We start from the raw sequence: 57,671 nt of genomic DNA, 5'->3' as shown, positions 1-57,671 counted from the left end.
TGGGCTGGTCTTTTTGATTTCAGGGTATGGGCTGGCCTTGCTTTTCAATGGAGTTTCTTCCCTCCACTACTTCAGCTTTGTTCCCTGGGCAGCCTTAGTCACTCTATGGGGAATGGGGGCCAATGTCCCCCAGCGGGCCCTTGTTTTCTGGAGTTTAGTCGCGGCAGGGATCCTGGGAGTATTGCCTACCCTGGCCATGCTCATGCAAGGGATTCCCCAGGAAAGCATCCAGAGCTTTGTGCAAAATATGATGGAGCAATACCGTCAGGCGGGCATGCTGGAAAGCTTAAAAACTCAAGGCATATCTGAGTTGGAGCTTCAGTCCTTATTTGAACAAATCGTCAATACCCTGATTATGTTGACTCCCGGTCTGGTAGCCATTACAGCCCTTGCCAAGTGGGGGGCCGTCTATTATACGTTTCTGCGCTGGATGCCGATTCCCGGCCGGGAATATCGTCCTTTTACGGAATGGCGGCTGCCTTGGTATGCTATATGGGGAATGAATTTTGCCATTGTCAGTTACCTTCTGGGCGATCAATTCCAATGGCTGGCCATGAAGAGCATCGGCATCAATCTTATGCTGGTTTACGGAGTCGTTGCTTTTGTCCTGGGAAGCGCTCTTTTTGTTACCTTGCTCAGAAAACCTTGGCTATCAGGGTTTTTCCGATTTGTCCTGCTCTTCTCCAGTTTTCTTTATATACAAGTGACGGCTATAGTCTTAATTATCATGGGTTTATTGGATCTGGTGCTGGATTTTCGCCATATGCCCATCCGCAAAAAAGAAGATTCGGATTAGCCCAGTGATCAAGGTGCCGTGATAGCAGAATGGAGGGTTTTCAATGAAAGTTATTTTAAAAACAGATGTCAAAGCGTTGGGAAAGAAAGGGCAAGTTTGTGAGGTTTCCGATGGATACGCACGAAATTTCCTTTTCCCCAAAGGCTTAGCCGTAGAAGCAACTTCGGGTAATCTCAATGACCTGGCTTCCAAAAAAGCCAATGAAGAAAAGAAAAAAGAGCAAGAGAAGCAGGAGGCCCAAACCCTGGCGGCCAAGCTCAGCTCCCTTTCCGTAGAGATCCACACCAAGAGCGGGGAAGGCGGCAGGCTTTTTGGCTCAGTTACCAATAAAGAGATTGCCGAGGCGCTCAAAACAAGCCATGGCATTAATCTGGATCGCCGTAAGCTGGAGCTGAAAGAACCCATCAAAGCCTTGGGAACCTTTAATGTGCAGGCCAAGCTGCACCCGGAAGTCACGGCACAATTTCAAGTCCATGTCAAAGCATCATGATCAGGCAACTGTGAAAGGGGTCCCTAATGAAAGGGTTATTAAATCATTGGTTTAAAAAGAACGAGACCGAACCAATTCAAGAGGCAGAGGAAATGAGCCAACCAAGCAGCCAAGTAGAGGAGCTGAAAGAGGATGTCCGGAACAGTCATGAGCAATGGCATCATGAAGTGGATGCCCTCTATACTCTGCTCGTTAATTTCTACGGGAGCGATAAATTGGTTTTAAAGGCCACCCGCCTGGAAGCCATTCATCTTATTCAGTCCGATACCATCGGGGAGCGGACAGCCGGTCTGCTCAAGATCATTTTGGACGATCCCACAGACCGTCCCCTGCCCAGTGAAGAGGAGATCCCGCAGCTTCTGCTGGAAATTGAGGACCACTTAGCTGAGCTGATCGCCCGCAGGGCTGTTGAAGATCGCTTGGATAAAGCGGTGGCAGATAAAATGCAGGAGCGGCATGAGGATTATGTCAAAGAAATAAAAAGCCAGCTTCTGAAGGAAAATTCCGGACCGGATAATGCCCAGACCCTTAAGAAATTAGCCCATATAGAAAAGATGAATCTGGTGAAACTGGCCAGTTCTGTTGCGGAAGTCCTGCGGCCTCAGGCTGTCGAAGAAATCATCGGCCAGGAAGTTCCCATGCAGTTTCTCCTGGCTAAGCTGGCTACGCCCTATCCTCAGCACATCATTATCTATGGACCTCCGGGTGTGGGCAAAACGTCGGCGGCCCGGGTAGCCTTAGAGGCCGTCAAAAAGAATGTCAATTCTCCCTTTGCCGAGAGTGCTCCCTTTGTGGAGGTGGATGGTACGACCCTGCGCTGGGATCCCCGGGATGTCACCAATCCCTTATTGGGCTCCGTTCATGATCCCATCTATCAGGGCGCAAAGCGGGACCTGGCAGAGACCGGGATTCCTGAGCCGAAACTGGGTTTAGTCAGTGATGCTCATGGAGGCATTTTATTTATCGATGAAATCGGAGAGATGGACCCTGTTCTCTTAAATAAGCTCCTTAAAGTCCTGGAGGATAAACGGGTTTCTTTCGAATCAGCTTATTATGACCCCAACGATCCTCAGGTGCCTCTTTATATCAAAAAGCTTTTTGAAGAGGGTGCCCCTGCCGACTTTGTGTTAATTGGGGCAACCACCCGGGATCCCAGGGAGCTCAACCCTGCTTTGCGTTCCCGCTGCGGGGAGATTTATTTTAATCCCTTAGAGCCCAGGGATATTCAGCATATCGTTTTCCAGGCTGCGCAAAAGTTGGGAGCAAACCTGGAGGCCAGAGTACCGGAGGTTATCAGTGAGTACGTCTTTGAAGGCAGGAAGGCCAATACCATCCTTACTGATGCTTATGGACTGTCCCGTTACCGTCACCCGGAACAGGAAGTTCTGGTGAAGGCTGAGGAAGTTTATGAAGTGCTGCGTTCAGCCCGGCTTACCCCTTATATCTCCCATAAGGCGGAAGATTGTGGCGAGACAGGAAAGATTTTGGGTCTCGGCGTTCATGGTTTTGTTGGTTCCGTCATTGAACTGGAGGCCATCGTTTTTCCGGGCCGGGAAGGAAAAGGCGCCATCCGCTTCAATGAAACCGCCGGCAGCATGGCCCGGGACGCTGTCTTCAACGCCACGGCCGTTATTCGTTCCCTCACCGGCGAAGACCTCAAGGATTACGATGTTCATGTTAATGTGGTAGGAGGAGGGAATATCGACGGGCCCTCCGCAGGATGCGCCACCACCCTGGCCATCTACAGCGCTTTGAAAAACATACCGCTGCGGCAGGATATCGCCGTCACCGGTGAAATATCCATTCAAGGAAGAGTACGGCCCGTAGGGGGCATTGCCGAGAAGATCTTTGGAGCCAAACAGGCCGGGGTAAAAACAGTCCTCATCCCCAAAGAAAATCAAGCAGATGTACCCTCCGGCCTGCAGGGAATCCAGGTGATCCCCATCGAAACCTTCCGGGAAGCCCTTGAACATGCCTTATTTTAGGTTTTTAGGAGGAGAAGGACATGGAACTAACCAAAGTTCCTCCCCATAATTTAGAGGCGGAACAATCGGTTTTGGGCGCGTTAATGCTTGATCCGGAAGTGGGAAGCTCCGTTTTTGAAGTAGTGCAACCCGAGGATTTTTATCGGGATAATCACCGCCAGATCTTTCTTGCTCTGCGGGACCTCTTTGAAAAGGGAGATCCCATTGACTTGGTTACCGTAGCGGAAAGTCTTCGCCAAAGCGGACGCCTTGAACAAATCGGTGGTATCGCCACCATTTCCCAAATCGCCCGCTCTGTCCCCTCCGCAGTCAATTGTGAGTATTATGCCAGGATTGTGGCGGAGAAATCCTTATTACGCCAACTTATCCGCAGCAGCGGACAGATTGCCGAGAAAGGCTATGAGCCGGGAGAAGCCGCCACATCCCTGCTGGAAGAAGCCGAAAAGATGATCATGGATCTTTCCCAGAGACAGGTGAAAGACGGCTTCGAATCCATTCGCAATATCCTGCTCCATACCTTTGAAAAAATTGAAACCCTCTATGCCAATAAAGGCAGTCTAACGGGAGTCCCGACCTTTTTTACGGAACTGGACCGTATGACATCGGGCTGGCAGCCCTCGGATCTGATTGTGATCGCCGCCCGTCCTTCCATGGGTAAAACGGCTTTGGTACTGAATATGGCCCAAAATGCCGCGGTAAGGGCCAAAGTTCCGGTAGCTCTCTTCAGTCTGGAGATGTCCAAGGAGCAATTGGTCCAGCGTATGCTTTGTTCAGAGGCCATGGTGGATCAGCAGCGGGTCCGGACTGGAGATTTATTGGACACGGATTGGCCTAAGCTAACACGGGCGGTAGGCCCTCTCTCTGAGGCTGAGGTCTTTATTGATGATACCGTAGGGATTTCCCTTGCCGAGTTGCGCTCCAAGGCCAGACGCCTGAAGATGGAACACGGTCTGGGCCTGATTGTCATCGATTACCTGCAGCTCATGTCTTTAGGCAGACGGTCGGAAAGCCGCCAGCAGGAAGTTGCCCAGATTTCCCGGGGGCTCAAAGGGATTGCCCGGGAGTTGAATGTTCCGGTCATTGCCCTTTCTCAGCTTAACCGGGGTGTGGAGCAGCGTCAGGATAAACGGCCGATTATGTCCGACTTATTGGAATCCGGTGCCATCGAAGCGGATGCCGATGTCATCTCCTTTATCTATCGGGATGAATATTACAACCCTGAATCGGATAAAAAGGGCATCGCTGAAATCATTATTGCCAAACACCGGAACGGACCGGTGGGGTCGGTGGAATTAGGATATCTTAAAGAATTTACAAAGTTTGTGAACCTGGATCGCCAGCATCTTTCGGCCTAAGGACTAAAGTCTTTAGGCTTTTCAGATTAATAGGTGCTGTAGAAATGTTAAATATATACGAACATTGACGAATGAAAGAACTTTAACGTTCGAATTTTTTATTGACAAGAAATAGGGAGGACTGCTAAGATAAAATAGGTCTGGGAATGATTTATGTTATTAAGGGCAGAATATTGAGGACTTATTCCAGTGAGGTCCAGCTTAAGGAGTCAACTAAGGAATCGTTCGGATAAGGATCCGAAAGATAGGAAGATTTAGGGGGACTTTTTTGTTGATTAATCGATATACACATCCTGAAATGGGGCAATTATGGCGGGAAGGCTATGAATATGAGCGATGGCTGGAAGTCGAGCTGGCCGTGGCTGAGGTGATGGCTGAGCGGGGTGAGATTCCCTTCCAGGCTCTGTCCGAGATTCGCAGGAAAGCCAAAGTCAATCCGGAGCGAATTGCTGAGATAGAAAAGGTGGTTCGTCATGATCTCATCGCTTTTTTGCAGGGAGTTGTGGAAGAGATCGGCGAAGCGGGCAAATATCTGCATCTGGGGCTAACCTCCTCAGATGTTAAGGATACGGGACTCAGCTTGGTTTTAAGAGATGCCGGGCAGCTTTTGCTTAAGGATCTGCGGGAACTGCGTGAAGCCTTAGCCCAGCGGGCCGTGGAAAGCAAAGATACCGTGATGGTGGGACGTACCCATGGCATTCATGCCGAGCCCCTGACTTTCGGCTTGAAACTCGCTTTATGGATGGCTGAGATCGACCGCCAGATCGAGCGCCTGGCAGCCGCCGTCGAGTCCATTGGGGCCGGCAAGATTTCCGGTGCCGTAGGGACCTATGCCAATGTATCACCGGAAGTTGAAGAAGCGGTCTGTGCCAAATTAGGGCTTAAGCCTGCTTTGGTCAGCAATCAGATTCTTCAGCGGGATCGCCATGCCCACTATGTCACAGCCTTGGCTTTGATCGGGAGCACTCTTGAGAAAATGGCCACAGAGATTCGCAACCTTCAGCGCACAGATATCCTGGAAGTGGAGGAGCCCTTTGCCGAAGGACAAAAGGGGTCCTCGGCCATGCCTCATAAAAGAAATCCCATCGCCTGTGAGCAGATTGCGGGGATGTCCCGGCTGCTCCGGGGCAATGCTCTGGCTGCTATGGAAAATGTAGCTCTCTGGCATGAGCGGGATATGACTCATTCTTCCGTTGAGAGAGTCATTCTGCCTGACAGCAGCATTTTGCTGGATCATATGCTGCGGCAAATGACCCGGGTTATTAAAGGGTTACGCATTCGTTCCGATCAGATGATGGAGAATCTCCTCAAAACCTATGGCTTAACCTCCTCCCAACGGGTTCTGCTCGCGTTAGTCGATAAGGGCTGTATGCGGGAAGAGGCTTATCAATGGGTTCAGCAGGCGGCCTTTGCAGCTTGGGACAACGGCCGGGATTTCCGGGAAGTGATTCAGGAAAATCCCCAGGTTATGGAGCTGCTCACGGCTGAGGAAGTCAACGCTTTGTTTGATTGGAGTTACCATCTTAAGCATATTGACGATATTTTTAAACGCTTGGGCTTAGGCAATTAATGGCTCAAGAAGAAAGAACGGGGGAATCAGGTATGGCATCCGTAGTGTTAATAGGTACTCAATGGGGCGATGAGGGAAAAGGAAAGGTAACGGACTTCCTGGCCGAAAAGGCGGATTTAGTGGTCCGCTATCAAGGGGGGAACAACGCCGGACATACCGTCGTTGCCAAAGGAGAAGAGTTTAAGCTTCATTTGATCCCTTCAGGAATTCTGTATGAAGATAAGACCTGCGTCATCGGCAACGGAGTCGTAGTTGATCCTAAGGTGCTGCTGGAAGAGTTGGCTTATCTGAGCGAACGGAAAGTAAAAACCGGCAAACTCCTGATCAGCTCCAACGCTCATGTCATCATGCCTTATCACCGCATACTTGACGCTTTGGAAGAAGATTCCCGCGGGGAGCATAAAATAGGGACTACGAAGCGGGGCATCGGCCCGGCCTATATGGACAAAACCTTGCGGATCGGCATCCGGATCATGGATTTGATTGATGATGAAGAATTTGCCGGCAAGCTCCGCCGTAATCTGCAGGAGAAGAATAACCTCCTGATCAAAGTATACGGTGTTGAGCCCTTGGACTACGACACCATCTATCAGGAGTATTCCGGCTATGCCCAAAAGATTCGGAGCTTGGTGGCGGACAGCTCCTTAATCATTGACGAGTCCTTGAAAGCCGGGGAAAAGGTTCTATTTGAAGGCGCTCAGGGCACCCTGCTGGATCTGGATCACGGAACCTATCCCTATGTCACCTCCTCCCATCCCATTGCCGGCGGAGCCTGCATCGGTGCCGGGGTTGGCCCTACCCGCATTAATCGGGTGGTGGGAGTTATCAAAGCCTATACCACTCGCGTTGGCGAAGGACCCTTCCCCACCGAGCTGGCGGACGAAACCGGGGAGCTTATGCGTCAGAATGGTCATGAATTCGGCACCACCACCGGCCGGGCCCGCCGCTGCGGCTGGTTTGATGCTGTGATCGCCCGCTATGCTGTGCGGGTCAGTGGCATCTCTGATTTTGCTTTGATGAAGTTGGATGTTTTATCCGGTTTCGAAACCATTAAAATTTGTGTGGGTTATCGGGTCAATAACGAAGTGATTTATGAATTTCCCCAAAGTCAGAAGATATTTAAAGTATGTGAGCCCGTCTATGAGGTTATAGAGGGCTGGCAGGAGGATATCACAGGAGTGACTCGTTTTGAGGATCTGCCGAAAGCCGCTCAGGACTATGTCAGACGGATTGAGCAGCTTACGGAAACCCAGGTTACTCTCATTGCCGTCGGACCCGGCAGAGAACAGACCATTGTCCGCGGCGAAATTTTCTAAGCATATCAGTAGTGCAACAATGAAAAATGAAAAAGGCACATAGATTTTCAGCCGTTCAGAAATGGACGGCTATTTCTGTACCCAGAAAAGGCAAAAACAGTCGGGTTTAAGAAATTCTTCAGAAACCTTTTTATAATTCTTAAGTATTCTACCCTATAATTTGAGGATGGAGGAAAAAAATCTATGAATATGGTTTTAATGTTGTTTTACTCAATATTCTTGGTTGTTATGCCTGTTGTTATTTATCAAATTATGATGATGATGTTAGGCGAAAACAAATCCACCATTTCACATTATTTATGGACATATATAATGATGATTTATTTGTGGATGGTTTTTTCTATAGCCGGTATAGGTTCAATCTGGGATATGTTTGCAAAGGGCGGATGGAGTGCTTCTTTAAGCCAAGCCAATATTAGTCTGATCCCCTTTCAGTCAGAGGGATTATTTACCTATTGTATGAATATACTCATGGTCATGCCTCTGGGCTTTTTACTCCCGTATCTATGGAAGAATTTTAGAAATATTTTCAAGGTAGCTTTAACAGGGTTTTTATTCTCTGTCTTTATTGAGTTTTCTCAACTTTTCACAAACCGCTTAGTAGATATTGACGACTTGATGATGAATACCGTCGGAGCAATATTAGGCTATATAGTTTGGAGAGTAATCGGGGAATATTTCTTTAATAAAAATCAGCTGGCCAGAACAAAAGCGCTCTCAACTTCTGAGCCTGTAGTTTATATGGTGCTGGCTTGTACATTTAACTTCTTGCTCTATAATTTTGCATGGTTTATTTGAGAAAGATATTTTTTAGTAAAAATATTGACAAGCCGTTAAAATTGCTGTAGAATTCGTATTCGTGAGTGAGTTTTGAGCCATTAGCTCAGTCGGTAGAGCACCTGACTTTTAATCAGGGTGTCCCGCGTTCGAGTCGCGGATGGCTCACCATTATCTACTAAAAACGCTTGTGTTCTATGGAATGCAAGCTTTTTTACACTGTCCGAAAGTATAAACTTGCGCTGTATACTTTCTAAGCATAAGTGCAACCAGCGACTTCGCCTTTTATGGGACGTGAAAACATAAAGCTCGGCGGAGCCGGGTTTTCTTTAATATAGTTAGAGAGTACAAGTTTTTCAGGGGCGCCCCCTTTACTTGCGCATGTTGGTAAGATAGAGTAATGGGAACAAACATTTACATTAGATGAAATAAAAGGACCGAGGTTTTGCCTCGGTTTTTCTTAAATATTCATCTGTTATATCCTATTGCATAATAATATTTATCTGTTGCATAATATTTACCTTGACAGGCAGGCCCCTTGGAGGCTAAAATTATCCTATCTTTCTGATTATTCGAGGGACAGAATGGGTATATTAGCAAACTTGAATAATCATAAAATCTGTTATAAGGAGAAGGTATAATGAAAAGAATGTTCGGTATCGTATTCTCTCTCGCCCTGACCCTTGGTCTTCTGTCCGGTTGCGGAGGAACGGATAAAGCTCCAGCCAGAGAGCCCAACGCAGGCGGCAAAGAACCGGCTGCAACCGCCTTTAAGATTGGCGGTACCGGTCCTCTGACTGGTGGAGCAGCCATTTACGGCAACGCGGCCAAGAATGGCGCGCAGATAGCTGTTGACGAGATTAATGCCCTGGGTGGCATCCAGTTCGAACTCAAATATGAAGACGATGAGCATGATGCCGAGAAGGCCGTTAATGCTTACAATAAGCTGAAAGACTGGGGCGTGCAGATGTCCCTCGGCTCCGTGACCAGCACTCCCGGTGTGGCCACCAGTGCTGAGATGTTTAACGATCGTATATTTGCCCTGACTCCCTCCGCATCCGCTCCCGCTGTCATTGAGGGCAAGGATAATGTCTATCAGATGTGCTTCTCCGACCCCAACCAGGGTTCAGCTTCCGCTCAGTATATCGCTGACAAAAAGCTTGGCACAAAAATTGCGATTATCTACAAGAATGACGATGTATATTCCAAGGGAATCTATAATACTTTCGTTAGCAAAGCCAAAGAACTGAACCTGGAAATCGTCTCCACAACCACCTTCACTGAGGACAGCCAGACCGACTTTTCCGTTCAGCTGGCCGATGCCAAGAAAAATGGCGCCGATTTAATCTTCCTGCCTATGTATTATACTCCGGCCTCTCTGATATTCCAGCAGGCTAAGTCTATGGACTACTCCCCCAAGTACTTCGGTGTGGACGGCATGGACGGCATCCTGACCCTGGAAAACTTTGATAAATCCCTGGCTGAAGGCGTTATGCTGCTGACCCCCTTCAGTGCCGACGCTACCGATGAGCGTACCGTCAAATTTGTCAAAAAGTACCAAGAGTTATTTAAAGAAACTCCCAACCAGTTCGCTGCCGACGGTTATGATGTCGTGTATGCCTACAAGAAAGCCATTGAGGCTGCCGGCATTACCTCTGACATGAAGGCCGCCGATATCTGTGAGAAACTGGTCCAAGTATTCCCCACTATTTCTGTTGACGGACTTACCGGTGAGAAAATGACCTGGGCCAAGACTGGTGAAGTTTCTAAGAAACCTAAAGGAATGGTCATAGAAAAGGGTACCTACGTCGGTATGGACTAAAACTGCTGCCCTTTCAAATGGTTTGTCGAGAGGACTGCCGAGTACATACTCGGCAGCCCTTTATCCGTTATGTGGCCTTTTCCGAATCTGCCCAAACTACGAATATGCTTAAAGAATATGCTCAAACTAAATGAAGGTGTGTGAGTTATGACCTTTCTCTCCTTTCTGATCAGCGGACTCAGTCTTGGCAGCGTCTATGCCATCATAGCTCTGGGCTATACAATGGTCTACGGCATTGCCAAAATGCTGAACTTTGCCCATGGCGATGTGATCATGGTCGGTGCCTATGTTTGCTTCTTCGCTACCACACGGGGGAATCTGCACCCGGTCTTCGGTGTGCTTCTGGCCATGGTGGTATGTACTATCCTGGGGGTGGTCATCGAGCGTCTGGCCTACAAGCCGCTTAGAACAGCTACCTCCTTGGCCGTGCTTATCACTGCTATAGGTGTGAGCTATTTTCTGCAGAATGCTGCTTTGCTGCTCTGGTCTTCTAATCCCAAGGTGTTCACTTCCGTAGTAGGAAATGGCTCGCTGAAGCTTTTCGACGGTCAGTTGACCATCTCCGTTATCGCTATCGTCACGATAGTTGCCTGTCTTATCATTATGGCCGCGCTGACCTGGTTCACCGGAAAGACCAAGATGGGTAAGGCGATGCGCGCCTGCTCAGAGGACAAGGGGGCGGCTCAGCTGATGGGCATCAACGTTAACTTCACCATCTCCGTTACCTTTGCCATCGGCTCTGCCCTGGCGGCAATTGCCGGCGTTCTCCTTTGCTCTGCTTATCCCACCTTGATGCCCACCACGGGCTCCATGCCCGGCATCAAGGCTTTCACTGCTGCCGTACTTGGCGGAATCGGCTCCATACCCGGCGCTATGATTGGCGGTATACTGCTGGGTGTCATCGAGATATTCGGCAAGGGTTATATCTCCACCCAGCTTTCCGATGCCATCGTGTTCTCCGTCCTTATTCTTACTTTGTTGGTCAAGCCCACCGGTCTTCTGGGCAAAAAGATCAACGAGAAAGTATGAGGTGGATGCTATGATCGTATTGAAAAAAACTACACGTAAAAACCTCACTACTTACGCTTTGGTTATAGTGGCGTATATTATTGTCCAATTGCTTATAAGCGGCGGCAATATCAGCTCCTCCCTGCAAGGGCAGCTGGTTCCCATCTGCGCTTATGTGATCTTGGCTATTTCACTGAACCTGACCGTAGGCATACTGGGCGAGCTGTCTTTAGGCCACGCGGGTTTTATGAGTATCGGTGCCTTTGCGGGTGTCGTGGCTTGCATAAGCCTGGAGCAGATCATACCCATCACGATCCTGCGCTTGATCGTGTCTCTTATCGTCGGTGCTCTTTTCGCAGGAGTAGCCGGTTTCCTGATCGGGATACCTGTCCTGCGTCTTAAAGGCGACTATTTGGCCATCGTCACTCTGGCTTTTGGAGAAATTATCAAAAACATTATCAACATCCTTTATGTAGGGTTGGATAAAGCGGGGCTGCATGTTAGCTTTCTTAGCGACTCCAATGCCCTGAACCTTGGTGACGGCGGCAGAGTCATTATCGACGGACCCCTGGGCATCACAGGCATACCTAAGCTGTCCACTTTTACCATCGGTTTTGTCCTCATATTGATTACCCTGTTTATCGTACTGAATCTGATTGACAGCCGCTCGGGACGGGCCATTATGGCGCTGCGCGACAACCGCATTGCAGCGGAGAGTGTGGGTATTCATATCACTAAGTATAAACTGATGGCTTTTGTCACCTCCGCCGCCCTGGCCGGTGCCGCAGGGACTTTGTTTGCCATGAATTATTCCACCATCATTGCCTCTAAGTTCGGTTTCAATACCTCGATCCTGATTCTTGTTTTTGTGGTCCTGGGAGGTCTGGGTAATATTCGGGGCTCGATTATTGCCGCCACCCTACTTACCATACTCCCTGAGCTGCTGCGTCAGTTTAACAGCTACCGCATGCTTTTATATGCAATCGTTCTCATCCTGATCATGCTGGCCACCAACAATGATGCCTTTAAGAGCCATTTGCGAGCTTTAAAGGAAAGGCTGCTTCCTGCAAAGTTCAGAAAAGAAAAGGGGGGCACGGAAAATGGATGAAGCTAACAGTGTTCCTCAGGGTGATGTGAACATGCTGCCGGTGCTGGAAGCCCGGGACCTGGGTATAAACTTTGGCGGACTTATGGCTGTCAATGGTTTCAACATGGCTATCGGCCGTACGGAGATAGCCGGACTCATTGGTCCCAACGGTGCAGGAAAGACTACTGTGTTCAATCTGCTCACGAAAGTATATCAGCCTACCCATGGCACCATCCTGTTGGATGGACGTGACACGCAGAATATGAACACAGTGCAAATCAATAAAGCCGGTATCGCTCGGACCTTTCAAAATATACGCCTTTTCTCCAATCTATCGGTTGAAGACAATGTAAAGCTTGGTATGCATAATCATATCAACTATGGTATGTGGAATGGTATCCTTCGTCTCCCTGCTTACTGGAAAGGTGAGAAGCAGGCCCATGAGAAGGCCATGGAGCTTTTGTCCATCTTCGATATGGAGAGCCTGGCGGGGAAACAGGCGGGATCCCTGCCCTACGGCGCTCAACGCAGACTGGAGATAGTCCGTGCCTTAGCCACGAAACCCCTGCTGCTGCTCCTGGATGAGCCTGCCGCCGGGATGAACCCTTCCGAGACAGCCGAATTAATGGATAATATCGTGAAGATTCGTGATACCTTCCAGATCGCAATTATGCTCATTGAGCACGACATGAATCTGGTCATGGGCATCTGCGAGAAAATAAGTGTGCTTAATTTCGGTAAAGTAATCGCCAACGGCAACCCCAGCGAGATCAGGAACAACCCTCAGGTCATCGAAGCTTATTTAGGCAAGAAGAGGGAGGGCTGACCATTATGTTGAAAGTCGATAATATAAACGTCTTTTACGGTGCTATACACGCCATCAAGGGTATCTCCCTGGAGGTCAACGAAGGTGAGATCGTGACTCTGATCGGGGCCAATGGAGCCGGCAAGAGCACCGTCCTCAAGACTATTTCCGGCTTGCTGCGCACCAAGACCGGCGGCATAAACTTCTTGGGAAAAGACATCACTTCCACGGTACCCCACAAGATTGTGGAACGCGGTTTGGCTCATGTCCCTGAAGGCCGGCGGATTTTTCTGCAAATGACTGTCCAGGAAAATCTGGAAATGGGCGCCTACACCCGCCCTTCCGGCGATATCGAGGCCGAATTGGAAAAGGTCTACGTTCTGTTTCCACGGCTTTTGGAACGCCGCAAACAGGTTGCGGGCACGCTTTCCGGAGGGGAGCAGCAGATGCTGGCTATTGGCAGGGCGCTGATGAGCAAGCCCAAACTTCTGATGCTGGATGAGCCCTCCATGGGCCTTGCGCCGATACTGGTGGAGCAGATCTTCACCATTATCCAGGAGATGAACAAGGCCGGAACCACTGTGCTTCTTGTGGAGCAGAATGCCCAGATGGCCCTGTCTATTGCTGATAGAGCCTATGTTCTGGAGACCGGCTCCATCTCCATTTCCGGCACCGGCCGGGAACTGGCCGAGAGCGATGAGATCCGCAAGGCCTATCTGGGAGGCTGAGCAGCTTTCCCTTTCAGCAAAAAAATGTTAGAAAAAAATCTAACCAAAGGCCTTTACTTATAGGCATCTTTTGTGTATACTACAAAAGCGTGAGTGAGACGGCTCACCCATCAGTGGCCCATTGGTCAAGCGGCCTAAGACACCGCCCTTTCACGGCGGTAACACGGGTTCGAATCCCGTATGGGTCACCATGTATGCCTCGGTAGCTCAGTCGGTAGAGCAGAGGACTGAAAATCCTCGTGTCGGCGGTTCGATTCCGCCCTGAGGCACCATTTGATTTTAAGGAAATTGTTTTTAAGCCATGCTGTATACCAAGCAGTGTGGCTTTTGTATTGGCTGCTGTTCGTGCCTTAACCGACTTATGCCAAACAATCATTCTATTGTCAATAGACATAAAATAAGCTACACTATAAACTGAATCCTTGTCACATTATGTTTAAACCCCAGATTATATGTAACTGGAGGAAGCCCTGTGAAATTGAACAAAGTGCTGGTGACTGTTGCACTTCTGCTGATTTTCTCAATCAGTGGTTGCGGCTCCCTTGAAGAGGCTGTTCAGGAGGCCAAAAAGGTGGTTCCAGGCGATTGGGAGGTAATCCATACCCAACAGGTTCAAAATGAGGCGACGATTGTCTTTTATATCAATAATGATGAACTGGGGGCAGGCTTGTTTCAGAAGGATGCCTTTGGTTGGAAGTGGCTGGGAACCGAAGGCGGCTCTTTGGTAACCTATCCTAAAGGATTGTCGTGGCGTTATTCGGATTTAGGGGACAAGTCCACCAAGTTCTATCTTTATTATGGATTTGTGGAAGAACCTAAAATCAGCTCCATTGAAGTAAAGACGACCTGGGGGGAAGCCGTTAAAGCAACGATTGTGCAGTCCAGGGAGTATTCCCTTTGGTATGCTATGATCAGCAAGGCTCAGGTTCCCTCGGTTGACGCCGATATTACCGGATACTCGGAAAAAGGTGACGTTCTTTATTTATTCAGTCAGCCTAAACAAGGAACAGCAACCAAGTAAATTATATTTTGCACACTAACTTGTCCTCATGATATAATGAGTGACGAATTCTTATGTGTTCGAGAGGAGGCTATAAAGATGGCAAAGCATATTCAAACAGTTGTTAAAGCCAATTTAAGTGCAACTTTAAAAACAGGTGGCTGCGGAGAGTGTCAGACTTCCTGCCAATCGGCCTGCAAAACATCCTGCACCGTAGGCAATCAAGTCTGTGTTAAGTAGTATTCGTCAGTAGTGCCCCGAGCAGAACATAGTGTGACGAAGTGAAAAGATTAAACATAGGTCGCGAGAACCCACCTGATTCAGGCGGGTTCTGTTTCTATGTTTAACTGTTTAAGAAAGAAGGGAAAACCGCCCATGTTCCTTGAAGGATATGATCTTAAAAAAAATGTTCATAGCTACCAACAGGGAGATCTGAAGATTGCTTACGATGTCAATTCCGGCTCCCTGCATATTTTAGATGACACGACCTTTTCAATCCTGAAAGTTCTGGAAAGACTACAGGAGGAGCACAAGCCTTTGGCTAAAGAAACGGTCACAGCGCTGTTACAGGCAGAGGGTATGCCTCTCCCTCAGGAGGTAGCCGAGGAAATCTTTGCGGAGATGGAAGAGCTGCAGCAGGAGGGTGTCCTCTTCTCTAAGGAAGCCGAAGAGAAAGGCCCTGCCTATCCGGCCAAGCCTATTGTCAAAGCCATCTGTCTTCATGTCGCCCACGATTGCAACCTGCGCTGCAATTACTGCTTTGCAGGAACCGGGGCCTTTGGGGGACAGCGGGGTCTTATGGACGTGGCAACCGGCAAACAGGCCATTGACTTTGTTCTGGAGGCTTCGGCTCATCGCAAGCATTGTGAAGTGGACTTTTTCGGCGGTGAGCCCCTTCTGAACTATCAAATGGTCAAAGAGGTTGTTCGCTACGGGAAAGAGGCAGCCCAGGCTAAAGGCAAAACCATTAAGTTTACCATAACCACCAATGCAGTGCTGCTGAGCGAAGAAATACAAAACTTCCTGGAGCAGGAAGATATCAGTGTCGTCCTCAGTATTGACGGGCGTCCGGAGGTCCATGATCGGATGCGTCCCTATGCCAATGGACAGGGAAGCTATGCCCAAGTAGCTCCGCGCCTGCAGCAGTTTGCCGCGAAACGTCCCGAGAGCTCTCCCTATGCCGTAGGTACTTACTATTATGCCCGGGGAACCTATACCCATTACAACCTGGACTTTGATCAAGATGTCACCCACCTGCTGGATTTGGGGATGAAACAAATATCCCTGGAACCTGTGGTAGCCCAACCCAGCGATCCCTATGCTTTCCAGGAAGGGGATCTTGCCGAGATTTTAAAGACCTATGACCGATTAGGGGAAGAATTGCTGGCTCGCCGTGGCCAAGGCGAAGATTTTAGCTTTTTTCATTTTAATATAGCTCTGGACCAAGGTCCATGCCTGCCCAAGCGTCTCTCCGGCTGCGGAGCCGGCCATGAATATGTGGCGATTTCACCGGAGGGAGATCTCTATCCCTGTCATCAGTTTGTCGGCCAGGAGGAATTCAAAATGGGCTCCCTTGGACAAGAGGGTGTTCCTCTTAATCCGGAGATCATCGAAAAGTTTCGTTCCGCCCATGTCTATAGCAAACCAGCCTGCCGCCAATGCTGGGCGCGTTTTTCCTGCAGCGGTGGCTGCCACTCGGCCAATTATGCTTTTAGCGGCCAACTTAACGAGGTCTATGCTTTAGGGTGTGAGTTTCAGAAGAAACGTCTTGAAGTAGCCCTCTATATGAAGATCAAAGAGACATAAGATTCTATTATGGTCTAGGGAGGGGATAAAAATGACCGTTCTGCGCTCGGCTTGTCCGTTGAATTGTCCAGACAGCTGCGGCTTTGTTGTGGAGTACAGTGAGGATAAAGGACTGCAGGTTCGTGGGGATAAGGAGCATCCGCTAACCAAGGGAATAGTATGTTCAAAAGCTCAGGCTCAGGCGCAACGAGTCTTCTCAGCCGAAAGACTGCGTTTTCCCCTTCTCAAGGACCAGGGAGGGTTTCGGCGTATTTCCTGGGCTGAAGCCTATACCCTTTTAACAGATAAAATCAAAGAGACCCTTGAAGAGGTGGGTTCCTGGGGGATTCTCCACCATTATGATTATGGTCACAATGGGAAGTTAAGAGAGCTGGACCGGCGCTTTTTCCAGGCCTTAGGCGGGGTCACGGAGCCCAGAGGAAGTATGTGCTGGGGAGCAGGCTACCGGGCTCAGGAGATTGATTTCGGGGGAGTTCTGGCCGGGGATTGGACTCAGGTCAGTCAGGCGAAGGTTATTATCCTGTGGGGAAGGGATCCGGCCGTTACTAATCTGCATATAGTGCCCCTTTTGCTGGAGGCTAAGAAGGCCGGAGCCAAGATCATTGCGATTAATCCGGTGCGGGTGAAAAGTGCTGATTTTGCTCAGGATTATGTTCAGGTTCATCCCGGCAGTGATGGCGTCCTGGCCATGGGAATCGCCCATATTATTTTACGGGAAGGCTGGCTGGATTGGGATTTTGTACGCAGGTCCGTCCATGGGCTGGAAGCCTTTGCCCGCAGGGCGAAGGAATACAACCCGGAAAGGGTAGCCCTGTTGACCGGGGTATCGGTAGAAAAACAAGAGGAATTAGCCCAGACCATAAGCCGCACCCGGCCGGTCACGATCCTGGCCGGATACGGCTTGCAACGGTATAGCGGCGGCGGTAATACCCTCCGCGCTATTGATGCTCTTTTAGCTTTGACCGGCAACCTGGGCCAGACCGGAGCAGGCATCCACTACGGCTATCAATACCATGGCCGTCATCTCAACAAAGTCACTATGGATTCCCAGTGTTATCAGTCCCGGACCTTTCCCCATCCGTTTTTAGCCGAAGAGATCGGCAAGGCTGATCCCCCGGTTCGCTTGGCTGTAGTGACCCGCTCCAACCCTCTGGTCCAACAGCCTAATTCCCTGCTTTGGCGGGAGGTCTGGCGGAAAATACCCTTTAAGGTGACCTTTGATATCACCCTGACGGAGACGGCCCGCCATTCCGATCTGGTTCTGCCTGTTACCACGGCTTTTGAAGATGAGGACCTGATCGCCACCTCCTGGAGTCCCATTCTCCAGCTTACTCAGAGGATCGTGGAGCCCCGGTATGAAGCGAGGTCTGAGGTGGTGATTTTTACAGAACTGGCCCAACGTCTGGGTTTGGGAGATGCCTTTCCTTATACTCCGGAGCAGTGGCTGGAATACGTCCTGGCACCCTTGGCCGAGTATGGGATAACTCTGGAGAGTTTAAGGAAAGGCCCTCTGCGGACCCCTTATATCCCTGAAGTGGCCTGGCAGGATGGGCAGTTTAAGACACCCAGCGGTAAGATTGAACTGGCTTCAGAGATAGCTCTGGCTGAATACGGGGATGCCGTAGCTGATCCCCTTCTCGAAAGTTCCCGGGATGATCTGAAAACGAATCTGGAATTTACCAGACCCCCAAGTCAAGGGGAGTATCCCTGGTATCTCATCACCCCTCATCCCCATCATGCCCTTCATTCCCAGTTCCAGGAAACAGAAGGCTTTCACCTTTATATTCATCCCCAACTGGCTGAGAAGTATTACCTCTCCACCGGGGATCGGGCCTTGGTAGAGACGGAGCATGGCCAACTTTTGGCCTGGGTATCTGTCTCCGAGGACATTCACCCGCAAACAGTGGTTCTGCCCGAGGGAGGCACCGAGGATGGATGGGGAGTGAATCAGCTGCTGGCGGGGAAACCTTCGGATTTCGGCGAAAGCACACCTTACTACGAAGCCCGGTGCCAGCTGCGTAAATGGCTGGTGGACTGATTATCGACGGTAAAAATAAGCTGCAGATTTTGAGGACGGGAAGATTTTTCATAAGATCTTCCCGTTTTGCCATGTACCTGGACAGTATTGCCTCAATAATTCCTGTTGGAATTCCTATTGGTTTTGGAGTGAGCAAAGCAGGTTTGTTCCAAGTCTGTGCTTGATATAGTTATGATTTCAATGGTAATATCAGAGTGAGGGATAGTGTTTTTTCAGAGTCGAGTCAGGTGTGTTTTGTTGCTGAAGAACTCCTGAATGTTTGGAAGTGAGTGATACTATGAGAATTGGTGAGTTTGCCTCAAAACTGAATATCACCCAAGATACTGTCAGACATTATATGGACCTGGGCTTGCTGATTCCACAAAAGAACGGCGGCCAATACTTTTTTGAGCAAGACGATATGGATGACATGGAAAAAATCATGAATCTTAAGCAGCTGAATTTTTCATTAACGGAGATACTTAAAGTTTTAAGCTATAAACGAATGACGGGAATGGATTCGGAAGAGTATAGAACTCTTTATTTGTCCTTGCTGGAAGAAAAAAAGAACAAAATTGATGCAGAAGTGCAGAAACATCTTGAAGTCCGTTCCAAGCTGAGAGGGAATATCGATCTTATCAAGAGCCGCGAAAAAAGAGAGCTGAAGCGGATCGGGTTCCCTATAGCTGCTCTAACCATGCTGGCTTGTCCCCAGTGCCGGGCACCCTTGCATATTTCAGACGGCACCATCGAGAAGAATATGATCTTTGAGGCTGACATTCAATGTGATTGTGGTTACAATGCCATTATTGAAGATGGTATTTATGTGGATCCTAAAGTCAGAAAAATAACTTATCCCGACGGGAGCAAATTTCCGACAAGGGAAGAATTTCTGGCCGCAGCGTCCACAAAATATATCAATCTGCGCTATAAAGCCATGGATATGGTCATTGAAGCGATCCAAAAAGAGAGCAGACATCCCCGTTATATTCTGGAGATCGACCCCTGTATATGTTTGTTTCTAATGCAGTACATCAAGCATTTGCCCATGGGTACCACCTATATTTTAAATTATAATGATTTTGAAAAATTAAATTTTGCCAAAAAGGAAATTGAAGCCAATTATGATCATAAGCATTTTATATTTTTCTGTTGTGATGTGCGGGATTTGCCTTTAGCAAAGAATTCCCTTGATATCATTGTTGATTTTCTGATGACCAAAGCCTATGCTAGAAGTGAGCAGGAATTTGTCGTTAAACGGGTTCTCCCTTTACTGCAAATGAATGGTCTTTTAACCGGTGTATACCCTTATGTTAAACCACGCTCCCAGAACGCCTTGGTTGTACCGTCCCCAATACGGGACTATCTGAATAAGGAGCATATTCATGATAAGCTGAGTGAACTTGGGGTTATGAAAATGCGGGATTCCGACTTAGGCCCCGTTGTGGAGAATAACCCCTATGAAACAGATATTCGGGGCAAAGAGCTGTTTTTTAATATATTTGCAGGAAAACCGGAAGCGGCTCTGATGTTTAAACCCATCGGCCAAAAAGACAAAGAAAAATTCAAAGCGGTTATGTCATTGTAGGGATTGCCCTGGCATCCCAACCAGAGACCTTGCCAACAGAAAACATGGGATTAACCCCATGTTTTCTGCTTTTTTGTGAAAAATTTGTGGTTTTAACTCCTTTGACATAGGGAAGACACCAGGTCCTACAATCTAATTGTAAAGGCCCTTTAAATTATTGCAAAGGAGGAAAAGAGTATGAAACTAAAAAAGAAAGCAATAGCTTTCGCAATGGTGTCGGCTTTGACCCTGTCTCTTGTCGGATGCGGCGGAACATCCGCCCCAGCGGCAACTGAACCTGAAAAGTCCTTAGCGGGTAAACCGGGCACTTACAGTGCAACCACCACCGGCCACAATGGTCCTTTAAAGCTGGAACTCACAGTGGATGAGAAAGGAATCAAGGATCTGAAACTGGTAGAATCCAAGGAAACCCTGATGGTGGGAGGATTCGCCTTTGATGTCCTTCGTCAGGAGATGCTCGATCATCAGACGTTGAGTCTGGATGCAGTATCCGGGGCCACAGTTTCCAGCAGGGCGATTATGGCAGCAGCGAAAGATGCATTAACACAAGCAGGAGCGGATATTGCGGGCCTGGAAGCCAAAAAGATTGAGAAAAGCGCACCCGGTCAGCTTACTTGGGAAACGGAAATCTTAGTTGTTGGCGCCGGTATGGCTGGTATGACGGCAACTCTTCAGGCAGCCGAAGCAGGAGCAGATGTTATCTTGGTGGAAAAACAAGGGGTTATCGGTGGAACCTCCGCACTCAATGCGGGATATGTCTACGGTGCAGGGACAAAGGTTCAGGAGGAATTTAAAATCAATGACTCTGAAGAAAAGTACTACGAAGATTTATTAGGCCTTACTCAAGTGGCTAAAGATAAGTATATCGATAGCAATCTGTTAAAGATTATGGCCTTCAACTCCGCTGAGAACATTCAATGGCTGGTGGATAAAGGAATTAAGTTTTACACCGTGGATCCTGCCAATATCCATCCCCCCAGAAGCACCCCCCGCATTCATAAAGCCGAAGGCGGCGGAAGCGGTATCATTAAGGTGCTTTATGACAAAGCCTTAGCTTTAGGGGTTAAAGTCTATACCAATACACCCGTGGTTGAGCTGATTAAAGAAGGGGATAAAGTCGTTGGCGCCAAAGCGGAGGACAGCGACGGCAATGAAATCACCATCAAGGCCAAAAGCGTTATCCTTACCAGCGGCGGATATGGTAAGAATAAGGACATGGTGAAGGAATCCAATCCCAAGCTTACCGATTATACTAATTCCAATGTCAACGATGGGGATACCATCATCCTGGGTAAAGGGGTAGGAGCGGATATTATTATGAAGGATGCTCTGCTCATGCATCATACGGCTTATGCTAATGGAGGAATAGGGGGTGAATCTTTTGATGCTCTCTATGTGACTCCTGAGGGCAAACGTTTTGTTGATGAATCCACCTACTTCTACTGGCGCTCCAGAGCACTAAGAGAACAAGGCTTTGAGGATATGTGGACTATTGCTACCGAATCCCTCTACAAGACCTACAAGGATTCCATTGATAAATCCATCGAATCGGGAAGCAAAGCTTTTAAAGCCGATACCATCGAAGAGCTGGCCCAAAAAATGAATATGGACCCCGCTGCCTTAAAGAAAACTATCGAAGACTATAACAAAATGGTTGAAGCCGGTAAGGACACCGAATTTAACAAACCTGCCCAGTATTTAAGCAAAGTGACAGCGCCCTATATCGGTCTTGATATGAAAGGCGGTCTTGTGGATACCACCGGCGGCTTAAGAGTTAATGAAAACGCCCAGGTTGTCGATACGAAAGGAAATGTAATCCAGGGACTTTATGCTGCCGGAAGCGCGGCCTGGGCTCAAACCATCTCTCAAGAATATGAAGGCAGCGGCTCCGCTATGCTTCAAGGTTTGACCTTCGGAAGAGTAGCGGCAGAACATGCAACAAAATAATATAATTCCAATATCCCGCCAAGCTGTGCTGTATCGTGAATAAGGGCTATTGAAAAAGGGCCTCCAGTCGTATCAATAAAACCACGACTGGAGGTCTTGCTATAGACAGTATTTTCCTGCACCTGCAAAAGCCTGGTAGACTAACTTTGGGCAAAATGTTAAAATAAGAGCATGTATAATTAAGATTGCTGGATAGGAAGGGGCGGTTCGGTGCAGAAAAAAACCCAAAAATTAACCGTGTATGTTATTGTGGGCTTATTGATTATCAGCTTGGTAGGAACTTCCTTTATGTTCTTGGGGGATATGCGCCCCACGGTGGGGAAAAACTATCAGGATCAAATTAATAGTTTAAAGCAAGCCCTGGAAGCAAATCCTCAGGATACCCAAACCCGCTTGGCTCTTGCTGACACCTATTATGATTGGGGTATGCAAACATTATCCCAGGATATGGCGGAAGAAAATCTGGCAACAACGACTTCGATACTTCAACAGGCGGTGACGGAATATCAGGAGGTTCTCAAGACCGAGAAGAATGCTAGCATCCTGGTCGATATGGCTACTGCCGCTTTTTACACAAGCCAAAATGAATTGGCCGATCAGACCTTCCAAGAAGCTTTGCAGGAGGATCCGAATTTTTATAACGGTCTTTACAATTACGGGGTTTTCCTGTATTCCCAGGGAGACTATGGCAAAGCTATTGAACAATGGGAGAAGGCTCTCGCCTTAGAAAACACCTCTACGGACAATAAAGAAAGACTGGAGAGAAATATTAAGCTGGCTCAAGACGGGATTGTCCAGCAATTTCAACAACCGGAAAACGGAGATTCGTCTGATGCAAACGCTGAGGCTAAATAAGCCTCAGTTTTTCATTGCTAAAGTATTTTGCTGCAAAATTATTTTGAAAATGTTTTTTATAGACAAAGGATTTGATATAATATCTTTGTTTAAACGGAAGAGGGGAATTATGTGCATTTAGCGACGCTGGCCAGTGGAAGTTCCGGCAATTCCATTGTTGTGGGGCATGATAAGAGGAATTTTCTTGTTGATTGCGGTATTAGCCTCAAGGCAACACTACATAATCTATCCATCCTTGATATATCTCCTTCAGAAATCGAAGGAATTTTCGTTACCCATGAACATAGTGATCATATTAAAGGGGTTGGGGCTGTCGCGCGCAAACTTAAAATCCCCATTTATGCCTCAGCAAAGATCTGGGATGAGTTGAATCCCTCCATAGGAAGACTCAAGGATGAACAACGCGTGGTGGTCAAGGATGCTTTTATTTGCGCGGGCCTGCGGGTCCGTGTCTTTCCTACCTCCCACGACAGCCGGGAGAGCTTCGGTGTGCGGGTGGAGGTTGATCAGCCGGTCAGGGGTCAAAGTAAGGCCATTGGGATTGCTACGGATACGGGAATCGTCACTGAAGAAATGCATCAAGCCTTAAAAGGTTGTGACGCTTTAGTGGTGGAGGCCAATCATGACCGGGAAATGCTTTGGCAAGGGGGATATCCCTGGTATCTCAAGAAGCGAATCAGCGGGAATTATGGCCATTTAGAGAACAGTCAGCTGGCCGAAGGCCTTCTGCAATGGATCGAGGGAAATACCCAGCGCATTGTTTTAGCTCATTTAAGCGACGAAAACAATACACCGGAAACGGCTCTGTCTACCATCTTGCGTATACTCAAAGAATCCCGGGTGGCCAAGGAAAACCGGGATCTAAGATTGCGGGTGGCACCGCGCTATACGCCGCATGAACTGATTGTTTTGGAAGAATACTAAGCCGACGAGGAGGTCATGGCATGGGTTATTATGATCAAAATGATTACTCAGACTATTCATCAAAGAGGCAAAGACCCGGACTTTTCGCTACGCTAGCTCTGGCTTTAATCAGTGCACTCATCGGCGGCCTTATCTCCGTAGCCTTAGTGCCTTCTTTATATGGCAATCAGCCTGGGGGAGGAAAAGAGGTCATTCTCGGCCAAGGATCCTCTGCACCGCCGGTGACGATCACTCAGCCCACCGGATTTCCAACGGTAGAGGTTGCCAAAGCTGTGGGACCAGCTGTCGTGGGCATTGCCAACTTTCAATCTCAGGGCCGGATTTTTGGCGGTGCCGGACTGACTGAAGCAGGCACAGGTTCCGGTTTTATCATCGATGCTCAATACGGTTATATTGTTACCAACTACCATGTCGTCGCTAATGCTTCAAAACTAATGGTGAGTTTGGCCGACGGAAGAAATGCCGAGGCCACTTTAGTGGGTCAGGACCCCCGTACAGACCTGGCGGTGCTCAAAATTACCGCAGACGGACTTACGGTGGCACAGCTGGGTAACTCGGAGCAGGTCCAGGTGGGGGAACCGGTAGTGGCTATTGGCAACCCCGGTGGGGAGGAGTTTGCCCGTTCCGTGACTCAGGGTGTTGTGTCGGCCAAGAACCGGATTTTGTTAATCGAGGGAGAGTCCAGTTTTAACTTAATTCAAACCGATGCGGCCATCAACCCAGGCAATAGCGGTGGACCTCTAGTCAACTACAACGGCCAGGTGGTGGGAATCAATTCAGCTAAAAATGCGGAAGCCGGCTTTGAGGGCATGGGTTTTGCCATCCCGATTACGGATGCCATACCCGTTATCGAGCAGCTGATTGCCAAAGGTTACTTCAGTCATCCCGGATTTCTGGTCTCCATCGACACCCGCTATACACCCGAATGGGCGGCCCAAAGAGGTTGGCCCGCCGGCGCCTATATATCCAATGTGGACCCCAGCGGCCCGGCGGCTCAAGCCGGCATCCAGGCTGGGGATGTTCTGGTGAAGATTGAGGGAGTCACGGTCAGGAGCTCCCTGGAATTAACCCATGAGCTATTTAAGTTTAAACCGGGAGATACCGTTACGGTGACCTATTACCGTAATGGGCAAAATACCGATGTTCAGGTGAAATTGGTTGAGATCATCGCCAACTAGATAGAGCAGGGCGGCTATATAATTGGGGGGAGGATATGAACAGTGATCACCCTCCCTTTGTTTTTTACATAATATAGTGTAAATCAGTAAGGAGTATCATATCACTATGCTGCAGATTAAGATCGTAGCGGTAGGGAAAATTCGGGAAAAATTCCTTGTGGAAGGGCTTAAGGAATATGCAAAGCGTTTAAGTGCTTATATCCGTCTGGAGATGGCGGAGATTGCCGATGAACCTTGCCCGGAGCGTCTTTCCCCCGCTGATGAAGAGCGGGTAAAGGCTAGAGAAGGTGAGCGGCTTCTGAAAGGGATCGGCCCTCAGGATCATGTTATTCTCCTTGATTTGCAGGGAAAAGAATTCACTTCGCCGGACTTCTCTGAATATATGGATGACCTTGCCTTAATGGGAAAAAGCAGCGTAACTTTTATCATCGGTGGTTCCTTGGGGGTCTCTGAGGAAGTAAGAAAAAGAGCGGATTACCGCTGGTCCTTTTCCCGTCTGACTTTCCCCCACCCTCTGATGAGGCTGATGCTGCTGGAGCAGATCTATCGGGCCATGCGCATCAGCAAGGGAGAGCCTTATCACAAATAGGGAGAAGAATAGAGGAAGACTTATCCAAACTGGAAATTCCCAAACGTTTGGGAATTTGAAAAATAGGAACCTGTCCCCCTGATTTCCTCGAATGAGGTTTACCAGCGCAAAGACCCCTGGTCACTCCAAAGAGTGGCCAGGGGTTTTTTTAATACTTCATTATTTTGTATAATTATCGAAATAACCTTTGATATAGACGATAGGTGTCCCTTTATCGCCGCTGCCGGAGGTTAAATCCGATAAGGAACCGATGAGATCCGTCAGCCTGCGGGGAGTGGTCCCTTGAGCTTCCATCGACCCGACCAGATCCTCACATTTGTTTTGAATATACTCCGAGATAGCTGATTTCTGGTCCTCTCCACAAAGATGGGAGAAATTATTGTCGGCCAGGTATTTTAATTTCACTTCGTTGGGCGTGCCTTCAAGCCCGGCAGTATAAGCGGGGGAAACCACCGGATCGGCCAGTTCCCAGATCTTCCCGACAGGATCTTTAAAGGCTCCGTCACCGTAGACCATAACCTCCACCGTTTTGCCTGTTTGTGCTTTGATTTCTGCCTGAATGCCGTCAACGATAGGCTGACAGTTATTCGGGAATAGTTTGACCCGATCTTCGGTTGCTTTATTAGACCCCAGGAGGCCGTACTTTTCGTTACAGCCGCTGCCATTGATGGATTCGGTCAGAAGCTCATCAAGGCCGTAGATTTTTTCAGCACCGCTGTTTTTCAGGATACGTTTGGTGCGGAAGCGGGAGTGAATGTCACAGGTTAAGACCTGGTTGGTGTAATTTAAAATAGTTTTGGGATGATTGGAAAAGATGATCTGGCAGGTTGCCCCTTCTGACTCAATCAAATTTCGATAGTATTCGATGTAGTCAATACCGGTGAAGGGATGCTTGATATAACCGAAATGCCGGCGGAATTCAGCTTCAGTCAGGACATCGGTCCAGGGGTTGATGCCTTTTTCATCCAGTTGATCAAGGTCCACAAGGAGGTTGCCCACTTCATCTGAGGGATAGTTCAACATTAAGACAACATGTTTAATTCCTTTGGCGATTCCCCGCAAGCAAACGGCAAACCGGTTGCGGCTGAGAATGGGAAAAATAACTCCTACCGTCTCCGCGTCGAATTTAGCCTTAACATCCGTGGCAATATCGTCAATGGTGGCATAGTTTCCCTGAGCACGGGCCACAATGGATTCTGTGATCGTGACAATATCACGATCCTCGATCAAAAAGCCTTCAACTTTGGCTGCATTGAGTACAGTATCCACAACGATCTGTTGAATATTACACCCTTGGTTAATGATCGGCCCGCGAAGTCCGCATACTGTGGTTCCAACGACTCTTTCCAATGCGCTCTCTCCTCTGATCAGAGTATAGTCTGCATAAAGCAAGTAGAAATTTTCAATCAACTCTACTATACTCTTGAATAAGGGTATAAGTAAAATTAATATTTATAATATCTGATACAAGGAGAGCTAATATGATTGGCAAATTGGATTTATATCGCATCTTCAACGCAGTGAGCAGAAATAAAAGCTTTTCCAAAGCAGCCCAGGAACTCTATATGACCCAGTCGGCTGTCAGTCAAGCTATTGCCAAGCTGGAGAGTGAATTGGAAGTACAGCTTTTTTATCGGACCTCAAGGGGCGTCCTCTTGACCAATGAGGGAAATCTTTTAAATGAGCATGTGAACTCCGCCCTGGGCATGATCCATGCTGCCGAAGATAAAATCCTTGAATTTAAAGAATTAAAAGCCGGACAGTTGCGGATCGGGGTTGGCGATACCATCACCCGTTACTTTTTGCTGCCTTACCTGGAGGAATTCCACAGTGCCTACCATAGCATCAAGCTTAATATACTCAATGGCACGACAACAGAGATCCAGGACTTTATCAAGTCCGGAAAAGCAGATGTGGGGTTTTGCAATTTGCCGATTCAGGATGAAAGCCTGCACGTCATCCCCTGCAGAGAGATTCAAGACATCTTTGTCGGCGGGGAAAAATATAAAGACATGACGGCAAAACCCATTCCCTTCAGGCAGCTTATGGAACTACCGCTGATTTTTTTGGAGGAGAAATCAAACTCCCGAAACTATGTGGAGAGTTTCCTGAAGAAGGAGGGCTTCCCCCTTTCCCCCGTATTTGAGCTGGGGTCCTATGATCTGATGCTGGAGTTTGCCAAAATAAACTTAGGAATTGCGTGTGTCATTAAAGAGTTTTCCGAAGATTATCTGGCCGATGGCAGCTTGTATGAGCTGAAGCTGGAAGAAGAGATTCCGAAAAGAAGCATTGGCTTATGTTATTTAAAAAGTGTCCCATTGACACCTGCAGCTAAGAAATTTGTAGAGAGTATCATTTAACGAAGACAGTGCATGCGTTTTGCGCCATATTCAGTAATTTTATAGCATTGCTGAAGAGCCCCGTCCTTAGCCAAGGCGACATGAGTTAGATCAATCAGGCCAACCGCTTTCAGGGAAAGCAAATAACTGTCAATGTTTCTTACGTTAACCCCCCGATCAAGAGGATATTCTTCTTTGAGCAAGTTTAGTATTTCTTGACTGGATATTCCTGCATTACGGAGGATAAGGTCGGCCACTCTGAATTTTATGGGCATTAAGCTCATAGTCAAACTCCTATCGTCTGCTTAAGTTAACAAAATCCTTTGGTTTCCCAATCGTAAGTATTGTACCAAGGGTGATGATGATAACACCGATAATCAGGTTAGGAGTGATCCGCACAATGTTTAATAACCAACCGAAGAAGACGGACCATAAGGCAAAGGTCACATTGAGGCCCATCGCCCGGGTCACTCCGGTCATATTCAAAGCGCGATACCAGGCAAAGGTAGCAGAACCGCCAATTAAAGCGATACCGGCAATATACCATGCGGCATGTGAGGTAAAGCTTGAAAAGAGGATGCCGTAGGCGACACTGCCAAACAGAGGCAGAATCACAAAGAAATTAACGAAAAAAGAGGTAAGATCCCGGATGCCGATAGCAATATCCGAATCCACTAAATCCATGCCATAGGTCGACACGACCCCTTCCAGTGCCCAGGCAAGGGCGGCAACGGCGGCCAGTCCGATGCCGGGATAAAAGTGGGGAAAGGTTGAGCCTTCAGGTGGGACAAACCCAACAATAAAGGCGCCGATGATGGCCAGCACTATACCGGCTCCCACCCGTAGAGGCACCTTCTCCTTAAGAAAAGTCGCCCCAAGAACAGCGCCGATGGCCGGGTAAGCTGCCGTAATCGCCGCAGTATAGGAGGGTCCGGCAAAATAAATTCCCAACATGTTGCAGGACATACCGATGGGTCCCCCCAGGACAGCAGCCAGGATGATCATTTTACCCGGCCGGGTCTTCAGGGTGCGTGCATAATCACGCCATTTGCCTTGAATAACATTGTAAACAAATACCCATAGTGCCGCGAAGCCATCGTGCAAACAAGCCCCTACCAAAGGAGCGGCAAAGAGACTTATCCCATGGGTGAAGGGAGCCAGAGCAAGCACTATCCCCATTAATACTCCGTCCAAGCCCCAAGCTGCACCAGCGTATAAGCCGCTGCCAATCCCCTTCCGGGCAAAGTTGAGGTCCCGCTTTTGTAAAAGCAATTGCGTATGCTGATTCATGTATGCTACTCCCAGTTGACGTAAAGTAGGTACCCCTATGAGAAATATTTAACATGCTTCGGCGCGAAAGTAAAATACATAGTAGATATGCCCCCCATAAGTGCAGCTTTCGTCATAGACATAAATAAGCTGAGATAAACAACGTTATCTCAGCATTAAAAACTAGGCCTTGCCTTACTAGGACCTGACTTCTGCTTTCCGGGAACAGGTGGCCCTGATGACTCTGATAAATTCCTTTTCAATCATGCAAAGATGGTGGCGATCCGACCAAATTAAGACTACGGATACCTCCAAATGGGCATCACTGATGGGGATTTTTTTTATTTTACTGGTTTTCATATACTCATCAGCCATAAACTGAGGGACAAAAGCAATAGCCTCTCCCTGTGTCAGGATCTTTTCCATCATCTCTAAATTATCGACCCGATACGACACATTGAAAGAGCCGTATTTTTGCAGCAGACTTGATACACCACATTCAGTAATGTACTCGGTGTTGTACAGAAGAATGGGCAAGGATAAGGCTTTTTTCAGTGTTATGGTCGATTCAGAAGCCAATTTACGATTACTTCCTGTAATCACGACAAATTCATCGGCAAAGAGTTCGATAGATTGCATGTCCTTTGATTTGCGAAAGGCATCGGTACTTAAAATTATCCCAAAATCCGCCTTCCCCTTTTCAATGTCCTGCAAGATATTATTGGACTCCCCCACTTTAAGCAAAACATTGACTTTCGGATGATTGTACTTGAAAGTAGTTAAGATATCTGGCATGATCGTAATGTTGACACCAGGATCGGCGGCAATAGATATATTGCCATTGAGCACAAGGGAGTTACCGTGGGCAATGGCTTTAATATCGTCAATTCCGCTTAGCACTTCCTTAGCCTTGACGATAATGAGCTCTCCCACGTCCGTTAAATAAGCGCCAGAATTTGTCCTTTTTAACAGAACTACACCAAGTTCATCTTCGAGCTTACTGATAGCAGAACTAAGAGCAGGCTGCGAAATGTGGGAACGTTCCGCGGCAAGGGAAATGGACTTAGATTCGTTAACAGCAACTAAATACATTAATTGTTCTAGACGCATTTTAATTACCTTCTTCTAGTATTTACCTTTTATAGGGTATATTTACTTTTAGCAAACCCGCGGACTGAGTCTGACTAAATTATACGAATTTGAGATTAAAATAACAATACTCAATAAGAAGTATTAGCAAAAATTATGATAACTTTAATGTGCTGGTTATAGGGGGCATAATCATTAAGTATTTTACAGAAAAAAAGGGATTGCTTATAATGTGGGCAAGTACAAGATATCACAAGAACAATCGGAGATCCAATTATTTGAACAAGGAGGGATTAAAAACAGGTAGGTACCTAAACCCCTTTTATTGTGAGAAAGTTTTGAATTGCCTAAATTGAGGAAGTACGTAGTTATGTGTGTGGGGAAAGTACACAAGCTTGGTTCCAGACAACAGACGTCAAATCAAATAATTTGGGGGAATGTTCGTGGCTAATGGTAAAGACGAAAAACCAATTTATGCAAGGGTAAACCGACCGGTATTTTTTATGTCCGTCGTAGTCTGTTTACTATTCTATGGTCCGATGATGATTTTCCAGGAAGCGGCACAAGGACCTGTTAACAAAGCAATGAACTTTATAACTTACAGTACCGATTGGCTTTGGGAATTTGTTATCTTCGGATGCTTAATCTTTTTAGCCTGGCTGGCCTTTGGCCCCTATGGCAGGGTAAAGTTAGGCGGCCCAGATGACAAACCTGAATTTTCTCTGTTTACATGGGTTGCCATGATGTTCTGCGGTGGTTCCGGTGCAGGACTTGTCTATTGGGCATTGATTGAGCCCGTTTTCTACCTGCAGGGACCTCCATTTTGGCTTGAACCCTTCTCAGCGCAAGCAGCTCAATTTTCCTTGGCTTACGGAATCTTTCACTGGGGCTTCAGCGCCTGGGCTACCTTTGCTGTCCCGGCGGTTGCTTTCGGCTATATGTATTATGTCAGGAAAAAGCCCTACCTCTATCCCAGCTATGCCTGCCGCGGCGTTATCGGTAAGGCAGCCGACGGTCCGATAGGAAAGCTGATTGACGCTATTATCATCGTCGGCATGGTCGGCGGCATGGCTACATCACTTGGCTTTGTTATCCCCATGTTATCCAAAATCTCCGCTGACTACTTCGGAATTGCCGAAACCATGGGCTTTAAAATCATCGTCTGTATACTCTTCTCCTGTATTTATACCTGGAGTTGTTACCGAGGCTTAAAAGGCGGGATCGCCAAGCTGGCCGATATGAACATGTATCTGACTTTCGTCATTCTCGGATTTGTACTGATTGTAGGACCGACGACCTTTATGTTTTCCTTATTTACCGATAATATCGGCGTACTTCTGCAAAACTTCATTCGTATGAGCTTCTATACTGACCCGATCACTCAATCGGGATTCCCACAAGGCTGGACCGTCTTTTACTGGGCCTGGTGGTTGGCTTGGGCAGTTTACGTCGGACTCTTCGCAGCCCGCATCTCCAAAGGCCGTACGATTCGCGCCCTGATCGGCAACATGGTTTTCACAGCCACAGCAGGATGTATGCTCTTCTACCTTATTTTTGGCAGCTATCAAGTCGACGCTATTATGAATCATGGAGCAGATCTTGCTAAAATCCTCGCCGAAGAAGGAGGACCGGCGGTTATATCCTGGTTCCTGAACTCCTTGCCATTCTCCTCAATCGTCATTCCTTTCTTCATTTTTGTCATGGCTATTTCTCAGGCCACTGGAGTAGACGCAGCCTCCTTTACGATGGCCAACATGGCCTGCTATGAAGTTAAAGACGGCGTTGAGCCGCCGAAGTGGATCCGACTTTGCTGGGCAGGTATCCTCTTCTTAGCCACTGTCGCCTTGCTCCTGGTTGGAGGAATGGAAGTCGTTCAGTTATCCTCTGTTCTGACCGCTGTACCCGTATTGTTCCTGTTGATCATTCTGGCTATTTCCACGGTGAAATGGCTGCGTGAGGATTTTGGCTATGCCAAACCTTTAACAACCAACAAGTATGATGGTGAAGATCTCGCTGCCAGCACAGTTCAAGTAGACGGAGCTTCCCAGACAACAACAATGTAAATCAGTTTACAACAAACCTGAGTAAACCATTTTAAAAGTCAACGCCTTCCTACTTCCCTGGTGAACGATAACACGTTCACCAGGGGGCTGGGGAGATACCTTGCCGAAGATTCTTTAGATAGTTGGAGTCGAAGCAAAATTTACAAAAGGAGGATGAAATTGTGAAAAGAACAGCACTAACCAACAAACTATTGGTGCTAGGAGTCGACGGTATGGACCCAAGAATCAGCCGCAAATACTTAGCTGAAGGGAAAATGCCCAATTTACAGAAATTTATTGAAAAAGGATCAGCCAGAAAAGATTTACAGCTGCTGGGAGCTATTCCCACCATTACACCGCCCTGCTGGACGACCCTTGCTACAGGAGCTTATCCGGGAACTCACGGTATCACCTGTTATTGGAGACAATCACCGGAAAGTCTGGACGCAGTGGTTTATAACATGGACTCCCGCAATTGCACTGCGGAGCAAATCTGGAATATCACCGCGGAAGCCGGTATGAAAACTCTTGTTTGGCATTGGCCGGGGAGCTCTTGGCCCCCAACCTCCCACAGTGAAAATTTGAGCGTGGTCGATGGTACCCAGCCGGGTTCTGTAAATATGGGTGTTGCTCAGCTGGACTGGGAAAAAGTCATTGTGGCTTCACCGGATATTAAAGAAGTCCGTTATGCCCCAAGAGTGGAAAAACCGGCCGGCGTAGGCTGTATTATTACTGATTTGGAAGATACCTTGGACGATGAAGTCGATGATGAAATGATGGAACTTTGGTGGGGCGATACGGCCCGCCAAGGTGGTGAAATCCGTACCTATGTCATGGATGATGAAGACACCGAAGTTGTAATCGGCAGCAAGGTTGCCTATGATATTATCAACTCTCCCCTCAAAGAGGCTACAGGTTGGAGCAATGCCCCGGAAGGTGCCAAGGAATTTACGGTTCTGACCTCCGGTGGTCTGGTAAGACGCCCTGCTTTGATTCTCAAAAATGCAACCGGCGAATATGATCGAGTGGCTATTTACAAGAATAAGAAAGCAGAAAAGCCAATCGTTATTTTAGAAAAAGACAAAATGGTAACAGGCATTATTGATGATGTGACGAAAAAAGAAGTCACCAAACCGGCTTGCCGTTCCATGAAGATCTTAGAACTTGATCCGGCTGGTAACAACGTAAGATTATGGATCAGCAATGCCCTTGATATCAGCAATGATCAATTGTGGCATCCCAAAACCCTTTATCAGGAGATCATTGACAATGTGGGCCATGTACCGCCGGTCAGCTTAATCGGTGGCGAAGATGATGAATTGGTCCGGGAAATCTTTGAACCTTCCTGGTCAATTTACGACAAGTGGCAAGCAGATTGTCTGAATTATTGCATCAAAGAAAAAGAATATGATGCTGTATTCTCTCATCTGCATAATATCGATTGTGCCGGTCATCAGTTATGGCATCTTGGCAAAACTTTGCCGCCGTGGGATCATACCGATGAGAAGGTTTTCCAAGGGTTTATCGAAAAATTCTATCTGCAGACAGACGAATATTTCGGGGAATTCCTCCATCTCCTGGATGAGGGATGGACGGTGCTGATCGTCAGTGACCATGGTCTGATCGTTGGCGAAAACGTACCTCCCATTTTAGGAGAATACGGTGGCCTCAACACCAAGGTTATGGAAGAATTGGGTTATACGGTCCTGAAGAAAGACGAAAACGGCAACTCCCTGAGAGAAGTCGATTGGGAAAAGACCAGAGCAGTTCAGATCCGCAGCAACTACATCTATATCAATCTTAAGGGTCGGGACAAATACGGTATTGTGGATCCGAAAGATAAATATGATTTAGAGGAACAGATCATCTCCGATTTGTATAACTATCGGGATGACAGAACCGGCAAGCGCGTGGTCGGCATCTGCCTGAGAAACAAGGATGCTGTGTTAATCGGCACCCATGGCCCGGAGTGTGGTGATATTTTCTTCTCTATTGAGGAAGGATATAACAGACTGCATGGGGACAGCATTTCCACTTCAGAAGGATATTTTGAAACCTCCGTTTCGCCAATTTTCGTAGCGGCCGGCAGTGGCATTAAACAAGGATTTACCACGGATCGGATCATCCGCCAGGTTGACGTAGCACCTTCAGTTTCTACGCTGCTCGGATTGCGGTACCCTGCCCAATGCGAAGGGGCTCCGATTTATCAGATTTTCTCCGAAGAGATTTAAGCCTTATGAGTTAATTAAGTGGTTATCAAGTCTCCGCTTGTGTAAGGTTACACGGGCGGAGACTATTTATTGGTCCAGTAAGCGCAGAGCGCTGCGCACTATCGTTAAAGAAAAGGAGAACACGTTGTGGCAACTAATGAACTAATGACAAGTACTCGGTACATGGACGAAGCAACCATGAACAAATCACACTATAAATTTTTGATTTTATTGGCGTTTGGTTATACCTTTGAGCAAATTGATGTGTTTTCTTTTTCCTTCGTTGCACCTGCCCTCACAGAGTATTGGGGTGTATCAATGGAATGGATTGGCCTGGTCAATTCCTGCACTTTCATAGGTATGCTTTTAGGCTGCTGGCTGGGTGGTTGGCTTGCAGATCGCATCGGCCGTAGAAAAACCTTCCTCGGCTCGATTCTTTTCTTCTCCATCTTTTCTTTGGTGAACGGTTGGGCACCCAACCAAGAGATCTTCCTGATTGCAAGAACTTTAACAGGAATTGGTATGATGAGTATGGTGGTAGTAGCGATGGTATATATTGTTGAATTGCTGCCCGCGGCTTCCCGGGGTAAGTGGCAAGCCATTGCTCTGGCCACGGCACTTTTAAGTATCCCCCTGATTGGTCAGCTGGCTTCTCATGTTATTCCTGGCAACCCGGAAGGTTGGCGCTGGATTTTATGCATCGGTGGTCTGGGCTTTATCGTGATAGCGCTTAGTAAGAACTGGTTACAGGAATCTCCCCGTTGGCTGATCAGCAAGGGTCGTTTTAAAGAAGCAGAAGCGGTCATTCAGTTTTACAGACCCGATGTTAAAGTGGATCTTACTCTCGAGGCCTCTGGTCAAGTTAAAGAAGAAAAGGCTCAGGAAACAACTAAAACCTTCGAAGTATTACGGCTTTTATTTTGTAAAGAATACAGAAAAAAAACCTTGGTTCTTATCAACTTAGTTGTCTGGAACACCGTCGGCTATTTTATGTTCTTCGCTTGGATGCCGACCCTGTTGAACGAGTACGGCTTTTCCCTGGAGGACTCTCTGTGGATGGTCGCTCTGGTATCCTTCGGCAGCCCTATTGGCAACTATTTGGCGGCCTTCTTTACCGATAAAGGGGGCAGAAAAATTCCCATTGTTGTCTATGGTGCCATTATCGGGGTTCTAACCGTTATCTTCGGTACTGTCAAGGCTCCTATGCTGATTGTTGGAATTGGTTTTATCATTCGGATTTTGATGGACGGCGTGTTCGTTCTGATGTGGTCCTATCTGGCTGAAGCGTATCCCACTCACTTTAGAAGCAGTGGTACCGGTATTATCTTCAGCACCGGTAGAATTCTGAACGTTGGTGCCATGGCCATGGTTCCTATAATTTACAAGCAGTTTGGTTACAGCGTCCTGTTTGCCATTATCGGGGCCATGTATATCATGATTGCCCTCGTGACTGGTATATGGGGCGAAAGAACTGCTGGGCGTTCCTTGGAAGACATTGCAGATACTAAAACTGCTTAAATACGAATCGGATACACTATTAAAACCTCCTGGCTTGCCAGGAGGTTTGGCCCTGTCAGCCTCTGATTATATCCCGTATAAGCGTTTAGTATATTACAGTTATCCCGGTAGGCACTATAATAAAAGTAACATGTGCAATCCTACACAACTTAATATTGTACAAAATTCGAGCAAATAAGCTAAAAAGTGCCACGGGTTTGACGTTATACAAAGAGGAGTAATTCTATGGAGTACTTTGGCGAAGAAGCATTAGGACTGATTGAAACCCGGGGAATGGTACCGGCCATTGAAGCAGCGGATGTCATGTGTAAAACTGCAGATGTAGTGCTTGTTTCCTATGAAAATATCGGCTCAGGACTTGTTACCGTGATGGTGAAGGGCGATGTAGCCGCAGTGAGATCGGCGGTAGAAAAAGGTGCGGCCGCCGCCGCAGCGATTGGTGAACTGACGGCTGCTCATGTTATGCCGCGTCCCGTCAGCCGGGTGGGCAAAATTGTTTCACGGCATGATATCGATGCTTAACACTGAAGGTTTTGGAGGAATACCCCGTGGAGAGAAATGATGCATTAGGGTTCATTGAGACCTATGGTCTGGTTTCAGTGTTGGAAGCTGCAGATGCCATGTGCAAGGCTGCAGAAGTGGAATTGGTGGGTTATGAGAATGTGGCCTCAGGCCTGATCTCCGTGGTGGTCCGCGGCGATGTGGGAGCAGTGAGAACGGCGGTAGAGGCCGGCATTGCCGCAGCCAGCAAAGTGGGCCAAATTTACAGCACCAATGTGATTGCCAGACCTCATCCTGACGTAGAGAAAATTGTGGCTAAACATCTTATTGACTGGTAAACAGTGCAGTTTTGATGATGTTATTCAATCCTCAAGTGGAAAGGGGGATAAAGAATGAATCGAATGGACAATGATTTGCTTGCAATTCAAGAGGCACGGATTCTGATCGAAAACGCCCGTGAAGCGCAGAAAACTTTGGCCACCTTTTCCCAGGAAAAGCTGGACTGGATTGTGGAGCGTATGGCGGCGGAAGTGGCGAAATACGCCCGGGAACTGGCGATGATGTCCCAGGAAGAAACAGGATTCGGAAAATGGCAGGACAAATATATCAAGAATATTTTTGCCAGTGATTTTCTCTGTAAGAAAATCAGGGCGATGAAAGTTGTCGGCATTATTGCTGAAGATAAAGAGAATCAGACCATGGATGTGGGTGTACCCGTGGGAGTCATTGTCGCTTTGCTTCCCTCCACCAACCCCGTGTCTACTGCTATCTATAAAACCTTAATCGCTATCAAATCAGGTAATGCCATTGTTTTTTCACCCCATCCCAAGGCGAAGAAAACTACCAGAAGAGTGCTGGAGATACTGGTACGGACCGCTGAAGCCAGCGGGCTGCCCTGCGGGGCCATCGGCTATCAGAGAACCCAGGCCCTTGAAGGGACACTGGGACTGATGAATCACCAGGATATAGCCCTGATCATCGTTACAGGAGTGCCCAAGCTGGTCAAAGCAGCTTATGCCGCCGGGAAACCGACCATTTATGGCGGACCCGGAAACGGCCCGGCCTTTATAGAGCGTTCAGCCGACATAAAACAGGCGGTAGCGGACATTATTACCAGCAGAACCTTTGATTATGGCATCGTGTCGGCCTCAGAACAATCCGTCGTAGCTGAGGAATGCATCGCCGACGAAGTAAGACAGGAACTCAGGAGGAATGGCGGCTACTTTCTCTCAGAAGAGGAATCGGAACAACTCGGCAAGCTCTTTCTGCGTCCTGACGGCAGCGTCAATCCGGATATCGTCGGTAAATCGGCTGTGGAGCTGGCCCGGAAAATCGGCATCACCGTTTCGGAAAACACTAAGGTTCTTATTTCTGAACAAAGATTTGTCTCACCGGCTAACCCCTATGCCAAAGAAAAACTCTGTCCGGTATTGGCTTTTTATGTGGAGAAGGATTGGCTCAACGCCTGTGAAAAGTGTATCGAGTTGCTGCTCAACGATGGCCGGGGGCATACCCTCGTCATTCATTCACGGAATGAGCAGGTGATCAGGGAATTCGCCCTGAAAAACCCCGTATCGCGAGTACTTGTGAATACCCCCGCCACTTTGGGAGGAATCGGAGGGACAACCAATCTCTTCCCGGCCTTGACTCTCGGTTGCGGTGCAGTGGGCGGCGGATTCACTTCAGATAATGTTTCACCACTGAATTTGATTAACATCCGCAAGGTGGGCTATGGGGTACGAAAACTGGAGGATATAACCTGTGGTGTGCCGGCAGAATCGGTAGAATCAGCAGGATTAACGAGACTAACGGGGCTGAACGGAAGTTTTTGCTCCGGCCCAGGTTACCCTAAGGAAAGAACCCAGGACCTCAACAAGCTGTTGGAAACATTGCTGGAACAGCTTTTACCTTATAGAAATGCTTAAAAGTCAATGAATAAAGGCAGCCAATAAATAAAGGGAGGGCAAAGGATGGATAGCAGAGAATTTTCGGCAAAATTTGCCGATGTAACTAAGAACTTATCTCCAGAAGAAACAGCTATTGTTATGAAACTATTTCAGGAGATCTCCAGGGAACTGGCCGTAAATTCCCCATCTTCGGCGGACCAGGAGAGAAAATCCCCTGTCTACGAAGGGGAGATCACCGGTCTTACCCCGCGTTTAAACAATCTGCGCACAGCCTATTTGCAAGCTAAACCCAGTGTCAGCATCTATCGGGCCAGAGCATTCACGGAAGTGACCAAAATAAACCCCGGCTTACCCAAGATTCTGCTTCGGGCCAAGTGCTTCAGGAGAGCCTGTGAGACAGCGCCTCTCCTCATTCAAAAAGACGAACTCATTATCGGACATCCTTGCGGAAAACCGCGGGCCGGTGCCTTTTCGCCGGATATTGCCTGGAGATGGGTACGGGATGAATTGGATACCATGGCCACCCGGCCCCAGGATCCCTTTCAAATCAGTGAGGAAGATAAGCGCATCCTCCGGGAAGAAATCTTCCCTTTCTGGGAAGGGAAGAGCGTGGATGAGATTTGTCAGAAACAATACGAAGATGCCGGGATCTGGTCCTTTTCCGGGGAGTCCTTTGTCAGTGACCTTTCCTACCATCAAATCAACGGCGGCGGCGATACCGCTCCCGGATATGATGTGATTCTCATTAAAAAAGGGATTAAAGGAATACGGCAAGAAGCTGAGGACAGACTGAGCAAATTGTCTATGGAAAACCCGGAGGATATGGACAAGATCTACTTCTATAAAGCAGAGATTGAAACTTGCGACGGTATTCTGGCTTATGCCCAACGGCTTTCCGATTATGCCCGGGAAACAGCGGACCGGGAAATGGATTCAGCAAGAAAACAAGAACTGTACAAGATCGCCGACATTTTGACCTGGGTTCCGGCTAACCCGCCCCGTACTTTCCATGAGGCCCTGCAATCGATTTGGACCCTGGAATCCCTGTTTGTGGTGGAAGAGAACCAGACAGGTATTTCCCTGGGACGTTTGGATCAATATATTTACCCCATGTTTAAGGCCGATATGGATGCCGGCCGGCTTAACAAACTGGAAGCCTTCGAATTGCTGAGCTGTTTTCTGATCAAATGCTCGGAAGTAATGTGGCTGTCCAGTGAGCAGGGCGCTAAATATTTCGCCGGCTACCAACCCTTCATCAACTGTACTGTAGGCGGACAGAAGCGTACCGGAGGGGATGCCACCAACGAGCTGACCTATCTGATCATGGATGCCGTGCGCTTTACCAAGATGTATCAGCCTTCCCTGGCCTGCCGGATTCATAATCAATCCCCCCAAAGCTATCTGAAAAAGATCGTGGAAGTGGTGAAAGCCGGACTGGGTTTCCCTGCCTGCCATTTTGATGACAGCCATATCAAGATGATGCTGGCCAAAGGCTTCAGCATTGAGGATTCCCGGGATTATTGCCTGATGGGCTGTGTGGAACCTCAGAAATCCGGCGGTATCTATCAGTGGACCTCCACCGGCTATACTCAATGGCCCATCGCCATCGAATTTGTTCTGAACCGCGGGGTCATGAAATGGCGGGGCACCATGGAAGGTCTTGACACCGGCGATCTCGATAACTTCAAGACATATGAAGAATTTGATGCCGCCTGCAAGCAGCAAATCGAGCACATTATTCGCTTATCAGCCATTGGCACCATCGTCAGCCAGCGTGTTCATAAAGAGCTCGTACCCAAACCTCTGATGTCCTTGCTGGTCGAAGGCTGTATGGAAAAGGGAACGGATGTTACCAACGGTGGAGCGCGGATCAATTTTGGTCCTGGCTTGATCTTCTCCGGCCTGGGAACTTATGCAGACTCCATGGCCGCTATCAAAAAGCTGGTCTTTGAAGAGAATAAGTACACATTGAAACAAATCAGGGATGCCCTGAATGCCAATTTTGAAGGCTATGAAGCCTTGCGGACCGATTGCCTGAATGCGCCGAAATACGGAAATGATGATGATTATGCTGATTTAATTGCTTCAGATATTATTGTTTGGACTGAGCGGGTGCACAATTCCTTCAAAATGCTTTTTTCCCATTTTACCCATGGTACCCTTTCCATTTCCAACAACACCCCCATCGGCGAAATAACAGGAGCCACACCAAACGGCCGGCTGGCCTGGACACCGCTGTCCGACGGAATCAGTCCCACCCAAGGTGCGGATAAGTTTGGACCCACCGCCATCATCAAATCCGTCAGCAAGCTGAGCGTCGAGTCCATGAATATCGGCATGGTGCATAACTTCAAACTATTGCGCGGTATTCTGGAAACTCCGGAAGGGGAAAACGGCCTGATCACCTTGCTCAGAACAGCCTCCATCCTCGGCAACGGCCAGATGCAATTCAGCTATGTTGATAATGAAGTTCTGAAACGGGCTCAAATCGAACCGGATAAGTATCGGGATCTCATCATTCGGGTGGCCGGATACAGCGCCTACTTCGTGGAATTATGCAAAGAAGTTCAGGATGAAATCATCAGCCGGACTGTCTTGGATCACTTTTAAAAATAGTTTCTTATTTATAGGCAGTTTTTAGATAGGCAGCTCTTTAGTAGTTTTTTAAATAGGTAGTTTCTAGAGATGGAGACATTATGAGTACTGAAATTTGCAGCATTTTAGAACGGCAGGCGAGGATCTTCAATGTTCAGAAGTATTCTCTCTATGACGGACCGGGTATAAGAACCCTGATTTTCTTCAAAGGGTGCCCCCTGAGATGTCGATGGTGTTCCAACCCGGAGGGACTGGAACGAAAATACCAGGTCATGTATATGGAGGACTCATGTATTCACTGTGGCAAGTGTATTCCGGTTTGCCCCGTCAACATCCACTCTTTTGCCAATCAGGACGGCAAGACGGCACATACCTGCTATGGACCGCCCAAGCACACCATCAACCGGAGCATTGATTGTGTAGGCTGCCGCAAGTGTGAAGCAATCTGTCCGAAAAAAGCCCTCTCCATTGCCGGTACAGATCTGAAAATCTCTGATGTGCTGGAAATCATCCAACAAGACGCACTCTTCTACCTGAGCTCAGGTGGAGGAGTCACCCTTGGCGGCGGGGAAGTAACGGCCCAGCCCGAATTTGCCACCAATCTGCTCATGGAATGTCAACGGATGGGAATCAATACCGCCATTGAAACCTGTGGGTATGCCAAGCTGGATACTTTGCTCATGATCGCTCAGTTCACCGATTTGTTCTTGTATGATCTCAAGCACATCGACTCGGATCGGCACTACGAACTGACAGGGGTACGGAATGAACGCATTCTCGATAACCTGACCGAGCTGATCCACCGCGGATTCAATGTCAAAATCAGAATGCCTCTGATCAGAGGAATGAATGACAGCAACGACACCATCCGCCGCACCATGGAGTTCCTGCAACCGTTCAATCGCTGCAAAAATTTTCAGGGAATCGACCTGCTGCCCTATCATAAATTAGGGATTAACAAATATAAGCAGTTGGATATGGACTACACCATTACTGAGGATTTGAGCTTTAAGGCCGAGGAGTTGGATGAGATCGCCCGCCTTATTGGAGAGTATGACCTGCGGGCGGCGGTGATCAGGCATTAGTTTGGGCAGGGGCGAAGCTGCCCGGGTCGCGTAGCTTCACGCATAACGTTCTCTCCATAGCTCCAGGGCTGGTTCACTCGCATTCTTAACTGTTACGCCAAACCCCGCTGTTTTCTGCATGTGAACCGTGGCTCCACAATGTTAAGACTGCTTCGTTCACCTGACCGCCCCTCCGCTAAATCCGTTCTCTTTTGTACGTAAAGCTACGCTTGGGGGTCTTTGGGGTCATCTATTAGCCCCGTCTAAAAATAGCCGGCCATGCCGCAAGCGGCCCGGCCAAGACGGAAAAAGCAACCTAAGCAAGGAAGCCCGCCCTGCAACGCCCCGCTTGCTCACTCCCGAAAAGCAGCCCAAGGATTTTGATTTACACAAGGGAAGCGACTTTAAGCGAGCGGAAACAAAACTTCGCGAAAAGCCTGCAGCGGAGCCGGGGTGGAAACAGGACGTTTCCAACCGCCCATTGAGAACAAGTGCGAAAGCAGTGCTTTCGAGGAGCGATTTGGGCGGCGTCCCGGCGGAGCGGAGGGCTTGAGCGGTAGTTTTGTCCGCGCAGCTTATGGAGCGACCGGTGTAAATCAAAATCCTGGAGACCACTCCCGGATCAGCAAAACCATTATCCGAACGGAGGCATTCTATGAGCACTACCGACGACTTCGACAGAAAACGGATCATCCAGGAATACGTTCCCGGTAAGCAGGTCACTCTGGCTCATATCATCGCTTCACCGGTACAGGACTTATACGAACGTCTGGGAATTGAAGAACGCGGCGCGATTGGAATCCTAACCCTCACCCCCAGTGAGACGGCGATTATCGCTGCCGATATTGCCACAAAGGCCTCCAATGTGGAGATCGGATTTTTAGACCGCTTTACCGGTTCCCTAGTGATATCCGGAGATGTGGCAAGTGTGGGAGCCGCTATGGCCGCCATCAATGACACCCTGGAAAAACTGTTAAACTTTACTCCAGCCAGGATAACCAGCACATGAAAAAGCGCATCATGATCGTCGGACCCACTCAGGCCGGCAAATCCTCTTTGGCCAATATCCTCAATGATACCTCCAGACCCTTAAAGAAAACCCAGGATGTTATTTATGGGAAAAATACCATTGACACTCCCGGTTCATATATTGAAAACCCTTCTATGTATAAATACCTGATTGCTACAGCCCAAACGGCATCCCATGTGCTCCTGCTGATCGACTCATCCAGGCCTGTGGAGGTTTATCCGCCCAGCTTTGCCAAAACCTTTACCTGTCCGGTGAGTGGTGTGATGATGAAGGTTGACCTGAAACCGGAGAACATTCCCTTGTGTATCCATCAGCTGCAAAGCATCGGGGTTTCCGAACCTTATTTCCGGATCTCGTCAACAGACAACACAGGGGTGGAAGAGCTGAAGGAATATCTCTTAAGCCTATCAAGTTTAATAAGGCACTGATTATAAAGGTTATAAAGGCATTTTAAAGGCACTAATTTAAAAGGTATTAATTATCGGGTATTATTTATAGAACATTAATTAAGGAAGATCAGGAAGCGGAGGTGAAACCATGAGGTTTATTACCGAGACGGAATTGCGCGATTTGTATAAAGCAGAGCCCTTTACGGCGTATACCTTGGAACCCCGGACAAAACTCACACCGGAAGCCCGCCAATTTCTTGTCGATAGGGGAATCAAGCTGAAGGAAGCCCAGGACAGCAAAAGCAAGAGCACCGGCAACGGCAAATCAGGAAGGGAACAGGAAGGGGAAAGCTGGAGCGTTCTGAGCTTAAGACGCAGGATGGAAAGCATGGAATCCCTGTTTTTGATGGTGGGAGCGAACCTTTTGAGCGGTGGCAGCACTGTTCTGGCCGAAGAAGTATTTGCCTTGGGAAGATGCTTCAGCGAGGTGAAACGATCGACATGGGAACAGACGTCGCCGGTTAACCTGCAATTTCAGGATTGGTCTGAAGCAGAGATGAAAAACTGTTCAACCTATCTGGGTAAACACTTTGATATCACCGAATTTCATGTGCGGGCGGAAAATGGAGCAGCTATTGCCTCGTTAAACCATTTGCGCTCTTCTCTCCGCGAGCTGGAATCTGCTGTTTTGGAAGCCTATTGGGATAAGGAGCTCAACGTTTGCTCACGGGAGGATCTCATTGAGAAAATCAATCTGATCATGAACATCCTCTGCTTCATGATGTGGAAGTGTCTGGGAGGGCAACAATGCAAAACGTAAATTCGGCTTTTGAATACTGCGATCAACTGGTTAAGGATTTCGAAAAAGTGATTGAGCATCCCATCCTGAGCAAATCCTCCGTTTATTATACGGGAATTGATCTGGGAACGGCCTATATCGTACTGGCAGTTCTCGATGAGAATTATCAGCCGGTGGCCGGGGCCTATCGCTTTGCCAATGTGGTTAAAGATGGGATGGTGGTGGATTATATCGGCGCCATCCGCATCGTTAAGGAATTGAAGCAGGAGCTGGAAGAAAAGCTGGGCACGGAACTCATCTATGCCGCAGCCGCTCTGCCGCCGGGAACCATGTCCCTGGATTCAGGAGTGATCAAACATGTGGTCCAGGGAGCCGGGTTTGAAATCACCAACCTTCTGGACGAACCCACAGCCGCCAATGCCGTACTGAAAATTAAAGATGGGGCCATCGTGGATATCGGCGGAGGAACCACAGGAATTACCATCCTTAAAGATGGAAAAGTGATTTATGTGGCTGATGAACCCACCGGAGGCACCCATTTTTCCCTGGTGATAGCGGGAGCCTATAAAATAAGCTTTGACGAGGCGGAAAACTATAAGCAGAACCCTAAAAACCATCGGGAATTGACTCCTGTGGTAGGGCCGGTAATTGAAAAAGTGTCCTCCATCCTAAACCGCCACTTAAGGGACTATCAAGTCGAAACAATCTATCTGGTCGGCGGAACCTGCTGCCTGGCAGGAATTGAAACCAGCATCGCCAGACAGACAGGTATTCCCACCTATAAACCGCAGAACCCCATGTTTGTGACACCCTTAGGCATCGCTCTGAACTGTACGCAGGAAATCCTTTAGAGAGGAGTCTTAGTCATGGAATACCGGATCATCAAATCTCCTTCCCAAGGGACGGTGGATCTCCTGTTTCGCCGTAAAGGTTCTGCACCAAGTGTTCCGCTGGAAAACTACGATGCCGTCGGCTTAGTTCAGGGGCGGATGATCGATATGGTGGTGGCTGCCGATATCGCTGAAAAAGCGGCGGGAGTTTTTGTGGAAGATATTAAAGGTCATTGCCCGCAAAACCTGATTATGATCGCCATTTTTGGCGATACAGCCTCGGTGGAAGCTGCTATTAAAGATATTCAATATAAAATGCGAGAAATCAAAGTAGGTGAGAACCCATGATAGCAGCAAAAGTAATTGATAATATCTGGGCAACACGGAAGGCCGATTCACTGAGAGGACTGAAATTCATGCTGGTGGAAGTTCTGGGTGGAATCGATAAAGGCCGTCTGATCATTGCCGCCGACACCATCAGCGCCGGTATCGGTGAACGGGTGCTGGTATGCACAGGCAGCTCCGCCCGCAAAATGCTGGGGCAGGACGATATACCCATTGATGCTGTCATTGTAGGAATCATCGATGAAGACTGTACGTTTTAGGAATCTGGAGGTGGGGAAAGTTGGATCTGCTGAATAGGGTTAAGGATGCCGGGGTCATCGGGGCAGGGGGAGCTGGGTTTCCAACCCACGCCAAACTGGCCGCGAAGGCAGAATATATCTTGTTGAACGGGGCTGAATGTGAACCGCTGCTGCGGGTGGATCAGCAATTGATGGCAGAGTTCAGTGAAGAAATCATCAAAGGGCTGGAAGCAGCAGGGCGGTATATAGAAGCCCGCAAAGCGGTTATCGGCATCAAAGGAAAACACAAAACCATCGTCAAGCTTCTGCGTGAAAAAATCGTCGCTTTAGGGCTGAAAGATTATATGGAAGTGATGGAATTACGGGATATCTACCCGGCCGGCGATGAGCAGGTTCTGGTCTACGAGCTGACCAAAAGGGTTGTTCCGGAAGCCTCCATCCCCCTCAAAGTAGGGTGTGTGGTGATCAACTCGGAAACGGCTTTGAATATTTTTTATGCCCTGTCAGGCAAGCCGGTCACCGAAACCTATGTCACCCTTGCCGGTGATATTCCCAACCGCTTAACGGTCAAAGTGCCGGTGGGCATGCCCATCCGGGAACTCTTCAGACAATGCGGACTGGAAAATGAGGAGGACTATGGGGTGATCGACGGTGGTCCCATGATGGGCTCCGTCCTGGAGGGGATCGACGGCTATGTCACCAAGAAAAGCAAGGGCTTTATCCTGCTTAAAAAGGATCATTTCCTCATCCGCAAAAAATCCGTCAAGATCAACCAGGGGCGGGTCATCACCAAAACAGCCTGTGAACAATGTCGGATGTGTACGGACCTATGTCCCCGTTATCTTTTGGGCCATGATATGCAGCCCCATAAAGTTATGCGTGCTTTAAGCTATGATCTTCAGGATGTGAAGGAATTGCAGATCGCCCAGTTATGCTGTGAATGCAACGCCTGCGAACTTTTCTCCTGTCCGGCCAATCTCCACCCGAAAACGGTGAATATTTTCTACAAACAAAAACTGGCGGAACAGGGGATTCGTTACCAGCCCACCCAGGTGGAGTTCCAGCCCCGCTCGGCGAGGGAGTACCGGCTGATACCCAGCAAACGCCTGGTGGTTAAAATAGGGTTAACCACCTTCGATCAACCGGCACCTTTGACCGACCTCCAGTTTAAGCCCGAGTATCTGGAAATCGGCTTGCGCCAGCATATCGGAGCACCGGCCCAGCCCATCGTCACCGTAGGCCAGCATGTAGAGGTGGGGCAGATGATCGGCAAAATACCGGAAAACAGTCTCGGAGCCCCGGTCCATGCCAGCATGGCCGGCACCGTTGTCGAGATTAAAGACAATTCTATTGTGGTAAAGGTGGGGTAGTATGTATAGAGCAATAGGTATGATTGAGCTTACCAGTGTGGCCAGGGGAATCTATGCCACCGACCAGATGCTTAAAACAGCGTACGTTGATGTGGTCAGTGCAACCCCTGTCTGTCCGGGCAAATATATTGCTATCGTGCAAGGAGATGTGGCGGCCGTCGAAAGTTCGATCAGCACAGGGATGGCCATTTCCGGGGAATATTTAGTGGACAGCTTTATCCTGCCCAATGTCCATGAAGGAATCTTCCCGGCGATCACGGCCACGACCATGCCGGATGGAACCGGGGCACTGGGAATTATGGAATCCTTCTCCATGGCCTCCATGATCACGGCCGCTGATGCGGCACTCAAAGCTGCCGATGTTCAGGCTCTGGAGCTGCGCCTGGGCAGCGGACTGGGCGGCAAAGCGTACTTTACTTTTACCGGGGATGTGGCCGCTGTGGAAGCAGGCATTGAAGCAGGGAAGGCTATCGCTATGGAAAAAGGCCTCCTTGTGGATATTGAGGTCATTCCTTCCCCGTCCGATAGATTGTGGACGTCCCTATATTAATACTCAGTGAGGATGTTACAGAGTACCAGGTCTCCAGGATTCACGTTGATCACCGTAAGAATGGAAAGGAGGTGGGATTTTGAAGAAACTCATTTGTGCTGACGATGTCAAGTCAGCAGCAGAAAAAGGCCAAAAAGAATTCTGCGTGGCAGGGGGAACGATTGTTACTCCTTCAGCCAGGGACCTGGCTAAAGAATTGGGTGTGGAATTCGTTTTCGCCGCAGCTGCTGCCCAAAATCAAGAGTGCAAATTCAGTGATCTGCAGCAAACTGGGAAGCGGGAAGCAGAGTTTGACAGGGATATGATCTATCAAACCATCAAAATGGTCTTAACCAATCACCTTTTGACAGGTGTCGCGGCCCCCGCAGCTAAACCGCCCTTTATGACCGAGGGTGAGCCTCAAAGCGGGCTGAAAATTGTCCGTGGCAGGACGGTAAATTATGAGGACTTGGACACCGGGAAACCGGGTACCAAGGCAGCCTATCGTGAGGTCATCGGCAAAGACGAGTCTCAAATGAGTGCAGGTTTTTTGACCATTGAAAAATCCAGCTTTGACCGCACCTTGAGCTGTGAAGAAATTGGTATTGTTTTGGAAGGATGCTTGGGGATCACCATCAATGGTGAAACCTTTGAAGCCTGCCAAGGAGATGTACTGCATGTGCCGAAAGGCGCGCGGGTGACCTGGAGGGCTTCCGGGTATGCCAAAATCTTCTCTATTACCTGCCCAGCAAACCGGGCCTGAATTCAGGTTCAACAATAGGAGGATAGGCTATGCAGGCTCTTGGCCTTATTGAGACACGAGGACTCCTCCCTGCTATCGAATGTGCAGATGTCATGCTCAAAACGGCACAGGTTGAACTTGTGGGAAGGGATTTTGTCGGCGGTGGTCTGGTGACCATCTCGGTAACCGGGGATGTGGGAGCTGTGAAAGCAGCTGTGGAAGCAGGCGCTGTCGCGGTGGAAAAGATCAGCCCTTTGCTGCTGGTTTCACAGCATGTCATTCCCAGACCCCATCAGGAAATCGAAGGAATGATCAGCCCCAGCCCCGCTGCAAAGCAGGCACCCCCTGTGTCGCAACCGGAAAAAGTCAAGGACCTTCCGGGGTTTGATCAAACAACCAATAAACAGACAATAGATGATTTTGTGCAAGAGTTTGGCCTTGAACCATGCGTGGATGCCCTGAAATCTCTCCCCGTCCTAAAACTCCGCAATCTGGCCAGAGAATACAAAGGACTTGCCATAGCAGGAAGAGCCATATCCAAAGCAAATAAAGAAGATCTTATCCAGCAACTCAAGGAGTATTACAACCGAAAACATGAATGACGGTGAAGGGAGGAACGTAAGTGCTAAACTTTGATTATGATTTACAATCTGTGCAGGAGACCAGAAATCTTGCCCGTCAGGCCAAACAGGCCCAGGCTGAACTGGCACAATTCAATAGCGAGCAGATTGATAAAATCATTTGCAATATGGTGAAAATAGCGGAGGAAAATGCTGTTTCTCTGGCAAAGTTAGCGGTGGAAGAAACAGGGTTTGGCAAAGTAGAGGATAAGATTTTTAAGAATCGCTTTGCCTCCTCAGAACTCTATCAATTTATCAAACCGATGCAGACTATCGGGGTTATTAGGGAAGACAAGATCAATAAGGTCATGGAGATTGCGGAACCGGTGGGATTGCTGATGGGGATTGTCCCCTCCACCAACCCCACCTCCACCACCATCTACAAATCGATTATTGCCATTAAATCACGTAACGGAATTGTTTTCTCCCCCCATCCATCGGCCTTGAAGTGCACACTGCAAGCCGCTAAGTTGATGAACGATGCGGCAGTGGCGGCGGGTGCTCCGGCCAATATCATCGGCTGCATTGCCAAGCCATCCATGAATGCAACCAATGAACTCATGAAATGTGACGAAGTGGCCATGATTATTGCCACGGGCGGTTCGGCCATGGTCAAGGCGGCCTATAGTGCAGGAAAACCGGCTTTGGGTGTAGGCCCGGGCAATGTTCCCGCCTATATTGAAAGAACGGCTGATATTCCCAAAGCCGTCAGAAATATTATCACCAGCAAAACCTTCGATAATGGCACTATCTGTGCTTCCGAGCAATCGGTAGTGGTTGAAGAATGCATTCGCAACCAGGTTATGGAGGAGTTCAAACGTCATGGCGGCTACTTCATGACCCCGGAGGAAACTGAGAAAGTGGGCCGTAAACTGTTTAACAGGGGCCATGCGATGAATGCCAAAATGGTGGGAAGATCGGCTGCAGATATCGCAGCCGGCGCCGGGATTTCCATTCCCCCGGGGACAAAAGTGCTGTTGGGAGAGCAACAGGGAGTCGGTGAGGGCTATCCACTTTCTTATGAGAAGCTGACCACGGTGCTGGCCTTCTATACCGTCAAAGATTGGCATGAAGCCTGCGATCTATGTATTAAACTGCTTAATAATGGCGGGGTGGGCCACAGCCTTTCCATTCATACGGAAAATCCGGAAATGGCCATCAAGTTTGCGGAAAAACCTGTGTTCAGAATTTTGGTCAATACACCATCCACCCATGGCGGTGTAGGAGTAAGTACAGGACTGGCGCCCGCCTTTACCTTAGGCTGCGGTACTTGGGGCGGAAGCGCAACCTCAGACAATGTAACCCCTATGCACTTGATCAATATTAAACGGATTGCCTATGGCATCAAAGATGTCACAGAGAATGGGAATTCCTCCTATGCAGCCTGTGACGCACAACAGGGCGGTTCCGGTGCCGCCGTCAGTGAAGACCGGATTCAGGCCCTGGTCAATGAAGTCATGTCGCTGTTGAAACAAAGGGGTGACTGCTAAAGTGGGAAAGTATGACGCTTTAGTGGAACTTCTGCTGGAAGTGGTCAAAGAGGGGGGGAATATTCAACAGGAGGATTGTTCCATACCTGTAGGAATATCCAACCGGCATATTCATCTCTCTAAAGCTGATGTGAACACCTTGTTTGGTGAGGGATACTCATTGACCAAGATCAAGGATTTGTCCCAGCCAGGGCAATATGCCTGCAAGGAAACCCTGACGATTTGCGGTCCTAAAGGGGCCATTGAAAATGTCCGCATCCTTGGACCGGAGCGCAGGGAATCCCAGGTGGAGATACTCAGAACAGACTGTTTCAAGCTTGGTCTCAAAGCCCCTGTAAAGCTGTCCGGAGAGCTGCAGGGAACTCCGGGAATGACCCTTGTAGGCCCCAAAGGAAGTGTTCTTCTTTCCCAAGGTGTTATCGTTGCCCAGCGCCACATTCATATGTCCTTAGAGGATGCCCAACGCTTTGGGGTAAGGGATGGAGAGCTGGTAACGATTCAAATAAACGGGCTGCGCGGTGGAACTTACGCCAATGTAGCCATAAGAGCCAATAACACCTCGCAGCTTGAGTGTCATATCGACACAGATGAAGCCAATGCGATGGATCTCACACCCACTTCAAAAATAACAATAGCAAAATGAAATTTTAGGAGGAAACAATCATGAGTAAAACAGAAGCTTTAGGATTAATTGAGACCAAAGGTTTAGTAGGAGCTATCGAAGCTGCCGATGCTATGGTTAAAGCCGCTAATGTCTATTTGATCGGCCGCGAATTTGTCGGCGGTGGTTTAGTAACCGTGATGGTAAGAGGAGATGTCGGTGCGGTCAAGGCAGCAACCGATGCTGGAGCTGCTGCAGCTCAGCGGGTTGGCGAGCTCATCTCCGTCCATGTCATCCCCCGTCCCCACAGTGACGTGGAAATGATTCTCCCCGCCAAAAAAGAAGGTTAAGACGCATTAGAAACTCAATAGACGAAGGTCGGCTCTCTCTTGGGGAGACCTTGGCCTTCGTCTGTTTTCAATCAAGGTAAAGGCAGAATTAAAGGTGAGGAGTGTAGAAAATGTCTTTAGAAAAACTGGATACCAATATGTTTGAGCAGCTTATTTACGATGAAGGAAGAGCTTGCTTGGTGATGTTTTCCAGGAAGAACTGTCATGTCTGTCAAAAAGTTATTCCGGTATTAGAAGAGTTGCGCTTGAATTATGAAGAAAGTTTTGGCTTTTATTATGTGGATGTGGAAGAAGACAAAGCATTATTCCAACGATTCTCATTAAAGGGCGTTCCCCAGATTCTTTACTTTAAAGATGGAGAATATAAAGGAAAAATGGCCGGCGATGTGGAAGATGACGAAGTCGAACAGATGATCGCCGATGTGCTTGAGGACTAATTAAAAATTCCGGTTCTGACCAAACAGCAGCGTGCCTCCCTTCCCTGAAGGATATAGAGGCACACTTTTCCATATCTTCATTTATTTCATATATTTCACAGGTTCCAGTGCAATAATTTTATTGATAGAAAAATCCGTACCATAATTTCCGAAAGTATTCACATGAACTTGCGGCCGACATAATTGCTTGCTGCAATATGAAGGGCTTGTGTTACCAGCCAACAATCAGTGGAATTTTTTTAGTATGGAGGATTAATGATGCAGTTCAAGAGTATTCGAACCCAATTTTTAACCATCTCGATCATGATTGTCTTAAGTGCCTTGGTTATTGTTGGTGGTATTACTTGTTATGAGGTAATTCAGCAATCGAAAGAAGACTACCTCAACTACTCCAACGAACAAATGAAAATAGCCGAGCAGTCCATTAAGATATTTTATGATCAGATTGATAAAAACATCAATATGATGGCCACCCATCCCCTGGTCATGGCAGCGGCGGAAAGCAATATTACATCTTACGCCAACAGTATGGAAAAGGTACAAATGACGCCTTCTCAAAATGGCGGGGTAGAACAAGAGATCTACGAGATCTTCAAGCACTATGCCGACAGCCATCCAGGGACAATGTATGTTTATTTCGGAACGGAAGATGGCGCTTACCTGCAGTGGCCGGAAGCCCCCATACCGGTTGAAAAATTTTATCCTCCCGAGAAAGGCTGGTACAAAACCGGCTTAGGCGGCAATGGAGCCATTGTGAGAACAGAGCCCTATCTTGATCCCATGTCCAATACCATGATTACGAGCAATGTCCGCTCATTTACAGATGCCAACGGTAAGCTGGTCGGAACTCTGGGAATTGACGTGCAGCAGTCGGTCATAAGCGATATGCTCAATTCAATGAAGACTGGAACGACCGGATATTCAATGATTGTTCACACCACGGGAGTTATTTTAGCCGATGGCAGTAACCCTGAAAATAATTTTAAAAAATTGGACGAGCTTAACATCTCAGGACTGGAGAAGCTGGGCACTGATGATTTACCCCCTTTTTATGTAACGATTGACGGTGTAAAATACATAGTTAATCCCCATAAAGTCGATGGAACAGATTGGATTTTAGCGTCTTTAATGTCCGAGAAAGAGTTGACCCAGGGGGCAAACGGGGTGGCATTAATGATGCTGGGGGTCTCCGCATTTATGCTGCTCATCACTATTGCTTTGATTACCATAACTGCCAATAAGATCACGACCCCCATCAAAAAGTCGGCCCAGTATTTGGACCTTGTAGCCAACGGGGACTTTTCCCAGGAAATCGACCCCCGGTTTCTGGCCAGAAAAGATGAAGTGGGGTCAATCACCAACGCCATCAATCATATGAAGAATTCGATTAAGCAGTTGGTCAACAGTATTAAGAGCGAATCGGTTGCTATCGAAGAAAAAGTGCATGCTGTCATGGATAATGTGGTGGATCTCAGCAAGAGCCTGGAAGAGATTTCTGCTACTACCGGAGATGTGGCGGCCAGTACGGAAGAAACATCGGCAGCATCGGAAGAAATGTCGGCGACAACCCAGGAAATTGAAAAAGCAGTACAATTGATCGCCGGCAAATCCCAACAAGGGGCAATCTCGTCCAAGGAAATCACCGGGAGAGCGGAAGATACCAAGAGAAATGTCAATACAGCCCAGAAGAAAGCCGCCGATATATTTGTCGATACCCAGGTAAAGCTGGAAAAGGCGATTATCGAAGCCAAGGTTGTCAGCCAAATCGATTTATTGACGGATGCCATCATGCAGATCACCGAGCAAACCAACTTACTGGCTCTGAATGCCGCCATTGAAGCGGCAAGAGCAGGTGAAGCCGGCAGAGGGTTCTCGGTTGTCTCAGAGGAAATCAGAAAACTTGCCGAACAATCCAAAGGAGCGGTTATGCAAATACAGGAGGTTACCACCAAGGTAACCAGTGCTGTCGATAACCTCTCCCAAAGCTCCAATGGGCTATTGTCTTTCATGTCTGTGGATGTCAATAATGACTATCAAGTCATGCTGGATGTAGCAGAGCGATACAGCGAAGACGCCAATTTCGTCGATGAGCTGGTCGCCGATTTTAGTGCTACCACGGAGCAGCTTTTGGTGTCTATCCAAAATATTTCCGATGCCATCGGCGGGGTAGCCCAAGCTGCCAACAGCGGTGCCGTCGGCACGGCGGATATTGCCAATCAGTCGGCAGAAGTAAGCGTCAAATCCAATGAAGTTAAAGAGCAGATTCTCAGAGCCAAGGAAAGCGTCAACAGATTACAAGAAGAAATCAAACGGTTCAAAGTGTAATGGCAAGCGGCAAGACATACAGTTAAAACTAAAGAGATTAAGCCAGATATCCCATAGAATCGGAATATCTGGCTTTTTGTTAAAGACTTGCAATTATCCTGCAGGGGTTTTAAAGTAGAAGAAAGCAATAATCTATGGGGAGGTATGGAATGAGCTATGCAGTTAATCTCTACTTCAATGAAGAAGCGGAGCAATCGATAATAAAGCTATGGGAGTCGTTAGCTCTCTTGAATCTGGGCAAATGCATGTCCTGCACCAACGGCCGACCCCATATCACTTTAGCTATCTATCATGATCTGGACTTGACCAAAGCTCAAGGAATACTGGAGACTCTGGCTCAAGCTGTTCCTTCCTTTGAGTTGGTATTTCTTCAAGTAGGGATTTTTCCTCTTCATAAAGGCACCATCTTTTTGACCCCTAACTTGACTCATGATCTGTTTCGGGTCCATGGAATGCTCCATGCTGCCTTGGCGGCTTGGCAAGAGCAGGGCTGGGACTATTACAAACCCCAGATCTGGCATCCCCATTGCACCCTTTCCATGGAAACGGCCGTGGAGGAGATCCCTAAAGTGCTGGAAGAAATCTTAAAAGATTTTCGCTCCATTGAGGTGACCATTGAATCCATAGGGATAGTATCCTTGGATCCCATTGAGTATTTAGGCGAATTCCCTCTGAGCGGATCGCCATCCCCTGCTTAGATGCCAAAGCACTGATTGGTTTGTTTGATGCCTAAGATTGCCGTGGGGGAAGCGGTCATTTTTTCAACAAAGGAGCCAATGGATCCATAATCATCCCAAAAATGCATGGGGACAAGGATTTGGGGACGGATCTCCTGAATAAAATACTCCGCTCCCAGGCAGGAGGACTGTTCAAGCCGGGGGTCCACAGGGAAGAAAGCAATATCGATTCTCTCTTCTTTGAGTTTGGCGATTTCTTCCTTGAACATTTTCTCTGCCCACAGAATATCTGCTTCGGGTTCTCCCCGCCAGTGCCACCAGTTAAGATCTCCGGCATGGAAGAGATGGAGCCTTTCCTTGGCGCCCAGTTCCACAAGGAAGGAAACACCCGCATCGGTAGATCCATAGGTTCTAATAGTCAGGTTATTCTTATGAACTTCTTCATAAGGGGATAAGAAAGTAAGGTTCTCTTGGCCTGGAGGCAGCTGAGGATGGCCTTGGATATCCGAGCTGAGGATATAGTGAATGTTAGGATAGTGGGTTTGCCACTGGAAGATTTCAGGATTGTAATGATCCGGATGGACATGGGAGGAAAAAACAGTGATCTGCTTATGGCCGGGCAACTGGACTTGGCCTTGATAATAGTCAAAGACAAGGAACTCCTTATCGGTTTCCACGGTGAAACCGCTGTGCTGAATATACTCAATACGAAGTCCTAGCTTTTCGAGGGGAGCTTTCATAAAAATCACCTCATCTAATAATGATCGGAAGTTTGTGTTCTCTATAAAAAATTACTATAATATGGATGGATATGCAAGACAATAGAGGGCCTGGTCGATAATTAATTCTCGGCAAAGAAAACGTATCCAAAATAAATGAAGGGGATGCTGGCCATGAAATTTAAATTTACCCACAATAATATCAATGTGCTGGATCTGGAGAAAAGTCTTAAATTTTACGAAGCGGCATTAGGGTTAAAGGAAGTCAGGCGTATAGCTCCGGAGAGCGGGGAATTCATTATTGTTTATCTGGGGGATGGGATAACCGCTCATGCTTTGGAACTTACCTGGTTAAGGGATAGAACAGAACCCTATAATCTGGGCGACAACGAGTTTCATCTGGCCTTAACCGTGGATGATTTCCAGGCAGCTCATGAACATCATCAAAAAATGGGCTGCATCTGTTATGAAAATGAAGCCATGGGGATCTATTTTATCAATGATCCGGATAACTACTGGATAGAAATCCTCCCCAGTTCTATGGGATAGGATAAGGCATATAGAGACACCTCTCCGGAAGGGAGAGGTGTCTCGTAGTTTGGTGCGCCAGCTATGTGTTTTGTCATCTATGGGGAAACTATCATTAAGCTAAGAATATAGTGAGCAAAGGGCATACTGAGCTCCACTGTGAGCTTATTTATTCTGAATGACAGGGATGGGCTCCTCAGAGGCTTCATCCAGACGATCTTCCCATAGATACTTCTTGGTTTCCGAGACAATAACTCCGCTTAGGAGAAGGAGCGCCACAAGATTGGGAATAGCCATCATGGCGTTCATCGCATCCGACAAATCCCAGACGAATTGGAGAGTCACCAAAGAGCCGGTTAACACGGCGAGAACCCAAAGGAGGCGGTAAGGGAGGATGCCCTTTTTGCCAAAGAGGTATTCCACAGCCCTTTCACCATAATAAGACCAGCCCAGGATGGTGGAGAAAACGAAGGTCAAAAGCCCGAAGGTTAAAACGATGGGGCCAACCACCGGAATCTGATTAAAAGCCATTGTGGTCAAATCGCCGCCTTGCAGTCCTTGAGCAGCAGTCGGGTTGCTAAGGACACTGCTGACCACGACCAGACCGGTCATTAAACAGACAACAACGGTATCCCAGAAGGTGCCGGTAGCCGAGACGAGAGCCTGACGGACCGGATTCCTGGTTTGAGCGGCGGCAGCGACGATGGGAGCGGAACCCAAACCGGATTCATTGGAGAAAAGACCCCGGGCAATACCGTAACGGGCGGCCATAATGATACTGGCACCGACGAAGCCGCCGCCGGCGGCAGTTGGAGTGAATGCCGATTCACAGATCAAGACAACGGCAGGCCAGACATATTGAGAATTTATAATCAGGATGATGATACAACCGAGGACATAGGCAATCGCCATAAAGGGGACGAATTTTTCGCAGACCCGGGCGATCCATTTCACTCCACCGATGATCACTATCCCGGTAAGGGCTGCTAAGACAAGACCGGTAAGGAGGGGGCTGATATTGAATTGGGACTTGAGCATACCGGAAATAGAATTAGCCTGAGTCATATTGCCAATGCCAAAGGCGGCAATGGAAGTAAAGATACAGAAGAGTACAGCCAGCCACTTCTGGCCCAGGCCCCTTTCCAAAGCATACATAGGGCCGCCCAGCATGGTGCCGTCAGCGGTTTTGACCCGGTATTTTACGGCCAATAAGGCCTCCCCATATTTGGTGGCAATCCCGAATACCCCGGTGAGCCAGCACCAAAGTACGGCACCAGGCCCCCCTAAAGCCACAGCCGTAGCTACTCCGACGATATTGCCGGTTCCGATGGTAGCGGCCAGGGCGGTGGTCAGAGCTCCGAATTGGCTCACATCGCCGCTGGCATCAGGATCCTTAGTGAGGGATAATTTGATCCCTTTAAAAATGTACCTTTGAATGCCACGAGTACGGAAAGTAAGGAATAAGTGCGTGCCA

55 protein-coding genes and 3 tRNA genes (2 of these 58 running past the window's edge) are annotated in these 57,671 nt (G+C 48.2%); 52 read left to right on the top strand and 6 right to left on the bottom strand.

The annotated features are described in order from the left end of the window. The 25 genes from BUA14_RS09630 to rlmH all read left to right on the top strand — a co-directional run. Nucleotides 1-796: the 3' portion of a DUF2232 domain-containing protein gene (locus BUA14_RS09630; RefSeq protein WP_072772414.1), read on the top strand. 167 nt of this gene lie to the left of the window's left edge; the window shows 796 of its 963 coding nt (coding positions 168-963); its start codon lies beyond the left edge, outside the window; it ends in the stop codon at nt 794-796. Nucleotides 797-839: 43 nt separating this feature from the next. Beyond that, nucleotides 840-1,286, top strand: a complete 447-nt coding sequence (gene rplI / locus BUA14_RS09625; protein WP_072772413.1) for a 50S ribosomal protein L9 — start codon at nt 840-842, stop codon at nt 1,284-1,286. Between the two features lie 26 nt (nt 1,287-1,312). Then, nucleotides 1,313-3,271 (top strand): Lon family ATP-dependent protease, encoded by a 1,959-nt coding sequence (gene lonC / locus BUA14_RS09620; RefSeq protein WP_072772412.1) that lies wholly within the window; start codon nt 1,313-1,315, stop codon nt 3,269-3,271. A gap of 20 nt (nt 3,272-3,291) precedes the next feature. Then, complete coding sequence (gene dnaB, locus BUA14_RS09615; protein ID WP_018307496.1) at nt 3,292-4,626, top strand: replicative DNA helicase; 1,335 nt, start codon at nt 3,292-3,294, stop codon at nt 4,624-4,626. 271 nt (nt 4,627-4,897) lie between these two features. Beyond that, nucleotides 4,898-6,196, top strand: a complete 1,299-nt coding sequence (purB, locus tag BUA14_RS09610) for an adenylosuccinate lyase (RefSeq protein ID WP_486598959.1) — start codon at nt 4,898-4,900, stop codon at nt 6,194-6,196. 32 nt (nt 6,197-6,228) lie between these two features. After that, complete coding sequence (locus tag BUA14_RS09605) at nt 6,229-7,512, top strand: adenylosuccinate synthase (RefSeq protein ID WP_072772410.1); 1,284 nt, start codon at nt 6,229-6,231, stop codon at nt 7,510-7,512. Nucleotides 7,513-7,695: 183 nt separating this feature from the next. Further along, nucleotides 7,696-8,310, top strand: a complete 615-nt coding sequence (locus BUA14_RS09600) for a VanZ family protein (protein WP_242954617.1) — start codon at nt 7,696-7,698, stop codon at nt 8,308-8,310. Between the two features lie 74 nt (nt 8,311-8,384). After that, a tRNA-Lys gene (locus BUA14_RS09595) sits at nt 8,385-8,460 on the top strand. A gap of 469 nt (nt 8,461-8,929) precedes the next feature. Beyond that, nucleotides 8,930-10,111 carry an ABC transporter substrate-binding protein gene (locus tag BUA14_RS09590; RefSeq protein WP_072772409.1) on the top strand — a complete coding sequence of 394 codons (1,182 nt, stop codon included), beginning with the start codon at nt 8,930-8,932 and terminating at the stop codon, nt 10,109-10,111. A 147-nt stretch (nt 10,112-10,258) separates the two neighbouring features. Continuing rightward, entirely contained in the window at nt 10,259-11,140 is an 882-nt protein-coding gene (locus tag BUA14_RS09585) for a branched-chain amino acid ABC transporter permease (protein ID WP_072772408.1), read from the top strand. Nucleotides 11,141-11,150: 10 nt separating this feature from the next. Next, complete coding sequence (locus BUA14_RS09580) at nt 11,151-12,227, top strand: branched-chain amino acid ABC transporter permease (protein ID WP_072772407.1); 1,077 nt, start codon at nt 11,151-11,153, stop codon at nt 12,225-12,227. Beyond that, complete coding sequence (locus BUA14_RS09575; protein ID WP_072772406.1) at nt 12,220-13,032, top strand: ABC transporter ATP-binding protein; 813 nt, start codon at nt 12,220-12,222, stop codon at nt 13,030-13,032. The genes BUA14_RS09580 and BUA14_RS09575 overlap by 8 nt, the downstream gene beginning before the upstream one ends. Nucleotides 13,033-13,037: 5 nt before the next feature. Continuing rightward, nucleotides 13,038-13,739: an ABC transporter ATP-binding protein gene (locus tag BUA14_RS09570; protein WP_072772405.1), complete on the top strand. Its 702-nt coding sequence runs from the start codon at nt 13,038-13,040 to the stop codon at nt 13,737-13,739. Nucleotides 13,740-13,854: 115 nt separating this feature from the next. Continuing rightward, nucleotides 13,855-13,930, top strand: a tRNA-Glu gene (locus BUA14_RS09565). A gap of 5 nt (nt 13,931-13,935) precedes the next feature. Further along, nucleotides 13,936-14,011: transfer RNA gene (locus BUA14_RS09560), tRNA-Phe, on the top strand. A gap of 200 nt (nt 14,012-14,211) precedes the next feature. Continuing rightward, nucleotides 14,212-14,760 carry a hypothetical protein gene (locus tag BUA14_RS09555; protein WP_072772404.1) on the top strand — a complete coding sequence of 183 codons (549 nt, stop codon included), beginning with the start codon at nt 14,212-14,214 and terminating at the stop codon, nt 14,758-14,760. Nucleotides 14,761-14,838: 78 nt separating this feature from the next. Beyond that, complete coding sequence (gene scfA / locus BUA14_RS09550; RefSeq protein ID WP_005815210.1) at nt 14,839-14,979, top strand: six-cysteine ranthipeptide SCIFF; 141 nt, start codon at nt 14,839-14,841, stop codon at nt 14,977-14,979. Between the two features lie 135 nt (nt 14,980-15,114). After that, the gene (gene scfB / locus BUA14_RS09545; RefSeq protein ID WP_072772403.1) at nt 15,115-16,545 is read left to right on the top strand and encodes a thioether cross-link-forming SCIFF peptide maturase; all 1,431 of its coding nucleotides are present in this window, start codon (nt 15,115-15,117) and stop codon (nt 16,543-16,545) included. A gap of 31 nt (nt 16,546-16,576) precedes the next feature. Next, on the top strand, nt 16,577-18,583 hold the full coding sequence (locus BUA14_RS09540; RefSeq protein WP_072772402.1) for a molybdopterin-containing oxidoreductase family protein: 2,007 nt from the start codon (nt 16,577-16,579) through the stop codon (nt 18,581-18,583). A gap of 277 nt (nt 18,584-18,860) precedes the next feature. Continuing rightward, nucleotides 18,861-20,150, top strand: a complete 1,290-nt coding sequence (locus tag BUA14_RS09535) for a MerR family transcriptional regulator (RefSeq protein ID WP_072772401.1) — start codon at nt 18,861-18,863, stop codon at nt 20,148-20,150. A 177-nt stretch (nt 20,151-20,327) separates the two neighbouring features. Continuing rightward, complete coding sequence (locus BUA14_RS09530; RefSeq protein WP_072772400.1) at nt 20,328-22,097, top strand: FAD-dependent oxidoreductase; 1,770 nt, start codon at nt 20,328-20,330, stop codon at nt 22,095-22,097. Between the two features lie 210 nt (nt 22,098-22,307). After that, a complete protein-coding gene (locus BUA14_RS09525) occupies nt 22,308-22,952 on the top strand; it encodes a tetratricopeptide repeat protein (protein WP_072772399.1) in 645 nt (214 codons plus the stop codon). Nucleotides 22,953-23,063: 111 nt separating this feature from the next. Continuing rightward, on the top strand, nt 23,064-23,876 hold the full coding sequence (locus BUA14_RS09520; protein ID WP_072772398.1) for an MBL fold metallo-hydrolase: 813 nt from the start codon (nt 23,064-23,066) through the stop codon (nt 23,874-23,876). Between the two features lie 20 nt (nt 23,877-23,896). Continuing rightward, complete coding sequence (locus BUA14_RS09515) at nt 23,897-25,054, top strand: S1C family serine protease (RefSeq protein WP_072772397.1); 1,158 nt, start codon at nt 23,897-23,899, stop codon at nt 25,052-25,054. 109 nt (nt 25,055-25,163) lie between these two features. Further along, entirely contained in the window at nt 25,164-25,643 is a 480-nt protein-coding gene (gene rlmH / locus BUA14_RS09510; protein ID WP_207649547.1) for a 23S rRNA (pseudouridine(1915)-N(3))-methyltransferase RlmH, read from the top strand. A gap of 159 nt (nt 25,644-25,802) precedes the next feature. On the opposite strand, the gene BUA14_RS09505 is transcribed toward rlmH, so the two are convergent. Then, nucleotides 25,803-26,993: a coenzyme F420-0:L-glutamate ligase gene (locus BUA14_RS09505; protein ID WP_072772594.1), complete on the bottom strand. Its 1,191-nt coding sequence runs from the start codon at nt 26,991-26,993 to the stop codon at nt 25,803-25,805. Nucleotides 26,994-27,124: 131 nt separating this feature from the next. On the opposite strand from BUA14_RS09505, the gene BUA14_RS09500 reads away from it, so the two are divergent. Continuing rightward, complete coding sequence (locus BUA14_RS09500; RefSeq protein ID WP_072772395.1) at nt 27,125-28,003, top strand: LysR family transcriptional regulator; 879 nt, start codon at nt 27,125-27,127, stop codon at nt 28,001-28,003. Here the strand turns inward: BUA14_RS09500 and BUA14_RS09495 are convergent. The 3 genes from BUA14_RS09495 to BUA14_RS09485 form a co-directional block, all read right to left on the bottom strand. Continuing rightward, nucleotides 28,000-28,266, bottom strand: a complete 267-nt coding sequence (locus tag BUA14_RS09495) for a hypothetical protein (RefSeq protein ID WP_072772394.1) — start codon at nt 28,264-28,266, stop codon at nt 28,000-28,002. The genes BUA14_RS09500 and BUA14_RS09495 overlap by 4 nt on opposite strands. Nucleotides 28,267-28,276: 10 nt before the next feature. Further along, nucleotides 28,277-29,272, bottom strand: a complete 996-nt coding sequence (locus BUA14_RS09490; RefSeq protein WP_072772393.1) for a DMT family transporter — start codon at nt 29,270-29,272, stop codon at nt 28,277-28,279. A 177-nt stretch (nt 29,273-29,449) separates the two neighbouring features. After that, a complete protein-coding gene (locus tag BUA14_RS09485; protein WP_072772392.1) occupies nt 29,450-30,361 on the bottom strand; it encodes a LysR family transcriptional regulator in 912 nt (303 codons plus the stop codon). 422 nt (nt 30,362-30,783) lie between these two features. Here BUA14_RS09485 and BUA14_RS09480 point away from each other — a divergent pair, with 422 nt between their 5' ends. The 25 genes from BUA14_RS09480 (at nt 30,784) to BUA14_RS09360 (ending at nt 54,971) form a co-directional block, all read left to right on the top strand. After that, a complete protein-coding gene (locus BUA14_RS09480; RefSeq protein WP_072772391.1) occupies nt 30,784-32,403 on the top strand; it encodes a BCCT family transporter in 1,620 nt (539 codons plus the stop codon). 161 nt (nt 32,404-32,564) lie between these two features. Further along, nucleotides 32,565-34,613 carry an alkaline phosphatase family protein gene (locus tag BUA14_RS09475; RefSeq protein WP_072772390.1) on the top strand — a complete coding sequence of 683 codons (2,049 nt, stop codon included), beginning with the start codon at nt 32,565-32,567 and terminating at the stop codon, nt 34,611-34,613. Between the two features lie 126 nt (nt 34,614-34,739). Then, complete coding sequence (locus tag BUA14_RS09470) at nt 34,740-36,110, top strand: MFS transporter (protein ID WP_143153445.1); 1,371 nt, start codon at nt 34,740-34,742, stop codon at nt 36,108-36,110. A gap of 225 nt (nt 36,111-36,335) precedes the next feature. Further along, the gene (locus BUA14_RS09465) at nt 36,336-36,632 is read left to right on the top strand and encodes a BMC domain-containing protein (protein WP_005815246.1); all 297 of its coding nucleotides are present in this window, start codon (nt 36,336-36,338) and stop codon (nt 36,630-36,632) included. Between the two features lie 26 nt (nt 36,633-36,658). Then, entirely contained in the window at nt 36,659-36,949 is a 291-nt protein-coding gene (locus tag BUA14_RS09460) for a BMC domain-containing protein (RefSeq protein WP_011462304.1), read from the top strand. 54 nt (nt 36,950-37,003) lie between these two features. After that, nucleotides 37,004-38,536: an acetaldehyde dehydrogenase (acetylating) gene (locus tag BUA14_RS09455; RefSeq protein ID WP_072772389.1), complete on the top strand. Its 1,533-nt coding sequence runs from the start codon at nt 37,004-37,006 to the stop codon at nt 38,534-38,536. A 45-nt stretch (nt 38,537-38,581) separates the two neighbouring features. Then, the gene (cutC, locus tag BUA14_RS09450; RefSeq protein WP_072772388.1) at nt 38,582-41,128 is read left to right on the top strand and encodes a choline trimethylamine-lyase; all 2,547 of its coding nucleotides are present in this window, start codon (nt 38,582-38,584) and stop codon (nt 41,126-41,128) included. A gap of 86 nt (nt 41,129-41,214) precedes the next feature. Beyond that, nucleotides 41,215-42,198, top strand: a complete 984-nt coding sequence (gene cutD / locus BUA14_RS09445; protein WP_072772387.1) for a choline TMA-lyase-activating enzyme — start codon at nt 41,215-41,217, stop codon at nt 42,196-42,198. A gap of 432 nt (nt 42,199-42,630) precedes the next feature. Continuing rightward, nucleotides 42,631-42,891 (top strand): hypothetical protein, encoded by a 261-nt coding sequence (locus BUA14_RS28845; protein WP_178371664.1) that lies wholly within the window; start codon nt 42,631-42,633, stop codon nt 42,889-42,891. Further along, complete coding sequence (gene eutS, locus BUA14_RS09435; RefSeq protein WP_072772385.1) at nt 42,833-43,186, top strand: ethanolamine utilization microcompartment protein EutS; 354 nt, start codon at nt 42,833-42,835, stop codon at nt 43,184-43,186. Before BUA14_RS28845 ends, eutS begins: the two co-directional genes overlap by 59 nt. Further along, nucleotides 43,183-43,635, top strand: coding sequence for a EutP/PduV family microcompartment system protein (locus BUA14_RS09430; RefSeq protein ID WP_072772384.1), 453 nt, complete (start codon nt 43,183-43,185; stop codon nt 43,633-43,635). Before eutS ends, BUA14_RS09430 begins: the two co-directional genes overlap by 4 nt. Nucleotides 43,636-43,744: 109 nt before the next feature. Continuing rightward, nucleotides 43,745-44,416 (top strand): cobalamin adenosyltransferase, encoded by a 672-nt coding sequence (locus BUA14_RS09425; protein ID WP_072772383.1) that lies wholly within the window; start codon nt 43,745-43,747, stop codon nt 44,414-44,416. Next, on the top strand, nt 44,404-45,246 hold the full coding sequence (eutJ, locus tag BUA14_RS09420; protein WP_072772382.1) for an ethanolamine utilization protein EutJ: 843 nt from the start codon (nt 44,404-44,406) through the stop codon (nt 45,244-45,246). Before BUA14_RS09425 ends, eutJ begins: the two co-directional genes overlap by 13 nt. A gap of 15 nt (nt 45,247-45,261) precedes the next feature. Beyond that, nucleotides 45,262-45,573 carry a BMC domain-containing protein gene (locus BUA14_RS09415; RefSeq protein WP_072772381.1) on the top strand — a complete coding sequence of 104 codons (312 nt, stop codon included), beginning with the start codon at nt 45,262-45,264 and terminating at the stop codon, nt 45,571-45,573. Beyond that, nucleotides 45,570-45,830, top strand: coding sequence for a EutN/CcmL family microcompartment protein (locus tag BUA14_RS09410; protein ID WP_005815267.1), 261 nt, complete (start codon nt 45,570-45,572; stop codon nt 45,828-45,830). The genes BUA14_RS09415 and BUA14_RS09410 overlap by 4 nt, the downstream gene beginning before the upstream one ends. A 20-nt stretch (nt 45,831-45,850) precedes the next feature. Continuing rightward, complete coding sequence (locus BUA14_RS09405) at nt 45,851-47,179, top strand: 4Fe-4S dicluster domain-containing protein (protein ID WP_072772380.1); 1,329 nt, start codon at nt 45,851-45,853, stop codon at nt 47,177-47,179. Between the two features lies 1 nt (nt 47,180). Then, nucleotides 47,181-47,729 carry a BMC domain-containing protein gene (locus BUA14_RS09400; RefSeq protein ID WP_072772379.1) on the top strand — a complete coding sequence of 183 codons (549 nt, stop codon included), beginning with the start codon at nt 47,181-47,183 and terminating at the stop codon, nt 47,727-47,729. 79 nt (nt 47,730-47,808) lie between these two features. After that, the gene (locus BUA14_RS09395; RefSeq protein WP_072772378.1) at nt 47,809-48,471 is read left to right on the top strand and encodes a cupin domain-containing protein; all 663 of its coding nucleotides are present in this window, start codon (nt 47,809-47,811) and stop codon (nt 48,469-48,471) included. Nucleotides 48,472-48,500: 29 nt separating this feature from the next. Next, complete coding sequence (locus BUA14_RS09390; protein ID WP_072772377.1) at nt 48,501-49,052, top strand: BMC domain-containing protein; 552 nt, start codon at nt 48,501-48,503, stop codon at nt 49,050-49,052. Between the two features lie 20 nt (nt 49,053-49,072). Beyond that, on the top strand, nt 49,073-50,560 hold the full coding sequence (locus BUA14_RS09385) for an acetaldehyde dehydrogenase (acetylating) (RefSeq protein ID WP_072772376.1): 1,488 nt from the start codon (nt 49,073-49,075) through the stop codon (nt 50,558-50,560). 1 nt (nt 50,561) lies between these two features. Beyond that, nucleotides 50,562-51,203 (top strand): phosphate propanoyltransferase, encoded by a 642-nt coding sequence (locus BUA14_RS09380; RefSeq protein WP_072772375.1) that lies wholly within the window; start codon nt 50,562-50,564, stop codon nt 51,201-51,203. 20 nt (nt 51,204-51,223) lie between these two features. Continuing rightward, nucleotides 51,224-51,511 carry an ethanolamine utilization microcompartment protein EutM gene (eutM, locus tag BUA14_RS09375; protein ID WP_014795914.1) on the top strand — a complete coding sequence of 96 codons (288 nt, stop codon included), beginning with the start codon at nt 51,224-51,226 and terminating at the stop codon, nt 51,509-51,511. Nucleotides 51,512-51,621: 110 nt separating this feature from the next. Next, on the top strand, nt 51,622-51,948 hold the full coding sequence (locus tag BUA14_RS09370) for a thioredoxin family protein (protein WP_072772374.1): 327 nt from the start codon (nt 51,622-51,624) through the stop codon (nt 51,946-51,948). A 258-nt stretch (nt 51,949-52,206) separates the two neighbouring features. Beyond that, the gene (locus tag BUA14_RS09365; RefSeq protein ID WP_072772373.1) at nt 52,207-54,273 is read left to right on the top strand and encodes a methyl-accepting chemotaxis protein; all 2,067 of its coding nucleotides are present in this window, start codon (nt 52,207-52,209) and stop codon (nt 54,271-54,273) included. A 149-nt stretch (nt 54,274-54,422) separates the two neighbouring features. Next, nucleotides 54,423-54,971 (top strand): 2'-5' RNA ligase family protein, encoded by a 549-nt coding sequence (locus tag BUA14_RS09360; RefSeq protein ID WP_072772372.1) that lies wholly within the window; start codon nt 54,423-54,425, stop codon nt 54,969-54,971. Here the strand turns inward: BUA14_RS09360 and BUA14_RS09355 are convergent. Then, on the bottom strand, nt 54,968-55,690 hold the full coding sequence (locus BUA14_RS09355) for an MBL fold metallo-hydrolase (protein ID WP_072772371.1): 723 nt from the start codon (nt 55,688-55,690) through the stop codon (nt 54,968-54,970). The two genes, BUA14_RS09360 and BUA14_RS09355, sit on opposite strands and share 4 nt — an antisense overlap. A gap of 144 nt (nt 55,691-55,834) precedes the next feature. Here BUA14_RS09355 and BUA14_RS09350 point away from each other — a divergent pair, with 144 nt between their 5' ends. Next, complete coding sequence (locus BUA14_RS09350; protein WP_072772370.1) at nt 55,835-56,218, top strand: VOC family protein; 384 nt, start codon at nt 55,835-55,837, stop codon at nt 56,216-56,218. A 144-nt stretch (nt 56,219-56,362) separates the two neighbouring features. Here BUA14_RS09350 and BUA14_RS09345 read toward each other — a convergent pair whose 3' ends face one another. Next, nucleotides 56,363-57,671 carry the 3' portion of an alanine/glycine:cation symporter family protein gene (locus BUA14_RS09345; protein WP_072772369.1) on the bottom strand. 74 nt of this gene lie beyond the right edge of the window, so the window shows 1,309 of its 1,383 coding nt (coding positions 75-1,383); the start codon falls outside the window, past its right edge; its stop codon occupies nt 56,363-56,365.

The sequence above is a fragment of the Desulfitobacterium chlororespirans DSM 11544 genome, from assembly GCF_900143285.1.
Lineage (GTDB): Bacteria > Bacillota > Desulfitobacteriia > Desulfitobacteriales > Desulfitobacteriaceae > Desulfitobacterium > Desulfitobacterium chlororespirans.
This window is presented reverse-complemented; position numbering and strand designations above follow the sequence as displayed.

Excerpts from the sequence above, each read along its gene's own strand:
- BUA14_RS09390 (WP_072772377.1), top strand. The coding sequence starts at position 48,501 with ATGCAGGCTCTTGGCCTTATTGAGACACGAGGACTCCTCCCTGCTATC.
- BUA14_RS09490 (WP_072772393.1), bottom strand. The coding sequence starts at position 29,272 with ATGAATCAGCATACGCAATTGCTTTTACAAAAGCGGGACCTCAACTTT.
- dnaB (WP_018307496.1), top strand. The coding sequence starts at position 3,292 with ATGGAACTAACCAAAGTTCCTCCCCATAATTTAGAGGCGGAACAATCG.
- eutS (WP_072772385.1), top strand. The coding sequence starts at position 42,833 with ATGAGCACTACCGACGACTTCGACAGAAAACGGATCATCCAGGAATAC.
- BUA14_RS09530 (WP_072772400.1), top strand. The coding sequence starts at position 20,328 with ATGAAACTAAAAAAGAAAGCAATAGCTTTCGCAATGGTGTCGGCTTTG.
- BUA14_RS09430 (WP_072772384.1), top strand. The coding sequence starts at position 43,183 with ATGAAAAAGCGCATCATGATCGTCGGACCCACTCAGGCCGGCAAATCC.
- BUA14_RS09605 (WP_072772410.1), top strand. The coding sequence starts at position 6,229 with ATGGCATCCGTAGTGTTAATAGGTACTCAATGGGGCGATGAGGGAAAA.
- BUA14_RS09580 (WP_072772407.1), top strand. The coding sequence starts at position 11,151 with ATGATCGTATTGAAAAAAACTACACGTAAAAACCTCACTACTTACGCT.
- lonC (WP_072772412.1), top strand. The coding sequence starts at position 1,313 with ATGAAAGGGTTATTAAATCATTGGTTTAAAAAGAACGAGACCGAACCA.
- eutJ (WP_072772382.1), top strand. The coding sequence starts at position 44,404 with ATGCAAAACGTAAATTCGGCTTTTGAATACTGCGATCAACTGGTTAAG.
- BUA14_RS09585 (WP_072772408.1), top strand. The coding sequence starts at position 10,259 with ATGACCTTTCTCTCCTTTCTGATCAGCGGACTCAGTCTTGGCAGCGTC.
- scfB (WP_072772403.1), top strand. The coding sequence starts at position 15,115 with ATGTTCCTTGAAGGATATGATCTTAAAAAAAATGTTCATAGCTACCAA.
- BUA14_RS09410 (WP_005815267.1), top strand. The coding sequence starts at position 45,570 with ATGATAGCAGCAAAAGTAATTGATAATATCTGGGCAACACGGAAGGCC.
- eutM (WP_014795914.1), top strand. The coding sequence starts at position 51,224 with ATGAGTAAAACAGAAGCTTTAGGATTAATTGAGACCAAAGGTTTAGTA.
- BUA14_RS09355 (WP_072772371.1), bottom strand. The coding sequence starts at position 55,690 with ATGAAAGCTCCCCTCGAAAAGCTAGGACTTCGTATTGAGTATATTCAG.
- cutD (WP_072772387.1), top strand. The coding sequence starts at position 41,215 with ATGAGTACTGAAATTTGCAGCATTTTAGAACGGCAGGCGAGGATCTTC.
- BUA14_RS09515 (WP_072772397.1), top strand. The coding sequence starts at position 23,897 with ATGGGTTATTATGATCAAAATGATTACTCAGACTATTCATCAAAGAGG.
- BUA14_RS09465 (WP_005815246.1), top strand. The coding sequence starts at position 36,336 with ATGGAGTACTTTGGCGAAGAAGCATTAGGACTGATTGAAACCCGGGGA.
- BUA14_RS09350 (WP_072772370.1), top strand. The coding sequence starts at position 55,835 with ATGCTGGCCATGAAATTTAAATTTACCCACAATAATATCAATGTGCTG.
- BUA14_RS09500 (WP_072772395.1), top strand. The coding sequence starts at position 27,125 with ATGATTGGCAAATTGGATTTATATCGCATCTTCAACGCAGTGAGCAGA.
- BUA14_RS09590 (WP_072772409.1), top strand. The coding sequence starts at position 8,930 with ATGAAAAGAATGTTCGGTATCGTATTCTCTCTCGCCCTGACCCTTGGT.
- BUA14_RS09600 (WP_242954617.1), top strand. The coding sequence starts at position 7,696 with ATGAATATGGTTTTAATGTTGTTTTACTCAATATTCTTGGTTGTTATG.
- BUA14_RS09400 (WP_072772379.1), top strand. The coding sequence starts at position 47,181 with ATGTATAGAGCAATAGGTATGATTGAGCTTACCAGTGTGGCCAGGGGA.
- BUA14_RS09575 (WP_072772406.1), top strand. The coding sequence starts at position 12,220 with ATGGATGAAGCTAACAGTGTTCCTCAGGGTGATGTGAACATGCTGCCG.
- cutC (WP_072772388.1), top strand. The coding sequence starts at position 38,582 with ATGGATAGCAGAGAATTTTCGGCAAAATTTGCCGATGTAACTAAGAAC.
- BUA14_RS09360 (WP_072772372.1), top strand. The coding sequence starts at position 54,423 with ATGAGCTATGCAGTTAATCTCTACTTCAATGAAGAAGCGGAGCAATCG.
- scfA (WP_005815210.1), top strand. The coding sequence starts at position 14,839 with ATGGCAAAGCATATTCAAACAGTTGTTAAAGCCAATTTAAGTGCAACT.
- BUA14_RS09365 (WP_072772373.1), top strand. The coding sequence starts at position 52,207 with ATGCAGTTCAAGAGTATTCGAACCCAATTTTTAACCATCTCGATCATG.
- BUA14_RS09485 (WP_072772392.1), bottom strand. The coding sequence starts at position 30,361 with ATGCGTCTAGAACAATTAATGTATTTAGTTGCTGTTAACGAATCTAAG.
- BUA14_RS09370 (WP_072772374.1), top strand. The coding sequence starts at position 51,622 with ATGTCTTTAGAAAAACTGGATACCAATATGTTTGAGCAGCTTATTTAC.
- BUA14_RS09455 (WP_072772389.1), top strand. The coding sequence starts at position 37,004 with ATGAATCGAATGGACAATGATTTGCTTGCAATTCAAGAGGCACGGATT.
- BUA14_RS09495 (WP_072772394.1), bottom strand. The coding sequence starts at position 28,266 with ATGAGCTTAATGCCCATAAAATTCAGAGTGGCCGACCTTATCCTCCGT.
- BUA14_RS09425 (WP_072772383.1), top strand. The coding sequence starts at position 43,745 with ATGAGGTTTATTACCGAGACGGAATTGCGCGATTTGTATAAAGCAGAG.
- BUA14_RS09415 (WP_072772381.1), top strand. The coding sequence starts at position 45,262 with ATGGAATACCGGATCATCAAATCTCCTTCCCAAGGGACGGTGGATCTC.
- BUA14_RS09535 (WP_072772401.1), top strand. The coding sequence starts at position 18,861 with ATGAGAATTGGTGAGTTTGCCTCAAAACTGAATATCACCCAAGATACT.
- BUA14_RS09540 (WP_072772402.1), top strand. The coding sequence starts at position 16,577 with ATGACCGTTCTGCGCTCGGCTTGTCCGTTGAATTGTCCAGACAGCTGC.
- rplI (WP_072772413.1), top strand. The coding sequence starts at position 840 with ATGAAAGTTATTTTAAAAACAGATGTCAAAGCGTTGGGAAAGAAAGGG.
- BUA14_RS09570 (WP_072772405.1), top strand. The coding sequence starts at position 13,038 with ATGTTGAAAGTCGATAATATAAACGTCTTTTACGGTGCTATACACGCC.